Annotated in this window: 58 protein-coding genes, 1 tRNA gene and 2 other annotated features (1 of these 61 running past the window's edge); of the genes, 7 read left to right on the forward strand and 52 right to left on the reverse strand. The window is 30.0% G+C overall.

Annotated features, from left to right (window positions below; translation table 11 throughout):
- Window positions 1-59: 59 nt before the first annotated feature.
- The 22 genes from B3N22_RS12740 to ychF form a co-directional block, all read right to left on the reverse strand.
- Window positions 60-1,175, reverse strand: a complete 1,116-nt coding sequence (locus tag B3N22_RS12740; RefSeq protein WP_286907657.1) for a THUMP domain-containing class I SAM-dependent RNA methyltransferase — start codon at window positions 1,173-1,175, stop codon at window positions 60-62.
- A gap of 14 nt (window positions 1,176-1,189) precedes the next feature.
- On the reverse strand, window positions 1,190-1,726 hold the full coding sequence (gene pyrR / locus B3N22_RS12745) for a bifunctional pyr operon transcriptional regulator/uracil phosphoribosyltransferase PyrR (protein WP_286907659.1): 537 nt from the start codon (window positions 1,724-1,726) through the stop codon (window positions 1,190-1,192).
- A 12-nt stretch (window positions 1,727-1,738) separates the two neighbouring features.
- Window positions 1,739-2,647: an RluA family pseudouridine synthase gene (locus B3N22_RS12750; protein WP_238906529.1), complete on the reverse strand. Its 909-nt coding sequence runs from the start codon at window positions 2,645-2,647 to the stop codon at window positions 1,739-1,741.
- Window positions 2,648-2,680: 33 nt separating this feature from the next.
- The gene (locus tag B3N22_RS12755) at window positions 2,681-3,277 is read right to left on the reverse strand and encodes a TraR/DksA C4-type zinc finger protein (protein WP_238906531.1); all 597 of its coding nucleotides are present in this window, start codon (window positions 3,275-3,277) and stop codon (window positions 2,681-2,683) included.
- Window positions 3,278-3,409: 132 nt separating this feature from the next.
- Window positions 3,410-4,000, reverse strand: coding sequence for a DivIVA domain-containing protein (locus B3N22_RS12760; RefSeq protein ID WP_073019779.1), 591 nt, complete (start codon window positions 3,998-4,000; stop codon window positions 3,410-3,412).
- Between the two features lie 16 nt (window positions 4,001-4,016).
- Window positions 4,017-4,781, reverse strand: coding sequence for a YlmH family RNA-binding protein (locus B3N22_RS12765; protein ID WP_286907664.1), 765 nt, complete (start codon window positions 4,779-4,781; stop codon window positions 4,017-4,019).
- Between the two features lie 2 nt (window positions 4,782-4,783).
- The gene (locus B3N22_RS12770) at window positions 4,784-5,041 is read right to left on the reverse strand and encodes a YggT family protein (protein WP_286907666.1); all 258 of its coding nucleotides are present in this window, start codon (window positions 5,039-5,041) and stop codon (window positions 4,784-4,786) included.
- 22 nt (window positions 5,042-5,063) lie between these two features.
- Window positions 5,064-5,519: a cell division protein SepF gene (locus B3N22_RS12775; RefSeq protein ID WP_286907668.1), complete on the reverse strand. Its 456-nt coding sequence runs from the start codon at window positions 5,517-5,519 to the stop codon at window positions 5,064-5,066.
- A gap of 18 nt (window positions 5,520-5,537) precedes the next feature.
- The gene (locus B3N22_RS12780; RefSeq protein ID WP_286907670.1) at window positions 5,538-6,188 is read right to left on the reverse strand and encodes a YggS family pyridoxal phosphate-dependent enzyme; all 651 of its coding nucleotides are present in this window, start codon (window positions 6,186-6,188) and stop codon (window positions 5,538-5,540) included.
- 194 nt (window positions 6,189-6,382) lie between these two features.
- Window positions 6,383-7,114: a DUF881 domain-containing protein gene (locus B3N22_RS12785; protein ID WP_286907672.1), complete on the reverse strand. Its 732-nt coding sequence runs from the start codon at window positions 7,112-7,114 to the stop codon at window positions 6,383-6,385.
- A gap of 13 nt (window positions 7,115-7,127) precedes the next feature.
- Window positions 7,128-7,466: a small basic family protein gene (locus B3N22_RS12790; RefSeq protein WP_021801423.1), complete on the reverse strand. Its 339-nt coding sequence runs from the start codon at window positions 7,464-7,466 to the stop codon at window positions 7,128-7,130.
- 13 nt (window positions 7,467-7,479) lie between these two features.
- Window positions 7,480-8,202 (reverse strand): DUF881 domain-containing protein, encoded by a 723-nt coding sequence (locus B3N22_RS12795; protein WP_286907674.1) that lies wholly within the window; start codon window positions 8,200-8,202, stop codon window positions 7,480-7,482.
- Between the two features lie 10 nt (window positions 8,203-8,212).
- A complete protein-coding gene (locus B3N22_RS12800) occupies window positions 8,213-8,959 on the reverse strand; it encodes a cell division protein FtsQ/DivIB (RefSeq protein ID WP_286907676.1) in 747 nt (248 codons plus the stop codon).
- A 114-nt stretch (window positions 8,960-9,073) separates the two neighbouring features.
- Entirely contained in the window at window positions 9,074-10,198 is a 1,125-nt protein-coding gene (gene spoVE, locus B3N22_RS12805) for a stage V sporulation protein E (protein ID WP_286907678.1), read from the reverse strand.
- A gap of 21 nt (window positions 10,199-10,219) precedes the next feature.
- Window positions 10,220-11,191, reverse strand: coding sequence for a phospho-N-acetylmuramoyl-pentapeptide-transferase (mraY, locus tag B3N22_RS12810; protein WP_286907680.1), 972 nt, complete (start codon window positions 11,189-11,191; stop codon window positions 10,220-10,222).
- Between the two features lie 35 nt (window positions 11,192-11,226).
- Window positions 11,227-12,579, reverse strand: coding sequence for a UDP-N-acetylmuramoyl-tripeptide--D-alanyl-D-alanine ligase (locus B3N22_RS12815; RefSeq protein WP_286907682.1), 1,353 nt, complete (start codon window positions 12,577-12,579; stop codon window positions 11,227-11,229).
- Between the two features lie 10 nt (window positions 12,580-12,589).
- On the reverse strand, window positions 12,590-14,047 hold the full coding sequence (locus B3N22_RS12820) for a UDP-N-acetylmuramoyl-L-alanyl-D-glutamate--2,6-diaminopimelate ligase (protein WP_286907684.1): 1,458 nt from the start codon (window positions 14,045-14,047) through the stop codon (window positions 12,590-12,592).
- Window positions 14,048-14,133: 86 nt separating this feature from the next.
- Window positions 14,134-16,287 carry a stage V sporulation protein D gene (locus B3N22_RS12825; protein WP_286907918.1) on the reverse strand — a complete coding sequence of 718 codons (2,154 nt, stop codon included), beginning with the start codon at window positions 16,285-16,287 and terminating at the stop codon, window positions 14,134-14,136.
- A gap of 86 nt (window positions 16,288-16,373) precedes the next feature.
- Window positions 16,374-16,868, reverse strand: a complete 495-nt coding sequence (locus B3N22_RS12830; protein ID WP_286907687.1) for a cell division protein FtsL — start codon at window positions 16,866-16,868, stop codon at window positions 16,374-16,376.
- A 27-nt stretch (window positions 16,869-16,895) separates the two neighbouring features.
- Window positions 16,896-17,828, reverse strand: coding sequence for a 16S rRNA (cytosine(1402)-N(4))-methyltransferase RsmH (rsmH, locus tag B3N22_RS12835; RefSeq protein WP_073019804.1), 933 nt, complete (start codon window positions 17,826-17,828; stop codon window positions 16,896-16,898).
- Between the two features lie 12 nt (window positions 17,829-17,840).
- Window positions 17,841-18,269 (reverse strand): division/cell wall cluster transcriptional repressor MraZ, encoded by a 429-nt coding sequence (gene mraZ / locus B3N22_RS12840; protein ID WP_021801413.1) that lies wholly within the window; start codon window positions 18,267-18,269, stop codon window positions 17,841-17,843.
- 276 nt (window positions 18,270-18,545) lie between these two features.
- Window positions 18,546-19,643, reverse strand: a complete 1,098-nt coding sequence (ychF, locus tag B3N22_RS12845) for a redox-regulated ATPase YchF (RefSeq protein ID WP_286907689.1) — start codon at window positions 19,641-19,643, stop codon at window positions 18,546-18,548.
- 145 nt (window positions 19,644-19,788) lie between these two features.
- Between ychF and pdaA the strand changes: the two genes are divergently transcribed.
- A complete protein-coding gene (gene pdaA, locus B3N22_RS12850) occupies window positions 19,789-20,559 on the forward strand; it encodes a delta-lactam-biosynthetic de-N-acetylase (RefSeq protein ID WP_286907690.1) in 771 nt (256 codons plus the stop codon).
- 69 nt (window positions 20,560-20,628) lie between these two features.
- Here the strand turns inward: pdaA and B3N22_RS12855 are convergent, their stop codons facing one another.
- From B3N22_RS12855 to B3N22_RS12895, 9 genes are all read right to left on the reverse strand, one after another.
- Window positions 20,629-21,270 (reverse strand): cyclodeaminase/cyclohydrolase family protein, encoded by a 642-nt coding sequence (locus tag B3N22_RS12855; RefSeq protein ID WP_286907693.1) that lies wholly within the window; start codon window positions 21,268-21,270, stop codon window positions 20,629-20,631.
- A gap of 19 nt (window positions 21,271-21,289) precedes the next feature.
- Window positions 21,290-22,537, reverse strand: a complete 1,248-nt coding sequence (locus tag B3N22_RS12860) for an O-antigen ligase family protein (RefSeq protein ID WP_286907695.1) — start codon at window positions 22,535-22,537, stop codon at window positions 21,290-21,292.
- The gene (locus tag B3N22_RS12865; protein ID WP_286907697.1) at window positions 22,534-23,673 is read right to left on the reverse strand and encodes a glycosyltransferase; all 1,140 of its coding nucleotides are present in this window, start codon (window positions 23,671-23,673) and stop codon (window positions 22,534-22,536) included. Before B3N22_RS12865 ends, B3N22_RS12860 begins: the two co-directional genes overlap by 4 nt.
- A gap of 7 nt (window positions 23,674-23,680) precedes the next feature.
- Window positions 23,681-24,955 carry a glycosyltransferase family protein gene (locus B3N22_RS12870; protein WP_286907699.1) on the reverse strand — a complete coding sequence of 425 codons (1,275 nt, stop codon included), beginning with the start codon at window positions 24,953-24,955 and terminating at the stop codon, window positions 23,681-23,683.
- On the reverse strand, window positions 24,955-26,484 hold the full coding sequence (gene murJ / locus B3N22_RS12875; protein WP_286907701.1) for a murein biosynthesis integral membrane protein MurJ: 1,530 nt from the start codon (window positions 26,482-26,484) through the stop codon (window positions 24,955-24,957). Before murJ ends, B3N22_RS12870 begins: the two co-directional genes overlap by 1 nt.
- The gene (locus tag B3N22_RS12880; protein ID WP_286907702.1) at window positions 26,481-27,203 is read right to left on the reverse strand and encodes a WecB/TagA/CpsF family glycosyltransferase; all 723 of its coding nucleotides are present in this window, start codon (window positions 27,201-27,203) and stop codon (window positions 26,481-26,483) included. The genes murJ and B3N22_RS12880 overlap by 4 nt, the downstream gene beginning before the upstream one ends.
- An 80-nt stretch (window positions 27,204-27,283) precedes the next feature.
- A complete protein-coding gene (locus B3N22_RS12885) occupies window positions 27,284-28,375 on the reverse strand; it encodes a tetratricopeptide repeat protein (protein ID WP_238906567.1) in 1,092 nt (363 codons plus the stop codon).
- 65 nt (window positions 28,376-28,440) lie between these two features.
- Window positions 28,441-30,171 (reverse strand): phospho-sugar mutase, encoded by a 1,731-nt coding sequence (locus B3N22_RS12890; protein ID WP_286907706.1) that lies wholly within the window; start codon window positions 30,169-30,171, stop codon window positions 28,441-28,443.
- 159 nt (window positions 30,172-30,330) lie between these two features.
- Window positions 30,331-30,939 carry a 50S ribosomal protein L25 gene (locus tag B3N22_RS12895; RefSeq protein ID WP_286907708.1) on the reverse strand — a complete coding sequence of 203 codons (609 nt, stop codon included), beginning with the start codon at window positions 30,937-30,939 and terminating at the stop codon, window positions 30,331-30,333.
- A 139-nt stretch (window positions 30,940-31,078) separates the two neighbouring features.
- On the opposite strand from B3N22_RS12895, the gene B3N22_RS12900 reads away from it, so the two are divergent.
- Complete coding sequence (locus B3N22_RS12900; RefSeq protein ID WP_286907710.1) at window positions 31,079-32,551, forward strand: aminotransferase class I/II-fold pyridoxal phosphate-dependent enzyme; 1,473 nt, start codon at window positions 31,079-31,081, stop codon at window positions 32,549-32,551.
- Window positions 32,552-32,599: 48 nt separating this feature from the next.
- Here the strand turns inward: B3N22_RS12900 and B3N22_RS12905 are convergent, their stop codons facing one another.
- The 13 genes from B3N22_RS12905 to ytxC all read right to left on the reverse strand — a co-directional run bounded on the left by B3N22_RS12905 (window position 32,600) and on the right by ytxC (window position 47,788).
- The gene (locus tag B3N22_RS12905; protein WP_286907712.1) at window positions 32,600-33,037 is read right to left on the reverse strand and encodes a 2-thiouracil desulfurase family protein; all 438 of its coding nucleotides are present in this window, start codon (window positions 33,035-33,037) and stop codon (window positions 32,600-32,602) included.
- A gap of 105 nt (window positions 33,038-33,142) precedes the next feature.
- A complete protein-coding gene (locus B3N22_RS12910) occupies window positions 33,143-35,500 on the reverse strand; it encodes an endonuclease MutS2 (protein WP_286907713.1) in 2,358 nt (785 codons plus the stop codon).
- Between the two features lie 12 nt (window positions 35,501-35,512).
- Window positions 35,513-37,840 carry a U32 family peptidase gene (locus B3N22_RS12915; protein WP_286907715.1) on the reverse strand — a complete coding sequence of 776 codons (2,328 nt, stop codon included), beginning with the start codon at window positions 37,838-37,840 and terminating at the stop codon, window positions 35,513-35,515.
- Window positions 37,841-37,980: 140 nt separating this feature from the next.
- Window positions 37,981-38,559, reverse strand: a complete 579-nt coding sequence (locus tag B3N22_RS12920) for a cell division protein ZapA (protein ID WP_286907717.1) — start codon at window positions 38,557-38,559, stop codon at window positions 37,981-37,983.
- A gap of 171 nt (window positions 38,560-38,730) precedes the next feature.
- Entirely contained in the window at window positions 38,731-41,109 is a 2,379-nt protein-coding gene (gene pheT, locus B3N22_RS12925) for a phenylalanine--tRNA ligase subunit beta (RefSeq protein ID WP_286907719.1), read from the reverse strand.
- 20 nt (window positions 41,110-41,129) lie between these two features.
- Window positions 41,130-42,149: a phenylalanine--tRNA ligase subunit alpha gene (gene pheS, locus B3N22_RS12930; protein WP_073019833.1), complete on the reverse strand. Its 1,020-nt coding sequence runs from the start codon at window positions 42,147-42,149 to the stop codon at window positions 41,130-41,132.
- 243 nt (window positions 42,150-42,392) lie between these two features.
- Window positions 42,393-42,599 (reverse strand) — a binding site (T-box leader).
- 53 nt (window positions 42,600-42,652) lie between these two features.
- Window positions 42,653-43,453: a TrmH family RNA methyltransferase gene (locus B3N22_RS12935; RefSeq protein WP_286907724.1), complete on the reverse strand. Its 801-nt coding sequence runs from the start codon at window positions 43,451-43,453 to the stop codon at window positions 42,653-42,655.
- 14 nt (window positions 43,454-43,467) lie between these two features.
- Window positions 43,468-44,136: a potassium channel family protein gene (locus B3N22_RS12940; protein ID WP_286907726.1), complete on the reverse strand. Its 669-nt coding sequence runs from the start codon at window positions 44,134-44,136 to the stop codon at window positions 43,468-43,470.
- Window positions 44,137-44,148: 12 nt separating this feature from the next.
- Window positions 44,149-45,495 (reverse strand): TrkH family potassium uptake protein, encoded by a 1,347-nt coding sequence (locus B3N22_RS12945; RefSeq protein WP_286907728.1) that lies wholly within the window; start codon window positions 45,493-45,495, stop codon window positions 44,149-44,151.
- 96 nt (window positions 45,496-45,591) lie between these two features.
- Window positions 45,592-45,951 carry a 50S ribosomal protein L20 gene (gene rplT / locus B3N22_RS12950; RefSeq protein ID WP_021801393.1) on the reverse strand — a complete coding sequence of 120 codons (360 nt, stop codon included), beginning with the start codon at window positions 45,949-45,951 and terminating at the stop codon, window positions 45,592-45,594.
- Between the two features lie 27 nt (window positions 45,952-45,978).
- Complete coding sequence (gene rpmI, locus B3N22_RS12955) at window positions 45,979-46,176, reverse strand: 50S ribosomal protein L35 (protein ID WP_021801392.1); 198 nt, start codon at window positions 46,174-46,176, stop codon at window positions 45,979-45,981.
- 20 nt (window positions 46,177-46,196) lie between these two features.
- Window positions 46,197-46,718, reverse strand: a complete 522-nt coding sequence (gene infC / locus B3N22_RS12960; protein WP_238906580.1) for a translation initiation factor IF-3 — start codon at window positions 46,716-46,718, stop codon at window positions 46,197-46,199.
- Window positions 46,719-46,737: 19 nt separating this feature from the next.
- Window positions 46,738-46,855: a sequence feature (ribosomal protein L20 leader region), on the reverse strand.
- 45 nt (window positions 46,856-46,900) lie between these two features.
- Window positions 46,901-47,788 (reverse strand): putative sporulation protein YtxC, encoded by an 888-nt coding sequence (gene ytxC / locus B3N22_RS12965; protein ID WP_286907732.1) that lies wholly within the window; start codon window positions 47,786-47,788, stop codon window positions 46,901-46,903.
- A gap of 145 nt (window positions 47,789-47,933) precedes the next feature.
- On the opposite strand from ytxC, the gene B3N22_RS12970 reads away from it, so the two are divergent.
- On the forward strand, window positions 47,934-48,641 hold the full coding sequence (locus tag B3N22_RS12970; protein ID WP_286907734.1) for a DUF6873 family GME fold protein: 708 nt from the start codon (window positions 47,934-47,936) through the stop codon (window positions 48,639-48,641).
- A 105-nt stretch (window positions 48,642-48,746) separates the two neighbouring features.
- Here the strand turns inward: B3N22_RS12970 and B3N22_RS12975 are convergent, their stop codons facing one another.
- Window positions 48,747-49,028 carry a hypothetical protein gene (locus B3N22_RS12975; RefSeq protein WP_238906583.1) on the reverse strand — a complete coding sequence of 94 codons (282 nt, stop codon included), beginning with the start codon at window positions 49,026-49,028 and terminating at the stop codon, window positions 48,747-48,749.
- A 127-nt stretch (window positions 49,029-49,155) separates the two neighbouring features.
- On the opposite strand from B3N22_RS12975, the gene B3N22_RS12980 reads away from it, so the two are divergent.
- Window positions 49,156-49,229: transfer RNA gene (locus B3N22_RS12980), tRNA-Cys, on the forward strand.
- 105 nt (window positions 49,230-49,334) lie between these two features.
- Here the strand turns inward: B3N22_RS12980 and hslO are convergent.
- The 3 genes from hslO to B3N22_RS12995 all read right to left on the reverse strand — a co-directional run bounded on the left by hslO (window position 49,335) and on the right by B3N22_RS12995 (window position 51,277).
- Window positions 49,335-50,213 carry an Hsp33 family molecular chaperone HslO gene (hslO, locus tag B3N22_RS12985; RefSeq protein WP_286907737.1) on the reverse strand — a complete coding sequence of 293 codons (879 nt, stop codon included), beginning with the start codon at window positions 50,211-50,213 and terminating at the stop codon, window positions 49,335-49,337.
- A gap of 10 nt (window positions 50,214-50,223) precedes the next feature.
- The gene (locus B3N22_RS12990) at window positions 50,224-50,961 is read right to left on the reverse strand and encodes a class I SAM-dependent DNA methyltransferase (RefSeq protein ID WP_238906585.1); all 738 of its coding nucleotides are present in this window, start codon (window positions 50,959-50,961) and stop codon (window positions 50,224-50,226) included.
- Window positions 50,962-51,025: 64 nt separating this feature from the next.
- A complete protein-coding gene (locus tag B3N22_RS12995) occupies window positions 51,026-51,277 on the reverse strand; it encodes an alpha/beta-type small acid-soluble spore protein (protein ID WP_073019855.1) in 252 nt (83 codons plus the stop codon).
- Between the two features lie 173 nt (window positions 51,278-51,450).
- On the opposite strand from B3N22_RS12995, the gene B3N22_RS13000 reads away from it, so the two are divergent.
- Genes B3N22_RS13000 through dapB form a run of 3 tightly spaced genes read left to right on the forward strand, consistent with a single transcriptional unit; the run spans window position 51,451 to window position 54,114 of the window.
- Window positions 51,451-52,443 (forward strand): aspartate-semialdehyde dehydrogenase, encoded by a 993-nt coding sequence (locus B3N22_RS13000; protein WP_286907741.1) that lies wholly within the window; start codon window positions 51,451-51,453, stop codon window positions 52,441-52,443.
- 17 nt (window positions 52,444-52,460) lie between these two features.
- Window positions 52,461-53,342: a 4-hydroxy-tetrahydrodipicolinate synthase gene (gene dapA, locus B3N22_RS13005; protein WP_073019860.1), complete on the forward strand. Its 882-nt coding sequence runs from the start codon at window positions 52,461-52,463 to the stop codon at window positions 53,340-53,342.
- Between the two features lie 10 nt (window positions 53,343-53,352).
- Complete coding sequence (dapB, locus tag B3N22_RS13010; RefSeq protein ID WP_286907744.1) at window positions 53,353-54,114, forward strand: 4-hydroxy-tetrahydrodipicolinate reductase; 762 nt, start codon at window positions 53,353-53,355, stop codon at window positions 54,112-54,114.
- A gap of 299 nt (window positions 54,115-54,413) precedes the next feature.
- On the opposite strand, the gene B3N22_RS13015 is transcribed toward dapB, so the two are convergent.
- The 4 genes in view from B3N22_RS13015 to B3N22_RS13030 are tightly spaced (at most 11 nt apart) and all read right to left on the reverse strand, a layout consistent with a single transcriptional unit that may run on beyond the window.
- Window positions 54,414-55,379 (reverse strand): ABC transporter ATP-binding protein, encoded by a 966-nt coding sequence (locus B3N22_RS13015; RefSeq protein WP_286907746.1) that lies wholly within the window; start codon window positions 55,377-55,379, stop codon window positions 54,414-54,416.
- The gene (locus tag B3N22_RS13020) at window positions 55,360-56,391 is read right to left on the reverse strand and encodes an ABC transporter ATP-binding protein (protein ID WP_286907748.1); all 1,032 of its coding nucleotides are present in this window, start codon (window positions 56,389-56,391) and stop codon (window positions 55,360-55,362) included. Before B3N22_RS13020 ends, B3N22_RS13015 begins: the two co-directional genes overlap by 20 nt.
- Window positions 56,392-56,402: 11 nt before the next feature.
- Entirely contained in the window at window positions 56,403-57,314 is a 912-nt protein-coding gene (locus B3N22_RS13025; protein WP_286907750.1) for an ABC transporter permease, read from the reverse strand.
- A 9-nt stretch (window positions 57,315-57,323) separates the two neighbouring features.
- Window positions 57,324-57,671 carry the final stretch of an ABC transporter permease gene (locus B3N22_RS13030; RefSeq protein ID WP_286907752.1) on the reverse strand. It continues 606 nt past the right edge of the window, so the window shows 348 of its 954 coding nt (coding positions 607-954); its start codon lies beyond the right edge, outside the window — the gene reads right to left on this strand; the stop codon is at window positions 57,324-57,326.

Consider the following 57,671-nt stretch of genomic DNA (forward strand, 5'->3'; position numbering starts at 1 on the left):
CCGGAGGTTTTCTAGACAATAGAAAAGTCATTACAAAATAACTTGTAATGACTTCTTAATTAGTTCCTATGATATTGATATAAATAACACTTTATTCTTCCATTGTAAAGTTTTCTATTTTTATTGGCTTTATCTCCAAATTCTCTTTGGAAATCTTCGTAAGATGTTAAAACTTCAATTTCTAGAGATGGTATCTTTTTCTTTAGCTCTCCTAGTTTTTTGTAGAAAACCTTTATCTCTTCAAGCTCACCAATTCTTTCCCCATAAGGTGGATTAGTTATTATAAATGAATAGTCCCTATTTAAAGAAAATTCTTTAAAGTCTTGTCTATGGAAATCTATATTTTCTAAAACTCCAGCTAGTTTTGCATTTTCTCTTGCAGTAGCAAGAAGTCTTCCGTCTATATCATATCCTAATAACTTAATATCTTTATTCTTTATAGATTTTTTAGCTCCATCCCTTACTTGAGTCCAAAGTTCTTTTGGTATATTAGGCCAAGTTTCACTTACAAACTCTCTCCTTATTCCTGGTGCTATATCTCTTGCAATCATTGCTGCTTCTATTAAAATCGTTCCAGAACCACAGAAAGGGTCAATCAATGTTTCCATTCCACTCCATCTAGACAGTAAAACCATAGATGCCGCTAAAGTTTCTTTTAAAGGTGCTTCTCCAGCTCTTTCTCTATAACCTCTCTTATGTAATCCAACTCCAGATGTATCAATAGTTAATGTAGCTACATCCTTAAGGAGAGATATTTCTATTTTATAAACTGGTCCATCTTCACTAAAAACTTCTCTGTTGTATTTTTGCTCCATAGCTTTAATAACAGCTCTTTTAACAATTGATTGACAATCAGGAACAGAAAATAAAGTGGATTTTACAGACTTACCTATAACATGCATCTTACCGTCTTCAGGTATAAAGTCTCCCCACTCAATATTTTTTGTACCTTGAAATAACTCTTCAAAAGTAGTTGCAGTAAATTCACCCATTTTAATCAAAACTCTTTCAGCAGTTCTCAAATGGATGTTAGCTATTGCAATATCTAATTCATCTCCTTGAAAATGAACTTTCCCATTTTCTAGTTTTAAGTCTTCATATCCTAAAGTTTTTAGCTCTTTAGCTGTTACGGATTCCAGTCCAAAGGCAGTAGTAGCTATTAAATCATAAAACATTATTTAATTCCTTCCTATTTTTCAAATATTTTAACTGACTCTTCATCGTCTATTTCATTTATTCTAACTGCAACTATTTCTGATTTAGAGGTAGGTATGTTTTTTCCTACATAGTCAGCTCTTATAGGTAATTCCTTGTGTCCTCTATCTATTAATACAGCTAATTGTATCGAGCTTGGTCTTTCATAATCCATAATAGCGTCTATTGCTGCTCTAGCAGTTCTACAGGTAAATAAAACATCGTCTACTATTATTACAGTTTTACTCTTAATTCTAATACCTATGTCATTACTAGCAACTGAAGGCATTTCACTATTTTCAATTAAATCATCTCTATATAAAGTTATATCTACCATTCCAACAGGAACAGTGACTCCTTCTATCTTTTTGATTTGCTCCGAAATTCTTTGTGCTAGAGGATACCCCCTTCTTTTAATTCCTACTAAAACTACATCCTCTACACCTTTATTTTTCTCTATAATCTCGTGAGAAATTCTAACCAAACTTCTTCTAATAGCATTTTCATCTAGTAGTTCAGCTTTTAGCTTCATATCCATCTCTCCCTAACCTCTTAACTTTTCTATTATATTTTTAAAATAGCTTGGCAACTCAGTAGAAAACTCTAGGAATTCTTTTGTGGTTGGATGAACAAATCCTAAAGTTTTAGCATGTAGCATCTGCCCCATTAATTTAAACTTCGATTTTTTATAACCATAAACGGGATCCCCTACTAACGGATGTCCTATGTGAGCCATATGAACTCTAATTTGGTGGGTTCTCCCAGTTTCTAAATTACATTTAACAAGAGTAGTATAATCATAATTTTCTAAAACCTCATAATGAGTTATAGCCTCTCTACCTTCTTTAACTATAGCCATTTTTATTCTATCTTTTGGGTCTCTTCCTAACTTTTCATTTATAGTTCCAATATCATTTTTTACTCTTCCTTCAACTAAAGCATAATATTCTCTTTTCATAGAATGATCTTTTAGTTGAGCAGCTAAAAAATTATGACTATTATCATTTTTTGCAACTACCAATATCCCTGAGGTATCTTTATCTATCCTATGAACTATCCCTGGTCTAATGACTCCATTAATACCTGATAAATCTTTACAATGATAAAGTAATGCATTTACTAATGTTCCTGTATAATTACCTGGTGCAGGATGCACTACCATCCCTTGAGGTTTATTTACTACAATAACATCATGATCTTCGTAAACTATATCTAGTTTTATATCTTCAGCTTTAACCTCTAGCTCAAGAGGTTCAGGTAAGTTTACTTCTATAATATCATTAAGCTTTAATTTGTAATTACTTTTTATTAACTTATCATTCACTTTTATATTATCATTATCTATTAATCCTTGAATAAAACTTCTAGACTTATTTTCGATAACTTCTGATAGATATTTGTCTATTCTTTTATTAACTTCTTCAGAAGTTATCTTAAATATTAACTCTTCCATTAAAATACTACTCCTCATACTAAAACAATAATCTTAGTCAGGTAGTCCTGCCTTATATTGTTCATTACTTATCTTTTCTATAGGTTCAACATACATCATATCATCATCACCGGAATATTCCAAGTCTTCTATCCTATTAAATTTCTCCACAGCTTGATAACTATCCTTTTCATCAAAACCTGTGTAATCTTTACTTAAATGCTCATAATAAAATGGTGTGCCAATAACCTGTTCTTCTACAGGTCTTTTTTCTTGATTTCCTATAGAGCTTATTAACTTCTGACAATCTATACAATATTCTGCATAAGGTATAAACTCTAATCTTTCTTCTGAAATCTCTTCACCACAGGATTTACAGGTTCCATAACTTCCTTTCTCTAAAGATTTTAAGGAGTTTTCAACCTGTTCTAACAAAACCTCTTCTTTTCTTTTTAGAGCCATACCTCTTTCCATATCATACACATCTCCTGCTGCATCTGCTGGATGGTTATCATAATGTGATATTTCTGAAGCCATTTCTATATTAATACTTCCAAAATCATTTTTCTCTAGATTATCTATTATTAATTTAATTTTATCTTTTTCTTTTAATAATTTTTCTTTATATATATTGAACTTATTTTTATCCATCTAATCAACACCTCTCCGATAGTTTATAATATACTATTACTATTGTTTTCAAAATTAGATGTTTTTATAACATTCAATATTACTATTAAAATTAAAAGAAGCAAAATCTATTAGATTTTGCCTTTTTATCACTTATTTATTAGCAAAGAAACTTTTTATTTGATCTAAATCATTACTTATTTCTTCTTCGTCTTCATCATTAAGATTTAAATCTACTGCTACTTCTTTTTCTTCAATATCTTCTAATGGATTTGTTATATTATAATTTTTAATAAAATCCTTTTCCAAATCATCAAAAGTTTCTAATTGAGTATTCATGAAGTTCCTAAATTTCGCTCTAAACTTAATGAACTCTTGTTTTATTCTATCAAACTCATCGTTTATTTGAACTACATCTGCATGAGCTTTATCTAATATCTTTTGAGCAGTATCATTAGCATTTTTAACTAACATATCAGCTTCTTTTTTTGCTGAACTTCTAGCTTGCTCAGCTGCATTTTGAGCTAATAGTAAAGTATTTTGAATAGTATTTTCTATTTTTCCATAATGTTCAATTTTCTCTGAAAGTGCAGATACTTTTTCTTTTAATAAGGCATTGTCTTTGTAAAGTTCCTCATAATTATCTACAATTTCATCTAAAAACTCATCAACTTCTTCTGGATTATATCCTCTTAATCCTTTTTTAAACTCCTTATTGCTAATATCCATTGGAGTAATTTTCATCTGTATCACCTCTACATTATGTATATTTTTTTACTTTTATTTTCAACTTATCACTTTTCGTTTTCCCAGTAATTTCTGAAATAATAAATTTACCTTTTCCTCTAATAGTAATAGTACTATTTAACTTTACTTCATAACTCTTATCTATATTATTAGAATAGTTAACTAAAATCTTTCCCGAATTAATTAGTTTTACTGCTTCACTTCTTGAAACATTAGCTAAAGATGCTACAACAGAATCTATTCTTAATGAAGCTATATTTATATTGCTTTCTGTAAACTTAACACTAGGTAGCTCTTCATTACTCTCAACTATTTTTACATCACAAGGATTTTTCCCAATAAACTCTAAGTTATCAATCAAAAAATCAGTCAATTCTTCAGAAATAGCTACAAAACATTTATCATTGTCTAGAATTAAGTCTCCTAATTTGTCACGTTTTATTCCTAATGATAATATTCCACCTAAATAATCCTTATGTTCCAAGGTTCTAAATCTTGATTTATTGGTTATCTCTAATATTTTCATAGGGAAAGGAGCCTCATATAGATTATTAAAAGCAATCATTTTTCTTTCGCAGTCCTCAAAACCCCCGTTTATTTCTACACTAATATCTTTAGATATTCTTTCAGTAAAATACATCCATATATTAGGAGTCAAAAAACTTTGTGAGAACATAGGAATATTATATTCCTTAGAAAGACTGTATTTCTCTAATAATCCTATAGCTAATATAAGTTCTTCCCCTTCAAATATTCTAGTTAGTTCCTTTTTATCCATTATTAAAATATTAATCTTAATAGCTTTTCTATTATATTAAGTGCTATTAAAGCTAAAAAAGGTGACAAATCAACAGGAATATTTAAATTTAATTTACTTTGCAATTTTTCAAAGGGCTCTAGTATTGGCTTTGTAAAATTTTTAACTATATAATGATATTTTACAGGTGAACCCATAGATTCCATTAAAGAAAGTATTACATCTGCAAATATTGCAAATTGAATAACTTTTATAAATAGTGAGAGTGTAGTATATATCATATATTATTTGCCCTCCTGAGCTTTATTTACTCCAGTTAAACATCCCTTTTGAAGAAAGTTCGCTTTTTAATTCATTTGTTACTTCAACATTTGATGGTGATAAAATATATACACCTCTTTCTATCTCTTGTAGTTCCCCTGCTAAAGCAAAACATGCTCCAGACACAAAATCTAATAACCTTTGGGCAATTCTTGTTTCAAGTGCAGATGTATTAATAACCACAATCTTTCTTGATTTTAATGCTTCACAAATCTCAGTAGCATCATCATATACTGTTGGCTTTTTTATAGTGACCTTTGCAGAAGAAGCAGTATGAATATTTACTACTTTATTATTCTTTTTATTTGACAATACAGGTTCAACTTCATCCATTGCTACTTCTGAAAATTCTTCACTATCTTCAAATTCTTCAAATTCATCTTCATATTCTCCAAAACCAAATAATTCTTTTACTTTATCAACCATTTTAGCTGCCATATCAATTCCTCCTAAATTTTATCTTTTCCCAAAAATGCCTTGCCCAACTCTAATCATATTACTTCCTTCTTCTAAGGCAGTTATATAATCACTACTCATTCCCATGGACAAGTGCCTCATTGTTATATTTTTGAACTTCTGTTCTTCTAATTTATCCCATATGTTTTTAGTAGACTTAAAATACTTTCTATTTTCTTGCTCATCTCCTTTAGGTATAATAACCATTAATCCTAAAGCTTTAACATATTTACATTTTTCTATTTCATTTACTAAAGCATCTAGTTCTTCCTCAAAGATACCTGCTTTAGTTTCTTCTTTCCCTATGTTTATTTGAATTAATACATTTGCTATTTTATCATTACTTCCATAGATTTTCTCTATTTGTTGTAATAACTTAATAGAATCTAGAGAATGAATAAGAAAAACCTTATCTACTATATACTTAACTTTATTTGTCTGTAGATGACCTATAAGATGCCATTTTACATCTTTATGAAAGTTATCGTACTTTTCTAAAAGTTCTTGAACTTTATTTTCTCCAAAATCACGTATTCCATAGCTATAGGCTTCTTCTAGAGCTTCTAAAGGTTTAGTTTTAGATACAGCTATAAGAGTTATGTCATCTTCTAAAGTTTCTTTAATTTTTTGTATATTTTCCTTTATGCTCAAAACTTCATCTCCTATTTCTATATATTCTCCAAAATATATATATTTCCTTCAAATTCATATAATTAATTATAATACAAAACATAGCTATTTGGAAGAGTATGACTTTATTTTCTATTATTTTTGAAGCAATTTAATAATCTCATTAAAATAAACCGCCACAACAAAAATAAGTTTTTATTGTGGCGGTTTATTTATTAATTTGTGTATTGTTCCATAAATTCTGGTTTTGTTGTATTTATTTTAGCCCTCATTATAATCTCTTTTACTTCCTTTACTTTAACGTCCACGCCTCTTGCTTTTAAGCCGGTTATATATGAATTATCACTCGCAAGAAAATCTTGAAGAACTTTTGGTTCTCCTATTACTTCAACCTCAAAAGGTTGTGGAATCTGTATATCTCCATAAATCCTAAGAAATGGACCATCACATATCAATCCCGAAAACGGATATATACGATATCCATTTATAGATATTGCTTCTGTACCAACGGCTCTTAAATCATTAACTACATTTATCATATCATTATCATGAAGTAAATAAAACCACATCATCTTTGGATCTGTTATACCTAAGCTTTCATAATCACCATCTCTTATAGTAATTTTAATTCCTGATCCTTTAGTATCTTCAAAGCCATCTATCATTTTATATAAACTAAGTTGAGATTTTAAGTCTTCAATTATTTTTTCATTTTTTTGTTCAGAGTATGTATAATCGTTAAGTTTATTTATAATTTCATCATTGTTAGTATCTAAAGCATTTATCTCTTGTCTTAATTTAGTACGCTCATCTACAGCCTTACTATATTCATTTGCTGTTAGTTGAATATTAGAAGACGTAGATGATAAATTTATATTTAAAGCTATTAAAACACCTATTATTATGGAGGCTATAAAAACAAAAATACTTGCTTCATTATATTTCATCCTTAAACCTCCATTAACGAGATTTCGCTTTTTCTAATAATAATCTTCTTACAATAGCAAAATTATCAAAAATTCTGCCTCCAAAAACAATAACAGCGGCTATGTATATAGGTATCCCAAGTTTATCTCCTAAATAGGCTAAGGCTGCTGCTAATGCAGCATTACCAAAAAATCCAGAAATAAATACATCAGCTTGAAAATTTTTAGATAATGAAGCTCTAACAGCTCCAAAAACTGAATCCAAACATGCCAAAATTGCTACTGACATATATGGTGAAAACTTATCAGGAATATTTATATTAGTTGTCAATCCTATAATAACTCCAATTAAAAGTCCTATAAATGCTATCATTTAATCACTTCCTTTACTTAACAGGTTTTATATAATTAGAATTTAATCCTTTTACACTTTTCTTTATTACAATCTCATCTGATGGTTCTATTTCTTTTTTATAACTTCCTAAGTTTTGAAAATTCAAAGTATTAGCAAACTTTAGTGCAGCATCAAGTGAATTTTTATCACCTATAGCTTTAATTATAATTTCTTTACTTGGATCTACTCTTCCTTCACTTCCTATGTTTACTACGCTACCAGAATTTTTTATACCTGTTTGAGGTGTTAGTCTATAATCATTAATAGATACAGCCTCCGCCCTTGCAAACCATAAACTATTAACAAGATGTATTAATTCTAACTCATCTAATAATGTAGCACTTTCTTTATTAGATGAAAATATATCACTTTTAGGTGTTATACGCAAAATAATCCCTTGCCCTTTTACATCTACTGTACCTGTAATCATTCTTGTAGTATCCAACTCTTTTTTAATGTCCATGTCAACAGCTCCAGATTTTGCAGCTTCATCTTCTATCTTTTTTAGTTGAGCCTGAAGATCTTCATTTTGTTTTTTTACATCATCTCTTTCTACCTTTAAGCTTTCTACTTCTTTTAATATATCTGTAGTAGCAGAAGTACTTTGCTGTTTGTTTTCTTCTCTAGCGTTTATTAATTTAAATTGATAGGATAAGAAAAATCCTAAAAGTGCACATACTATTGCAACTGCTATCTGAGAATAAAGTCTTTTCATGTTATACCTCCTATTCCTCTTTTATAACGGGATTGCCTTCCACACTAACATCAATGTAACCTTTTTTTATATCAACTTTATCGTTTTTCAATATATTGACGGCATTATTTAACTTTCTAGTCAAGTCAAAGTTTCCACCTATTTTTATAAGAACCTCATTACTATACAAACTTATATTTGATAGGTTACTAATATCTAACTTACTAAACTTAATGCTAGAAGTATTTGAATTAATAAGAGCACCAAAATCTTTAATTATTTCTAATATCTTTTCATCTTCTGTTATTTTTTCACCAATTTCTTTATCTTGTATAGTTATACCTTCTAATTTAACTAAATCATCTTCACCAAGCTTTTTATCAAGAACCTTTCCACTTTCATCAAGTGCATAATAATTACCATTTTGTTCAACTGTAAATATCTTTTTATTTTCTTTTACTTCAACAGTTAACTTATTAGGAAGGGCTTTAGTTACTTTTACATCTTTTATATAGGGATCATTTTTTAATATTGATTCTATGTAACTTCTTTTTACGTAAAAAATATTCCGTCCCTTTATCCCTTGAAGCTTATTTTCTATATCGTCTTTTAAAGCAACTTCATTATCATTACTGACTATTTTAACATTATTTATGTTAAATATTGGTGCCTTAATTAAGAACAGTATTAAAAGCCCTATTAATACCATTAATAAAGCTATAGTTTTTTTTATTTTTTTTTTTCTTTTTTTCTCCTCTATATATTTTAATGCCTCCACTTAAGCTCTCCTTACAAAAAATCTTATATTTATAATAACACTTTAACCCATTTTTTTCATTACAATTTTATTAATTTTAAATTATTTCCAAAAAAAAACTTTGCTTACGCAAAGTTAAAAGACCTCTGATTTTTCTGTTTGCCTTGATATATTTAAAAGTATCCCCATGGCCGTCATATTTATAACTAAGGCACTACCTCCATAACTTATAAAAGGAAGTGGTACTCCTGTAACTGGCATAGAACCTGTTACAACAGCTATATTTATTATTGCTTGAACTGCTATTACAGATGTTATTCCTACAGCTAATAATGTTCCATAGGTATCTTTAGCTTTTATAGCTATTGTTATCCCTCTCCATATAAGTATTCCAAATAAAGCTATTATGAAAAGGCATCCTATAAGGCCTAATTCCTCTCCAATAATAGAAAATATAAAGTCATTATGTGGTTCAGGCATATATAAGGTTTTTTGTCTTGATTGACCTAATCCAAGTCCAGTTATTCCTCCAGAGCCTAATGCTAAAAATGATTGAATAAGCTGATACCCATTTCCTGCAGGATCTTGCCATGGATTTATAAAATTAAGAAGTCTAGCTTTTCTATATGGCTCTGATAAAATGAAAAATACTGCACCCGCAAATAAAACTGGTAGTATAACTGCAAAATCTTTTAATCTTGCTCCTGAAATAAATAAAACTATTAATGTAACTATCATTATTACGGATGCAATAGATAGATTTTTTTGTAATAATACCATTCCCGCAAAAAAACCTGAAAAAGCTAAATATGGCAGAACTCCATAAATTAATCCTTTCACTCTTTCACCTTTTTGCTCTAAGCTTAAAGCTAAAAACAGTATTACTGCATATTTTGCAACCTCTGAAGGCTGTAAACTAAGAGGCCCAACTTTTATCCATCTCTGCGCTCCTTTTACTTCTGGAAAGAAAAATACTGCTACAAGTAAAAGTACTGTAACTATTAATATAAGGGGTGTAAGTTTTTTTAATTTATGATAGTCAAACGCTATCATAAAAAGCATAGCAGCTATACCAATTACCGCAAAAAACGCCTGCCTTTTAAGAAAATACATAGAATCATTTTCTTTCATCACATACATCCCGTAATACGTTGAAGCAGAATATACCATTACTACTCCAATAGCTAATATAAAAAATACTACATAAAACAATGGATAATCTATTTGACCCATTTTAAGTTTAGAGTTAAATTTTTTCATTCATTAATCCTCCATAAATTATTAGAGAGAGAGAAATCCTATAAAACATAATACAACTGTTATAATTGAAAAAATCGTCACTATCTTAGTTTCGCTCCATCCCATATTCTCAAAATGATGATGAATCGGAGCCATTTTAAACACTCTTTTTCCAGTTAACTTAAAGGATGAAACTTGAATTATAACTGACAAGGTTTCTATTACATATATAGCGCCAATTATTACAACTATAAATGGAATCTTTAATAAAAGAGCTACTGTTGCAACCGCTCCCCCTAATGCTAAAGAACCCGTATCTCCCATAAATACTCTAGCTGGAAAAGCATTAAATCTTAAAAATCCAAGTAGCGATCCTGCTAAAACTATAGAAAATATAGTTAAAGTATAGTTTCCTAAATTGAAACTTACTATTGATAAAAATGTCATAACTAAAATAGTAATTGAAGTAGCTAATCCATCTAATCCATCTGTTAGATTAACTGCATTAGTAGTTGCAGCAAAATAGAAAATAACAAAAGGTATATATAAAACTCCTAAGTCCCATTGAGTATTTATAAAAGGTATATTTATCTTAGTACCAAGTTCGACATAACTATAATAAGATAATACACCTGAAACAATTAAAAGCAGGATCATTTTTTGATACGCCCTTAATCCTAAATTATTTCTTTTAACTATTTTAATTATATCATCCAAAAATCCTATAAACCCAAAAGCAATGAAAGCAAATAAAGCAACAAAGGCCTCGTCTTTTATATCTCTAATCATTATAAATGTGACAATTGTAGTTGAAGTAATAAAGATAAGTCCACCTATAGTTGGTGTTCCAGCTTTCTTTAAATGACTTTGAGGTCCGTCCTGTCTTATATTTTGTCCAAATTTCAAATTATACAACCCTTTTATAATAGGTGAACCTATTATCGTTGCAACTAAAAAAGATAAAATCAATGATATTAACATGTCTGTACTTATAAAATCCATAATCTTATTCATGTCCCCCTACCCCCGGGACACCTCCTTTGTAAATATTATTTAACGGCATCCACTATTTCTTCAAATTTCATACTTCTTGAAGCTTTAACTAAAATACTATTACCTATAATAACATTAGCTTTTAAATACTCTATTAACTCTAGTTTCGTATTAAACACTTTAGTATCCTCTCCAAAACCTTCTTTATAAGCTTTAGAGAAGTCTCCAGTTACTAGTAGTTCATCAACCTTTATCTCTTTAGCATATTCACCAATTTCTTTATGAGCTAAATAGGATTCGTCTCCAAGCTCTAACATGGTTCCTAATACAGCTATCCTTTTATTACATTTTATATTATTTTGAACCTCTAAAGCAGATTTCATTGATTGAGGAGATGCGTTATAACAATCGTTAATAATTACATAACCCTCTTTATTTCTAATAATCTCAAGTCTCATGGGTGTTCTTGCTAAGTTTTTTAATCCCTCACTTATATCATCATAACTTACACCAAGCTCAACACCGCATCCTATTGCTAATAAGGAATTTAACACACTATGCTCTCCAGGTACATCAATATTAAATTTATGTTTTTCATCATCTTTATTAAGTATAAACTCTATAGATTCTTCCATTAGCTTTACTTCTGTAGCTTTTAAATTAGCTTTTTCGTTTAATCCACAAGATACAATTTTATAGTCTTTATCTTTAATAGAAATTAAAAATGAATCTTCCCCATTTATTATCAAAGTATTTTCCTTAGTAAAATAATCTGTTATTTCCATCTTAGCTTTAAGTATACCTTCTTGAGATCCTAAATTCTCTATATGAGATATTCCTATGTTTGTTATTACGGCAATATCTGGTCTTGCAACCTTAGCTAGGTTATGTATTTCTCCAAAATTATTCATACCCATTTCTAAAACCGCTACTTCATAAGATTCATCTAGAGAAAATATCATAAGAGGAACACCGATTTCATTATTAAAATTTCCTTTTGTCTTAAAAACTTTAAATCTTTTAGATAATGCTGCTCCAATTAAATCTTTTGTAGAAGTTTTTCCTGTAGAACCTGTTACCCCAATTATCTTTATAGGTAATTTACTTCTATAATACTCTGCTAAGTTTAATAGAGCTTCTTTTCCACTCTTTACCTTTATGAGTGAACAATCACTATTCTCAGGAATTTCAATTTCTTCATCTACTATACAAAGCTTAGCTCCACCTGTTATAGCATTAGGAGCATATTTATTGCCATTAAAATTCTCGCCATTTAGTGCAATAAATATACTATTAGGAGAAATTTCCCTACTATCAGTTGAGATTTTATCAAATTCAGTAATATTTCCTTTAACTATAAGTGTTCCGTCAACAGCCTTAACTATCTCTTCCAAAGTTAATTTTTCCATAGTTTACTCCTTAAATTTTAGCTAATATTTCTTTTATTATCTTTCTTTCATCAAAATCTATAGTTTTCTCTTTTAAAACTTGATAGGTTTCATGTCCTTTTCCTGCTAATATAAGCACATCACCATCTTTAGCAATCTTCATTCCTTTTTCAATAGCTACATGTCTATTCTCTTCAACTTCATAATTGTTCTTTTTAAGTTCTTTAACTATATCATTAATTATTAGTAAAGGATCTTCTGTTCTTGGATTATCAGATGTTATTATACTGTAGTCAGCAAGTTCAACAGCTATTTGTCCCATTTCTCCACGTTTTTGCTTATCTCTATCTCCACCACATCCAAAAATACAAATCAATCTATTGTTTGTAAATTTCCTTGCGGTTTTTAATATATTCTCTAAACCATCTGGTGTGTGTGCAAAATCTATTATTATTTCATAATCATTAGGATACTTCCCAACTACTCTTTCACATCTTCCAGCTACTACAGTTTCCTTTAATGCATTTATGATGTTTTCCCAAGTTATATCTAATATCCTTGCTGATGCTATGGCTCCTAAAGCATTATAAATATTATAATCACCTGGTATCTGTAGTACCATATCTTTAGAGTCCTCTTTATATCTTACATTAAAGTTAGATAAAATTCCATTTACAGATATATTACGCGCATCAAAATCTCCAGAATTATTTATAGAATATGTTATTATATTTCCTTCTGAACCTTCAGAAATAAGATCTCTTTTAACTCTTTGTCCATATTCATCATCCATATTTACTATTTTGAATTTAGAATTCTGGAATAGCTTATATTTAGCTTTATAATAATTTTCAAAAGTTAAATGAAAATCTAAATGATCCCTTGTTAAATTAGTAAATATACCTATATAAAATTCTACTCCATAAACTCTGTTAAGCTCTAAAGAATGTGAAGATACCTCCATAATACAATATTCAACTTCTTCATCCACCATTTCTTTAAATAACTTTTGTAGTTCAAATGACTCAGGAGTTGTTCTCTCTGTTTTTATAACCTTGTTTCCTATATAGTTAGCTATAGTTCCTACAAGTCCTGTTTTATGTCCTGCTTTATCAAGTATTGATTTTAACATAAATGCAGTTGTTGTTTTACCATTAGTTCCTGTAACACCAATTATCTTCATCTTAGATGAAGGATTATCATAATAGTTAGAACTAATTACAGCTAAAGCCTTTCTACTATCTTCAACTAAAACCTCAGTAATTCCATGATTAATCTCTAATTTCTTCTCTGTGATTATAACCGTTGCTCCGTTATCAATAGCTGATTTTGCAAACTCATGCCCATCAACCTTAAATCCCTTTATACAGACAAATAAGTCTCTTGATGTAACTTTTCTATTATCATATCTAATTTCTTTTACATTAGTTTTTAAATCCCCACTGATTAATTTATAGTCTAATCCTTTTAATAAATTTTCCAGTAACATAAATACACTCCTTAAAATACTATGCTAGTATTCTTTCCATAATAACCTTATTTTAAACAAAAGATGAGCATGTGGTAAACCACATGCTAAAATCCTCCATCTTGAGTATCATTAGATAATTTTAATTTTACAGTAGTTCCTTTTGAAATAACATCCCCAGGTTCAATACTTTGTTCACTAATTAATCCAAAGCCTTCATATTCATACTTTAATCCTAATGAAGTGAATAATTTAGTTGACTGCTCCTTGCTATATCCTTTAACATTCGGCATTATTATATCCTTATTATACTCTTGGCTTGAACCTGTATAAATATTTAATTTACTTCCTTCTTTAACTGAATACCCTGGTATTGGAGATACTTTTGTTACATACTCTCCACTTCCATCTATCTCATAATCTAGTTTTAAGTCTTTTAACATTTTCTTAGCATCCTGAACCTTAAGTCCTCTGATCTCAGGAATTACTACTTCCTTAGCTAAGCTAGCAGCACCTATATTATCTGCATTACTTTCTAAATAGTTGAATATATCACTAAATAATGTGTGTGCAACTGGAGCTGCTATCATACCTGCATAATAATCAGTTCCACCAGGTTCATCAATAGAAACCATAACAGTTATCTCAGGATCATCAATAGGCGCCATTCCAACAAATGTTGATATATAACCTTGATATGTTTTTGTGACTGGATTAACTTTTTGAGCTGTACCAGTTTTTCCTCCTATATGATATCCTTCTACAAAAGCTTTTTTTGCAGATCCTTCAGTTACAACTCTTTCAAGATATGATCTTAAAACTTTTGTTTTTTCTGTAGTAGCTACTGTTCTAGTAGTTGGTTCAAATTTTTCATCTATTATTTCGGTTCCATTTTCATCTTTATGTGATACTTGTTTCATAACGTGAGGTTGTATCCAAGTTCCACCATTAGCCACTGCATTAAATGCTGCCATGTATTGGATAGGGTTAACAGTATTTGTTTGACCAAAAGCTATAGTCGCAAGGTCAACTTCTGAAATATCTTTTAGGGGCTTAACTATTCCTTTAGCTTCTCCTGGTAAGTCTACTCCACTTACCTTTCCAAATCCAAAGTCTGCAATATGTTTAGTTAAACTTTCTTTTCCTATTCTTTTTCCTAATTCAATAAATCCAACGTTGCAGGAATTTTTTATAATGTCAGCAAAGGTTTCAGTTCCATGACCTGAAGTTCTCCAGCATTTTATAGTTCTTCCGCCAACAACAGTAGATCCATTACATACATAAGTTTCTCCTACATCTCCTACTCCATCTTCTAAAGATGATTGTGCAGTAAATACTTTAAATATAGATCCAGGTTCAAAGGAGTCCGATACACTCCTATTTCTCCACATCTTTTGTAATTTTTCACTTGAATTATTTCCTTCAAAACCTTCTGCACCATCATATGGCTTGTTAGGATTAAAGTCTGGTTTATTTGCCATTGCTAATACTTCACCATTTTTAGGATTCATTACAATTACACTTACAGCTTTAGCCTTATTATCACTTAGAGCTTCTTCAGCAGCTTTTTCTGCAAAGAATTGTATGCTTTCATCTACCGTTAATGTTAAATCTTTTCCATCTACAGGCGGTGTAAACTTTGAAACGGTATATGGTAATTCTTCACTTCTACTATCAAGTTCCGCTATTCTCATTCCAGGTACACCTGAAAGTTGCTTATTATATTGAAGCTCAACTCCCCCAAGTCCCTGACCATCAGAATTTGTTACCCCAAGTACTTGCGCTAAGAAATTATCATTTCTATAATATCTTTTAGTATCTGGTGATACTATTACCCCACTTATATCTAATGCTTTTACCTTATCTGCTTCTGCTTTTTCAATTCTTCTAATTAAGGTAGCAGATCCTGCTAAATTCCCAGAAGGTAGTCTCGTCTCAAGTTTCTTTACAACATCTGTAGTCTCCATACCTACTGCCACCGCTATATCTTTAGCAATATCGTCATTGACTTTTTTCACTTTTTCTAAATATTTTCTTATTGCGTTTAAATCAAAGTCCACTCTATACACATTAGCTGATACTGCAAGTTCCTTTCCATTTCTATCTAGTATTTTTCCTCTTCTTGCATCAATTTTAACTTCACTTGTCCATTGTTCAATTGCTCTCGCTGAATACTCTTGTCTTTTTCCTATCATTATATAAGATAACCTTAAGGACAAAACAAAGAAGAATATACACAATCCTGTTAGTACAAGTCTCATTCTTTTTTTACTTGTAGCGTTATCTCTATAGTTTTTTTTCACAACTAAACCCCCATATTATTACTGATACAAAAACTAAGATGCACCTACCAAAGTGCATCCTTTATGTTTTCAAATAGGCCGTTTTTCATATCTTTATTTAAGTTATTTTCATTTTGAGAAAAGTTATTTTCAGATAAGTCTATCTTTATAACATTTTCTTTTTTGGGTGTTGTCATTCCTAACCCGTTTTCTGCATTGTTTTTAATGCTAGATAAAGATGAAGCCTTTAATATCTCAACATTTAACGCCTCATTTTCTGCTACTACTGAATTTATTTTGTTATCTAGATCAGCTATGGAGTTTTGTATTTTATAAACGTGGGAATCTCTCATTATAGTTGCAAATCCGAGTACAAAAACTATGGTAATTACTTGCCCAACTCCGCTTCTGATTTTCTTCCTTTTCTCATTTATTCTTATGTTTCTTTGTTTTTTGGCTTTCTTTAGCTGCTCATATTTTTCCCAATCAAATTCATTCTGTTTTCTTTTTGGACTTAATGCTGTATTACCTTTTATATAATCATATTCCTCTAATTTCAATTTATTCACATCCCCATTCTTTTATACCTAAATCTTCTCTAAAACTCTCAATTTTGCACTTCTACTTCTAGGATTAACTTCTATTTCCTCATCTGTTGGTGCTATAGCCTTTCTAGATAAAACTTTTACCGTTGGCTTTTTCCCACACGCACATATTGGAAACTCTTTTGGACATTTACAAGGATTCTCTAAGTCTCTAAACTTATTTTTAACAATTCTATCTTCTAAGGAATGAAATGTTATAATTGCTAATCTTCCATTGCTATTTAGTTTTTTCACACTATCATCTATAGCTTTATCCAATATTTCAAGTTCACCATTAACTTCTATCCTTATAGCCTGAAAAGTTCTTTTAGCTGGGTGAGGACCATCTCTCCTAGCTTTTGCTGGTATAGCAGCTTTAATAATATCTACTAATTCTAATGTTGTCTCTATAGGTTTTTCATTTCGCCTTTTTACTATAAATGAAGCAATTCTTTTACTAAACCTCTCCTCTCCATAGTCTTTTATAATTCTATATAAGTCCTCTTCTGAGTAATCATTGATTACATCGTAGGCACTAAACTCCTTGTCTCTATTCATTCTCATATCAAGAGGCGCATCTTGCATATAGCTAAATCCTCTTTCACCAGCATCTAGCTGATAAGATGAAACGCCTAAGTCCATAAGTATTCCATCAACTTTTTCAATGTTAAGTTCTTCTAAAATATCATAAATATTATGAAAATTGTTATGCACATATATAACATTGTTGTAGTCTTTTAACTTTTCCTTTGCTGCATTTAATGCATCTGTGTCTTGGTCAATTCCTATTAGTCTTCCATCATTATTTAAGTTACTTACTATATGCGATGAATGACCTGCGCCACCCATTGTACAATCTACATAATAACCTTGCTTTTTAATATTTAACGCTTCTATACATTCCTCAAGCAATACTGAGACATGTTTAAATTCCATTAATACCACTCCTTAAATGCCTAAATCGCTCATTTTTTCTGCCAAACTGTCATAATCTATATTTTCATCATTATATTCATTCCACTTGTCTTTGCTCCAGATCTCTACTCTAGTAAGTACTCCAATACTTACTATTTCCTTTTCTATCTTCGCATATTCTAAAAGATTTTGTGGTATTAACCCTCTTCCTTGCTTGTCTAACTCTATCTCAGTGGCTCCAGAAAAGAAAAATCTAACAAAGGCTCTAGCATCTTTATTAGTAAGTGGCAATGACTTCAATTTCTCTTCAAGTATTTTCCATTCGTTTAAAGGGTATGCATATAGGCACCCATCAAGCCCTTTAGTTAAGATGAATTTATTGCCTAATTCTTCTCTTAACTTAGAGGGAATAATCATTCTATTTTTGGCATCTAGTCCATGATTATACTCTCCTATAAACATTTCACACCTCAAAAACTACTTTCTATTTATTCTACACCACTTTTCACCACTTTTAACCACTTGATATATATATTCTATAGTAAATTAGAAAAACCTTCAATATTTTAGAAGGTTTTTTTAATATTTTTTTAAATTAGTCAAAGTTATTATTATACAAATTAGTATAGTTCTTTAATAATTATGCAAATATGTATTGATTGCTTACTAGATTTCCAAGCAAAAAAAGATTGCTACACCCAAATATAGGCATAACAACCTTTTAACTCCAGAAATATATTATACGTTAAATCTAAAATTAACTACATCTCCATCTTTCATTACATATTCTTTTCCCTCTAATCTATATAATCCTTTTTCTTTTGCAGCAGCTTCTGATCCTAATTCTACTAAAGCATCAAAGGACACTATTTCAGCTCTTATAAAACCTCTTTCTATATCTGAGTGAATTTTTCCAGCTGCTTGAGGTGCTTTAGTCCCATTTACTATCGTCCAAGCTCTTACTTCTTGAACTCCAGCAGTTAAGTAACTCATTAACCCTAAAAGTTTGTAGCTAGTTCTAATTAGTTTATCTAAGCCAGATTCAGTAAGTCCATACTCTTCTAACATTTCTGCCTTTTCTTCTTCCTCTAAACCTGATAGTTCTTCTTCTAATCTAGCAGCTACAATAACAGTTTCAGAGTTTTCACTTTTAGCATGTTCTTGAACTTTTTTAACCAAGTCATTTTCAAGATTTCCACTCATCATATCATCTTCAGATATATTACATACATATAACACAGGTTTTGAAGTTATTAAAAATAGAGATTTTACAATTTCATCCTCTTCTTCTGTAACTTCTAAAGTTCTCACTGGTTTATTATCTTCTAAGTGGGCTTTAATTCTTTCCATTAAAGAATATTCTGCTTTAGCTGTTTTATCTCCAGATCTAGCTAACTTCACGCTTTTTTCCATTCTTCTCTCTAAAACTTCTAAATCAGAGAATATTAATTCTAGATTAATTGTTTCTATATCTCTTATTGGGTCAACCGATCCTTCAACATGAACAACATTTTCATCATCAAAGCATCTAACTACATGACAGATAGCTGCAACTTCTCTTATATGAGATAAGAATTTGTTTCCTAATCCTTCTCCTTTTGAAGCTCCTTTAACTAAACCAGCTATATCATAAAATTCTACTGAAGTATAAACCTTCTTTTTTGAATTATATATCTTCTCTAATACATCTAATCTTTTATCAGGAACAGCAACAACACCAACATTCGGTTCTATTGTACAGAATGGATAATTAGCTGATTCTGCTCCAGCTTTAGTAATAGCATTGAAAAGAGTGCTCTTTCCAACATTAGGTAATCCAACAATTCCAAGTTTCATTTATGTACATTCCCTTCTTTCATTTGTCTATCCTTTAAAATTATACTTTATTAAGTTTTTTATTTCAATAAAAGAAAACCAATATTGGAATAAAGTACTCTACTAAATATTTTAGAAATACAAAAACTATTTTTGAGGTGATAAAATGAAAAGTATAAGTAAATTCTTAAGTTTAATTTTTATTAGTTTAAATATTTTTGCATTTAATACAAATGCAGAAGATTTTGATAGCAAAGAATATGATTGGTACTTTCACTCAGATGTTAAAGGTCAAACACCTTCTTCACCCAAAGAAACTGCTAAGTTTAATTCTAAATATTCTACCTATTATTTAGGTAATACACAAGAAAAAGTTATATATCTTACTTTTGACCAAGGATACGAAAATGGAAATACCCTTAAAATTCTAGATATATTAAAGGAAGAACAAGTTCCTGCAGCTTTTTTTGTTGTTCGTCCTTATTTAAAAGATTACCCTGATATAGTTAAAAGAATGGTTGAAGAAGGTCATATCGTTGGCAATCATAGTTCTCATCATCCTTCAATGGCATCAATAAGAGATGAAAAAAAGTTTGAAAAGGAATTTAAAGATGTGGAAGAACTTTTTTCTGAGATAACAGGAAAAGAGATGCCTAAATACTTTAGACCACCTATGGGAAAATATTCTGAACTTTCATTAGCTAGAACTGAAAAGCTAGGTTACAAAACAATCTTTTGGAGTTTTGCTTATAGAGATTGGATTCAAGAAAAACAACCTAGTGAAGACTTTGCAATAAAAAAGATAACTGAAGGTTTTCATCCAGGTGAAATAATGCTACTTCATTCAGTGTCTAAAACAAATACTGAAGTTCTTAAAACTATTATTAAAGAAGCTAAGAATCAAGGATATACCTTTAAATCTTTAGCCGAATTATAAATATTAAATAAATTAGGTCTTTAGATATTAAAAAATCTAAAGACCTAATTTTTATAATTAATTCAGTTTTTAACCCTCAATAATACTATAAACCTTACCTACAAACATTTCTTTTTTCTCAATTGACTCTTTAATTATATTATCTATTTCATTATTGACCGAAGCTTTAAATTCTTCATTAGTTAAATAAGCTAAATTAATCTTAACATTCATAATTGCACTTTCAATTGTAGAATGAGTAAGAATTGCTGAAACTCCAGCATCAGAAATAGCTCCCTTATTCCCATACTTAACCCCAATCTCTATTTCCTTATATAACTCTAAAGCTTTTCTCGCTAAATTTAGAGGAGCTTCTAAAGCCTTTATTGTGTTTATTTCTATTTCTTTATTTCTAAATCCTACTTCTTCCTCAGTACCTTTAGGAAGTTTATATGAATTCATTAAACCTTCAAAAGCACTTTTATCTTCTTCCATTGCCTTAAAAAACTCATTTTTTAAGTTTTTAGTTCTTTCTATAGAAACCAATACCAAACTTTTCTCTTCATCAGTTAAATTGTTAAAAGCTTTTTTGTTAACAGTTAAACTATAAACCATGTTATTTAATCCTGAGGCTAAAGCTCCAACTAAAGCAGCTACACTTCCACCTCCTGGTGTTGGTTTTTCTGACGATAAATCTTCGATAAATGTTTCTAAATCTAAATTTTTAAACATATCTTCACCTCTCTAAATATTATTTTTTCTCAACTAATCTCACTGCATAACCCATATATGTCCAAAAAATAAGTGAGATAAAACTAATTATAAAAACTAAGTTACTTTCAAAAAAATTCACCCCAATAATTCCAAAGCATAATGTTGACAATATGGTAGTCTTCAACTTATAACATCCATTCAATTTGTCAATTTTATTGGCAATATAAAAAAGCAATGAAAATAAAAATAATATAAATATAATAAGCGTGGGAATTCCATATACTACAGCCACTTGTATAAAAATATTATGAACTCCTCCAGCTTCTATTCCTGGTAAACTTGTTACTCCATATTTCTCCACTTGAGGTACCAACTCTGTTAAATGACCGGCTAAATTAAAATTTCCTATTCCCAAAAAAGAATTTTGTTTTATAGATTCAAAGGAAGTTATCCATAATTGCGCTCTCCCACTTAACCATTTATCCCAAGATACATCTATCTTAACTATTGATGCTACTGATCCAATCAATAAAAGAATAATAAAACTTACTCTAATTAAAATATTTTTTCCATATATAAAAATTAACATAGGTAAAAGCATAATTAATAAAATATAACCACTTCTTCCCTCTGAACAAAAAAGAGCTAACCCGTTAAAAATCATAGCTACTAATACTATTCCCTTTAATAGTTTACTTTTAAACTCTATTATTAAATAAATCCCAACAACAATGGCTATTCCTGCTGCTAGACCTAAAGAATTTTCATGAAAATATAATCCAGTATTATTACCATTTTGGATATCAAATCCGTAGTTTTGTCCATTAATCACTATATTTATTTTTTTAAAAATTATAATTAGAGATCCTATTGACAATAATGATGAAAAAATAAAATATACTAAAGAAATAATTTTAACTTCTTTTATAAGTTCTTTCTTACTTTTTAAATCATCTACATAGAACATCCCAAAAAATAGAATTAGATTTATAATAATAATCTTAATATTTTCCCCATTTCTATATCTAGAAAAAACTAATAAAACAGAACTTACTATAAATATACAAAGAAATATATTATGAATAGTAATTTTTTCACTTAATAATCTTACAAAATTATTTATAACTAAAATAACACCCCATACTATTAATAGTTTACTTATTAAATTTAATTTAGGTATATTTGAAAAAATAGTTATAGTGCAAATACTTACAATTAAATAAGCTAACTTAAAATAAAATCCATCCGTAATATAATTAAATCCCCTTTTTAATAAATCAATCATAGTAATTCTTTATAAACTCCTTTTAATTTATTTATAATCACATCTCCTGAATATTTAGAAATAGCTTCTTCTCTAATCTTATATGGGTCAAATTTCAACTCATTATTTTTCATATAGACTAGTGCTTTAGCTAATTTATCTATATTTTTTTTATCAATAATAACCCCATTTGTATCAGTTATTATGTCTTCTGCTCCACCATTTTTAGTTCCTATAATTGGTTTTCCACTAGCTATGGCTTCAATATAAACAACTCCAAATGTTTCATATTCTGATGGCAAAACAAAACAATTGCATCTATTCATTTCTATAGCTACTTCTTTTCTTGTTAAGGCACCTAAAAAAATAGTTTGTTTATCTATGCCTACTTGTGCTGAAAGATCTTCAAGGTATTTTTTCAAACTTCCATCTCCGCCTATTATTAATTGAACATTTTTATGTCCCTTAAAACTTTTCGCAAAGGCTTCTATAAGTGTTTCTATTCCTTTTCCAGATTCCAAATATGCACATGTAAAAAAAGTAAACTTCTCATAAGATTCATCTTTTCTAATGTCAAATAAAGATAAGTCAACAAGATTGTGTATAACTCTGACTTCATTATTTGTATAGGTTTCAAGTTCCTTTTTTAATCCATTTCCTACTGCTATCAACCTTGTACAATTATTATAAACTTCAAATATATATTTCTTATATGACTCTCGCACATACTTACTATTTTCTAATGACGTGTGTTCAGTTACAACTAATGGAATATCATATTTTTGGCTTAAGTAATATCCAGCTATCCCACCCCAAAAACATGAATGGGCATGTATAATATCTATCTTGCCTCTCTCTTTTACTATTTTTTTACATAATTTATCCATTCTTCTATTGAAACTTTTAAACATCAATGGATTTTTAGGTAAGTAATTAAAATCTTTATATCTATAGGTTTCTAAATCCGATTCTAAATTTACAGATATACCTCTTTTATCTTTTATTTTTCCTAGATAAGTAATAGGCCATATTTCATTATATGCTACAGTCACTTTAACTCCCGATTTGTGTAGTTCTTTAAATTGCTCTAAAAAAAAGCTTCCATGAACTTTTTTTCTTTCTGAAGAATACCAAGACGGAATAAGCATTACATGCATAAAATCACTATCCTCTCAATATGTCATTTAATCTCAAAGCCACTTTATCCCACTCATAATTTTCATCTGCTTTTGGATATATTCCCTTTTCAACCTTGTCAAATAATTTTAATATACTAGCTTTAATATCTTCTGAATTATTATCACAACAATAACATTTATAATGATTCTGAACTAATTTCTTTATAGGGTCATTTTTGTCTCCATATATGTTTAATATCCAAGAATCAGTTCCAAAATAATCATATATCTTTCCTGGTATCTGTTTTGATTTCTTATTACCAAATAGCAGTAATATATCTCCATTAATCATATAGTTTAATGCCTCATCAAAAGCAATTCTCGTAGAAATTGTAATAGCTTCTTCATTTGAAAGCTTATATCTTATTTCATCATTATCTATATTTCCAAAAAACAGTATATTTAATTTATTATAAATATACTTATCTTCGAGCTTAATTTTTTTAATTGCCTCAATAAATGGATTAACATCTCTCAATTTTGAAAATATCTCTCCTGCATATATAATATTAACTTTATCTTCTTTAATAAGCGCAGGCTTTTCTCTGTCTTTAATCTTGTCATATATTTGCTTATCATAACCCCTATTTAAAATAAACGTATTATCAATTGGTATGTTATATGTATTCACATAGTCATTTCTATTTTCATCAGTAACGAATATTAATTTATCACTATTCTTTACCACAAGATTCTCTAATTTTTTTTCAATTAGTTTTCTTATGCCCATATTTTTTTCTCGAGTAGAATCTTTGGTCCACGGGTCACTCCAATAAGTAATCCATTTCAAGTCTTTAAACTTTCTTTTTATAAGGTATGCACATATATGGGATGATGGTGGCTCATGCATAGAAAATATGACATCAAATTTTTCTTTACTCACTAGTTTTTTCCCATATTTAGAAGCTTTAAAAGCCCAATATAAATACATATCAGGTATTGCCAAAGAATTTTTTATCATTCTAGCTAATGATGTTTTTTTAGAACTTCCTTCTAATTTCCTATCAGAATTCATAGTTTTTTTCTTTGGCATAATTTTATTAAATAATTTTCCACCATTTATAGCATGTAATTTTATTGAACTATTCATCATTGAAAAAAGTTTACTGTCATAATATATAGAGTCTTTAGGGAAATCTACCGTTAATAGATGAATTTCATTTCCTTTAATGTTGTCTAGCTTGTTTAAATACTGTAATGTTTCTATGGCTGCTGAATTATTTATTAACGGAGAATAACAAGCAATAAAAAGTATTTTCATTATTTCCTCCCAATCTTCTTTCTAATAATTGAATTCAATTCTTTAATTTCATCTATTTTTAATAGCATGCACATAATATAATATATAAAAGCACCTGCTACTATCATTATAATCATGGTCAGTTTGCCCATATCACCGCTGTTGTTTAAGTTTAATATAGTTAATGCAACCCCCATTATTATAGATGCAAAAAAAACTTTAGCTAACTTAATCATAGTACTTTTAACTTTGAAATCTTTGATTATTTTTTTCAGGGTTAATATTAACATACAGCTTGTAACCATCATTGCACTGGATGTTGCAATAGCTATACCTATAACACCAAAGAATTTTGATAAGGTTACACTTAAAATTATATTTATAACAACTCCTATAATTCCATTTATTGTAGTTTCTTTTGTTTTTCCCATAGAAAAAAGAGTTGAGTTTAATATATCCCTAAGTGCAGTAAAGAAAATACCTATAGCATATCCTATCAAAGCCATTTTAGTTAAGCTAACCGCCTCAATTCCAAAAGCTCCTCTCATATATACTATCTTAATTATTTCTTCATTTAATACTAAGGCACCTACTGTTATTGGAATTAAAAAAATAGCACTATATGTTATTGTTTTAAGTATATACTCTATAAAGCCTTTATTGTCCCCAGAATTTTTTTTATTGGCCATTAATGGATATGTTACAGTTATTATAGATGAAGTTATTATAGTATTTATGAGTACTATTAACTTTTGTGCATAATCTAATGCTGATATACTCCCTTCGCCTAATGTTGCAGCAACTTTCTTATCTACAACCATATTTAACGAATTAGCTCCAGCTCCAATTATTACTGGCGCAATCAGTAACAAAGCCTTCCTTATACGCTCATCTTTCATATCAATACTGATCTTGTATATATAACCATGTTTTATTAGTGATGGTACTTGAACTAAAACTCTAAAAAAGTTTCCTATAACATTTGCTATAGTTAACCCTTCAATAGTGTAATTTTTGAAAACTAATAAATATGCTATCATTGGAGCATTAAAAAATAATCCTAATATTGAAGGAATTATAAAATCCTCATTTACTTGTAAAAGCGATGTAAAACAAGCGTTAAATGATAAAAATAACAAATTGATTATAGTTATTCTGGTTAACTTAATAGCTAATTCAAGTGCTTCATTATCAAATCCATTTGCAATAAAGGATACTATCTCTCTTGTAAAAATTAATGAGAAAATAAATATAATAATTGATACAATAGAAAGCATAGTTATAAACTTATTAGCATAAGCATACATATCTTTTTTGCCTTTTTTAGCAAGTTCCTCGCTTAATATAGGTAAAAATGAGGTTGATATTGCTAACCCAATAACCATAAATATAGTTTCAGGAATAGTAACAGCTACATTATAGGCATCTGTATACATGCTTGCACCAAAATTATTACCTATTAATAAATCTCTTATTAACCCAAGACACCTGCTTAAAAGTGATACAATCATTACAACTGCAGTTGACTTTATTAAATTACTTTTACTCATGATTTCCCCTTAAATCTATTAATTAAGACCAACCACAAAAACTTAGGTATAGCCCCTAATCTTTTTATTCTCCAAGGTTCCTTACTAACTCTATAAAGCCACTCAAGTCCTAAACTTATCATCCACTTAGGTGCTCTATTTACATTACCTGCAAAAACATCAAAGCTACCTCCAACTCCCATGAAGATTTTACAAGGAAGCTCATCCATGTATTTAGATATAAATTCTTCTTGTCTAGGAGATCCCATTGCTATAAAAATGGCGTAGGGATTTTTTGATTTGATATCTTCAGCAATTAAATCAGAATCTTCTTTTTTGAAATAACCATTTTTCATTCCAACTATGTTTAGCTCTGGATATTTTATCAAAAGATTTTCACTACATTTAAGTAGCACCTCTTCCTTAGCACCTAAAAGATAAATTCCTTTTCCTTCTCTTTCAGATTTTTTTATTATTTCACCCATAACTTCTATTCCTGGAATTTTTTCTTTAACTGGAGTCCCTTGTATTTTTGAAGCTAAAACCGTTCCAACACCATCAGGTATTATAACCGAGCTATCTTTTCTAAAATTATCTCCCAATGTTTTATTATTTAATCCGTTAAATAAAACCTCTGGATTCCCTGATATTATGTTGACTTTAGGATAGCTGTTTAACAACTCAATTAATTCCGTTTTTGTATTTTTGTAGATTTTAAAACCTAATATATTTATAAACATACTCTCCATCCTTAACTTTTATATTTAAATATTACCATAAAAGATTAGCTATAAAAAGGAAAGTAATCTACTTGTAACCTTTAATTAAATCTTTTTATGTATTCTTTTATTTCTTTTACAATCTCGTCATCTTTGTTTATTTTTTCTGCAATTTCTAAATGTAATCTTGCTTGTTTCAAATCTCCTGAATTTAAATAACACATTATTAAATTAGTGCAGATCTCTATATCTCTAGTTGCTTCAAAGGCTTTTCTAAAATACTTTATAGCATTTTCAAAGTCTTCTAAAGAAGCATAGTTTATACCCATTTCGTTTATTGTTTCAACTATTGAACTATCAATTGCTATACTTTCATTTAAGTAATAGATTGCTTTTTCATAATTTTCAAGTTTTCTGTAACATAAAGCTACGTAATAAAATAAAGATGGATTATCACCAAATCTATCAAGCAAAGGAATTAGCTTTTTTAAAGCCTCTTTAGGATTTCCTTCTATTAATTTTTTCCCATTTTCATAATCTAAAGTATCTTCAAGTTCAGCTTTTAAACTTAGGATGTATTCTTCTGGTTCTCCGCCAGAATTTAAATATTCATTTATATAAACGTAGGCTTTTTCATTATTTCCCTCATCATTATAAATCAAAGCTTCATAGATACTTGCTTTATGAGAGTTTAGATTTAGATTTTTGTATCTATCTATGTCTTCTTTAAATACTTCTGTAAACCCTTTATCTTGTTCCCTTATTGTTTCACCAATAAGAAATAACTTCTCCCACACTTCTTCCTCATTAGTTACATTAGTTAACCCTCTTAATAGTATATAAGCCTCATCAAAAAGATTCTCTTTTATCTTTTTTGCTACTGCACTTTTTATACAAGGTATTGAGTCCTTTATGTTTTTTAATAAAATTATATAATCTTCATTAAATTTCAGCTTATCATCTGCTCCTAAGGCAAAACTCATTCCTTCAATAAAATCATATATAGGAAGATTTTTTATCTTTATTTCATTTTCTATATTTGAAGCTAAATAAGTAGTGTTTATAGGTACAAATAACTCTTTATTTTTAAGTTCTAAGCTTGATATATTAAGTGCTTTAAGAAAACCTTCTTTATTTAATTCTAAAAATAATAGCTTAGATAGTTTTTCTTTAAATAAATTTCTATAATCCAAGATATTTTCTCCTTTTCCATATAAGAATTAAAAGCTATCATCACCGAAGGATGATAGCTTTTTTATTAATTTAAGTTTTTTTCAATTAATCCTCTAACAGCTTCTTTAAAGCTATTTAAGTTTTCTTCTGAATTTTCTATAGAATTACCTTTTACAGCAATATATAGTTTCATTTTAGGTTCTGTTCCTGAAGGTCTTACTACAAACCATGAATCATCCTCAAATATAAATTTTAATACATTTGATTTAGGTAAATCAAGAGTTACTTCAGAATTAAGGTGCATATTTTTTTGAGTACTTAATTTATAGTCTTCCTTTAATGAAAGTTTAACTCCATTTAATTCAGTAAACTCAGTACTTCTAAGATTTTCAATACACTTAGCTATCTTTTCTTGACCTTCTTTACCAGTTAGTTCAAAAGATTCAAGAGCTTCTTTATAGTAACCATACTTTTCATATAAAGCTAAAAGTCCATCATAAAGACTCATGCCATTTTCCTTATAGTAAAGAGTCATTTCAGCTATAAGCATTGCAGCTACAACAGCATCCTTATCTCTTGCATGGTCTCCTATTAAATATCCATAACTTTCCTCAAATCCAAATAGATATTTATGACTGTTATCTTTCTCAAAAGCAGTCATTTTTTCTCCAATATACTTAAATCCAGTTAAGGTGTCCATTATTTCAACATTATAAGCCTTAGCTATATCATTAGCTGACTCAGTTGTTACTATAGTTTTTATAACTACTCCATTGTCTGGAATTTCATTTCTTTCACTTAAAGAACTTAATATATAATGTGTTAAAAGCATTCCTGTTTGATTACCTGTTAAAACTTTATAATCTCCAGTTTTATCTTTTACCACTACCCCTATTCTATCACAATCAGGGTCAGTTCCAAAAATTATATCTGGTTCTGATTTTTCAGCCATTTCTAAAGCTAATTTAAATACCTTTGGATATTCTGGGTTTGGATATGGAGCTGTTGGAAAGTTTCCATCTGGAAGTTCTTGTTCCTTAACTACATTTACATTTTCATATCCAAGTTCAGCTAATACTCTTCTTACTGGAATATTTCCTGATCCATGTATAGGAGTGTATATTATATTTAAATCCTTTGCTTTTTCACTAACTAATTCTTTTCTTATAGTAGCTTTTTTAATTGCATCTATATATGCTTTATCTACATCTTCTCCAATGTATACTAATAGTCCTTTTTCTAAAGCTTCTTCTTCGCTTATAGTTTTTATTTCTTCAAAACCTTTTATATCTTTTACGTATCCTATTATCTTGTTTGCATCTCCATCGGTTACTTGTCCACCGTCTGGACCATACACTTTATATCCGTTATATTGCTTTGGATTATGGGATGCAGTTACTACTATACCACCTGAACAGTTTAAATGTCTAACTGCAAATGATAATACTGGTGTTGGCTCTAACACTTTAAACAAATATACTTTTATACCGTTTCCACATAAAGTTAAAGCTGCCGATTTAGCAAATTCTACTGACATATTTCTTGAGTCATAAGCTATTGCTACTGATCTACTATCATCAAAGTTTTCTAATAAATAATTTGCGAATCCTTGAGTAGCTTTTCCAACAGTGTATATGTTCATTCTGTTGTCTCCGTAACCTATTACTCCTCTTAATCCACCTGTACCAAATTCAAGATCTCTATAAAATCTATCTTCTATTTCCTTTTCATCATTAAGTTGTTTAAGTTCATTCTTGACTTCTTCTGATATAACTTTGGATTGTAACCATTCCTCATATCTAATTTTGTAATCCACAAAAATCCCTCCTTAAATGTGCAAATCCATTATACACGAATTTACAGTATATGAAAACACTTTTATGTAAGTTATATGGTAACAAAAAGGTAAAATGCTAATGAATCCTATGTTAATCATTAGCATTTTACTACTATAATCCACATTTTTTATTACGGATTAATTTTTCTTTTTATCTTCTTTTTCTTCTTTTATCTGTTCTTCATTAATAGCCATATCCATCGATACGGTATTTCTTTCATAACTTATAGCTGCTACAACTGTGTTTAAATCATCTATTATTGAAATTTCTTCTCCAACCTCAACATCACTTAACCTAAATACTGAACCAACTGAACCATTAGTTATATCAATATTTATTGATTTTGGTAAGTTGTCTGGAGTACATTCAACCCTAACTGCATTTTTTTCTTTTTGAAGTACAGCCCCTGCTTTTCCTACAGATTCTTCACCTGTAAAGTTTAATGGAACATATGAAGTTATCTTCTTATCTCCACTTATCTTCTCTAAATCAATGTGTACTAATTTTCTTGTTAATGGATCACGTTGAATTTCCTTTATAAGTGCTTTATGATTTTCACCTTCTAAATTGATATTTACAAATCCATGTCCTCCATTTTGCAAAATTTCCTCATTCAACTCTAATTCAGAAATTTCAAAGAGCATATTTTCAATACCTTTACCGTAAATTACACCTGGTACTTTACCATTTTTTCTGCTTTTTCTCCCACTATGTCCAATACTTTTAATTCTTTTATTACATTCCATATTTATCCCTCCTCCTCTGTATTATTGACAAGAATAAAATATTTATTCTTTTTAAAATTTTTTTATTGAAATGAGGGTTTTGGTAAAATATAATAGTAGTGTTTTTAAATTATTAGGTAAACGAAAGAGGTGTCCATACATGTATAAATTAAATCAAAATGAAACACCCTTATTTGACGCATTGATGGAATATGTCAATAATGAAACAATTCCCTTTCATGTACCAGGTCATAAAAAAGGTAATGGCATTGAAAATGACTTTAAAAAATTTATAGGAGATAACCCATTTAAAATAGATGTAACTGTTTTTAAAATGGTTGATTCCCTACACCATCCAACAGGACCAATAAAGAAAGCACAAGAGTTAGTTGCTGATGCTTATGATGCTGATGCTTCCTTTTTCTCTATTCATGGAACATCTGGCGCTATTCAAGCTATGATTCTTTCTGTTGTTGGCGATGGGGACAAAATACTTATTCCACGTAACGTTCATAAATCTGTTACGTCAGGAATCATATTAAGTGGAGCTGTTCCAATATTCATGACTCCTGAACTTGATAAACAGTTAGGAGTTGCTCATGGAGTTACACCTGAGGTTGTAGCCGAGTCTCTACGCAAAAATCTTGATGCTAAAGCAGTATTAATCATAAATCCAACTTATTATGGAGTTGCTACTGACATTAAAAAAATAGCTGATATTGTTCATAGCTATGATATTCCTTTGATAGTTGATGAAGCTCATGGGCCTCATTTAGGATTTAATGATTCCCTTCCTTTGTCATCATTAAAGGCTGGGGCAGATATATGTGCACAAAGTACTCACAAGATAATAGGTTCATTAACTCAAGGATCACTTTTACATGTTAAAAGTAAACTTATAAATCCAAAAAGAGTTCAACAAGTTTTAAATTTACTTCATACAACTTCACCATCATACATACTTATGGCAAGTCTTGATTGTGCAAGAAAACAAATAGCTTTAGAAGGAAAAGAACTTCTTGCAAAAACTGTTGAGCGTTGCAAAAAAGTAAGAGATGAAATAAATAAAATCCCTGGACTTTATTGTTTTGGAGAAGAAATACTCGGAAAACCTGGTGCTTTTTCCTTTGACCCAACTAAGATCACTGTAAATTGTAGAGAATTAGGTTTAACAGGTTATGAATTAGATACTATATTAGCTACAAGGTATCATATACAAGTAGAACTATCAGATCTTTATAATGTTCTTGCTGTAGGATCTTTTGGCGATACTGAAGAAGCTTTAAATAGTTTAGTAGATGCTTTAAAAGAAATTTCTAAAGAGCATTCAGAAAAAAGTAACATAAAACCAGACTTTTTAGATATTCCTGATATCCCAGAGATGAAAGTAAATCCTAGAGCTGCATTTAACTCTAAAAAGGAAACTTTACTTCTTGAAGATGCTGTAGGAAGAATAAGTGCAGAATTTTTAATGGCATATCCACCTGGAATACCTGTTTTATGTCCAGGAGAAATCATAACTTTAGAAGTTGTTCACTATGTAAAAGATCTTAAGAGAGCTGGACTTTATGTTCAAGGAACTGAAGATCCTAATGTAGAACATATTAATGTACTAAGAGAAATAAGAGTTTAAAAAACTTGATGGGCCTATCAAATTAACTTGATAGGCCCATCATTTATTTTAAATATATTCCTTTATTGCTTCATGAAAATTTTCTTCATTAAATACCTTTATTCCATGTTTATCAAGAATATCACCAGTTAGTCCATTACCTTTTTTCTTGGTACCACTAAATGTACCATCATAAACCTCCCCAAATCCGCAGGAAGGTGAATTCTTTTTTAATATAGCAACCTTACAATTCATTAGTTTTGCTATCTTCATAGTTTCATGGGCCCCTTTTGTGAATTGTTCTGTGACATCATTTCCTTTATTGTCTATCACTAAATCTCCTCTTATTTCAGCTGGATTTCTTGGTGTTGATAGACCTCCTAATTGTTCTGGACATACTAATACAGCCTTTCCAGATTCAATTAGTTTTTGAAGTTCTTCCTTGTAAGTATTTTTACCATCATATCTGCAATTAACTCCCGCTAAACAAGCACTTACTAAAATCATCTTTTTCTCTCCTGTAGAAACCCTTCTTTTCAATAGTTTCATTAAATTCTTTATAAACAAATGATTAGATTGACGCTGAGAAATACGTCTACCACAACAAGGTGCTTATTTAAGTTGAACTACTGTTACTCCAGTTCCACCTTCACCATACTCACCTAGTCTATAACTTTTTACATGAGGATGTCTCTTTAACATATCGTTTATAGCTTTTCTTAATACTCCAGTACCTTTTCCATGTATTAATGATACTTCACCTAAACCTGCCATATAAGCTTCATCTAAATACTTATCTGCATCATAACAAGCCTCTTCTGCATCTAACCCTCTTAAGTCCACAGATGAACTAACTGATTTTAAGTTTAGATTAACTTGTTTAGATGACTTTTTCTTTTCTTCTTTTATTCCTTCTGCTATAACTAAGTCTTTAAGTTTAACATTTATCTTCATTATACCAGCTTCAACTTTAACTTCACCTTTGTTGTCTGGCATTGATATTATTACAACTTTTTGATTTAAAGAAGGTAAAAAAGCTTCCATTCCTAGTTTAACTTCAACTATCTCTTTTCCTTGCTTCTTCTTTTCCTTGTTTAACTCTGCTTCAGCTTTATCTAGGTTGTTTCTAAGTTTGCTTCTTTCTTCTTCAAGTTTTCTTCTGTTTGTAGAAGATACACCATCTCTTTCAAGATCTCTCATAGTTTTTAAGATTTCATCAGCTTCTTCTTTAGCATCTCTTAAAAGCTGTTTAGCTTCTCTTCTTGCTTCAGAGTAGGCATTTTCTCTCATCTTTTCTAAAGATTCTAGCTTACTGTTATACTTTTCTTTAAGTTTTTCAGCATCTATTTTTAAAACTTCTGCTCTTCTAGCATCTTCTTCTGCCTTTATGCTCTTTTCTTGCAAACTTTGTATAAGATCTTCAAACTGAAGGGATTCAGAAGATATACTTTCTTTTGCATCTTTAATTACACTATCACTTAATCCAAGTCTTCTAGATATTTCAAAAGCGTTTGACTTACCAGGTATTCCAATTAAAAGTCTGTAAGTTGGTCTTAAAGTTTCAACATCAAACTCAACTGATGCATTTTCTACATTTATAGTTCTAAGCGCATATCCTTTAAGTTCACTGTAGTGAGTTGTAGCAACTATCTTACAGTTTCTTTTTCTTAAAGTCTCAAGTATTGATACGGCTAAAGCAGCACCTTCTGTTGGATCTGTTCCTGCTCCAAGTTCATCAAAAAGTACTAAGGAGTTCTCATTTGCATCTTCCATAATCTCAACTATATTTTTCATATGAGATGAGAAAGTTGACAAACTCTGCTCTATACTTTGTTCATCTCCTATATCTGCAAATATGTTTTCATAATAACTTATAGATGAATTATCTCTAGCAGGTATTAATAATCCACTCATACCCATTAGATGTAACAGCCCTATAGTCTTTAAGGTTACAGTTTTTCCCCCTGTGTTTGGACCAGTTATTATTAAGGAAGTAAACTCTTTGCCAAGGTATGATGTTGATGGTACAACTATCTTGGAACTTATTAATGGATGTCTTCCTTCTATGATATGAAATGAACCATCAGTATTTACTATAGGTGCAACACCGTTTATGGAACTTCCATATTTAGCTTTTGCAAAGATAAAATCTAGTTCAATTAATATATCTAGATTTCTTTTTACTTCATCCTTATTGTTATAAACTCCTTTAGATAAAGCAGCTAATATTCTTTCTATTTCTGCCTTTTCCTTTAGCATAAGTTCTTTAATTTCATTATTTAGATTAACTAAACTCATAGGCTCTATAAACAATGTAGCACCTGATGAACTTTGATCATGAACAAGCCCAGGTACTTGCCCTTTATGTTCAGACTTTACAGGAATAACATATCTATCCCCTCTTACGCTATATAAGTTGTCTTGAAGGAACTTAGAGTTATCTCTTATTATTCCTCCAATTCTCTCCCTTACAGAGGAATTCTTTTCTTTTAATGACCTTCTGATATTGCCTAAAGTAGCGCTAGCTCTATCTGATATTTCATCTTCACCAACTATAGCAATTTCTATGCTTTCTTCAAGTTTTCTTAAAGGAGTTATTCCTTCACATATTTCTTCAATAATCTTATGATCTTCTTCCTCTTCTTTTCTCTTTATATAATCAAGAAACTTTCTTGAGGATCTTAACATATTACCTATTCTAAGTAATTGAAGAGTATTTAAAGTACCTCCCTTTAATGCCCTAGATACTCCATCTCTAACATCATAAAACCCTTCAAAAGGAGGATTTCCCTTAGTCATAAGTAAATTTAAAGCTTCTCTTGTCTCTTGTATATGTTCTTTAATTTCATAAACATTATCATAAGGCTTTAACTCTTCTATTAACTCTTTAGCACCAGCTGTTATTGCATATTCTTTTACAAGTTCTTTTATTTTATGAAATTCTAATATCTTTATAGATCGTTCTTTCATTAAACTTCTCCTTTATTCTACTCCTCTTCTATAATGACCTTTGGTATACTCTTTATTTTCTAAAGGAGTTTTTTCTTTTAAATAATTTAATATTTCCTTAACTTCTTCTTCCCCTTCATCAATGAAATCAAATCTAAAACTTGATACACCTTTTTCTTTAAGTTCTTCCATTTCATCAATTAGATTAATAGGGGCAGAGTTATATATATAGGCCCTACAGAATTTATCTGTTAACACTCTAAAGTCCTTATTCATTCTATCAACAAGCATAAATTCATCATTTACACATGGGGCAGAACATTCTTTACTCGAACATTTTCCTCCAACTATACTTCCTACTGGACAATATTCTGATATCATAGATTCTGTTTTACCATAAACACACATACCTAGATTTTTCTCTTTAGAAAGTATATTCATGATTTCTTTTCTGTTTAATTCTTGACTTAAATATGGATATACATTATTTTCTTTAAAGAATTTCACAACTGAAGAATTAAATATATTGCTCTTATAATCACTTATTATTAATATTCTGTTTTGAAATCTCTTAATTATTCCTAAGTTAGACGTAATTATCCCTTTAAATCTATGTAGATTCTCTTCTATTTCTTTAACTAAAGCATTATACTCTTGTTTTATTATATTAGGTACCTTTAAATATAAGTTAGGCCCATCAATACTATCAAGATCCTTAAGTCTTATACCTGAGATGTTTTTGTTGTAAATACTGATGCCTATATTATGGACCTTTTCATCTACTAGGGCCTTTAGTTGGGCCTTAGTGTTAGCTATGAAAAGTAAATTAGGCCCATCAACATCTAAAATCTCTTGTTTTTCATGTTTATCTGATATCTTGATATCTTTTTTATATCTAAGCTTCACATTTTCTTCAATCTTTTCTATAAGTAATCTTCTAACATTATTTAATGAGGATACTGGTACAAAGCCTTCTTCATAGGATTTAAACTCTACTTTAGTTATCTTAAAGGCAGTTTCTCCTGATTTCATTAAGGATTCTTGAATTCTTTCTTTAGATAAAGGTTTGTTTTTAGCTATTTCAACATTTTCTCCATAGACCTCAAAGTTCTCTCCCATATACCTAGTTCTTAATATGATGGGCCCATGTAAGCTAAATTCAACATCACAAGATATATCAACCTTTCTATCATAAATGTTGTTGTAGGTTGATTGTAAACTCTTAAGTAGTAAATTATCTGAAGTTTTATAAAGAATATCACCTTTTTTATATTGGTTAGGAATTAACTTTACTTTGTCTCCTTTACCTGCTTTCTCAACTTCTTTTCCATTTAGTAATATCTTAGCAACAGTAAACCCACCTTCACCTATTCTTATTCCATCCTTAAGTGAAATATCATCATCTAATAAGACAAGTGAATTCTCAACAACTTTACCTACAAAAACTCCTGTATTTTTAGGATATTTATAAGCCATCATATCTTTACCTTCATTTTTATAAAGGTACGCTTTTGAAAAACCTTCCCTATTAAAAAGCTTCATTAATTGCTTTTCACCATTTTTATTTTTGTTACCATCAATGGCTTTTCTATACTCAGACACAACTCCTGCAACATACTCTGGCCTCTTCATTCTTCCTTCTATTTTTAATGAAGAAGTTCCAGTTTTTAATATCTCTTTAACATCATCAACTGTGCATATGTCCTTAGGGCTTAATAAATATCCTTTAAACTCTTTTCCACCATTTGTTGATTTTAGTGTATAAGGAAGTCTACAACTTTGAGCACATCTTCCTCTATTGCCACTTCTTCCTCCAATCATGGAACTCATAAGACACATGCCTGAATAACACACGCATAAGGCTCCATGAACAAATATCTCAGTTTCTATGCCCATATCCTTAGATATATACTCGATTTCCTCTAATGATAATTCTCTTGATAACACTATTCTCTTAAAACCTTTTTCAGTTAAGAATAGTGCCCCTTCTGGATTATGTACTGTCATTTGAGTTGATCCATGTATCTCTAAATCAGGAATTAGCCTTTTTAAGTTTCTATAGGCTCCTAAATCCTGAAGTATAACACCATCAATCCCCATTTTATATAGGTCCTTCGTATATTCTAAGAGAGAATTCATTTCCTCTTCTTTTATTAGAGTATTTATTGTAACATATATCTTCACACCATATAGATGAGCATAGTCTACTGCCTTCTCCATATTCTCTTTATCAAAATTCGATGCATATGCCCTTGCAGAGAATTTATCTCCCCCAAGATATACAGCATCGGCTCCGTTATTTATGGCAGCATATAAACTTTCCATACTTCCTGCTGGAGCTAATAGTTCTATTTTATTCATTCTTCATCTCTCCTGTGGTTTTTCTGATGTTTAAACTATCATATTTGTATACTTTAAACGTTGTACTTCTTGTGAGTACATGTTCAATCCATATTAGCCTAACCCATGCGACAAAAAAGGAGTATCCTAAACTCCTTAATTTATCTATGTTTTTTAGTATTTAATAATATATTTTGCCCACTTTTTTCTCTTGCAAGCTTAAAATTAATATCCATATATTTTTTCTCTAAATCAAGTACCTTATATTTGTAATTATTCAATTGAAAATTAACTTCTTTATTTCTACTCATCAATGTTTTATTTTGCTCTTTTGTCTTTTTATATTGCTCTTCCATTATATCTAACTGACTTTTATAATCTTCTACTTCTTTAATTAAATCTTTAGAATTTGTGTTTTCCATTTCCTTTAGTTTCTCATTTAAAGTTTCTATTTCTTTAACCTTAATATTAAACTCTTCTTCTAATTTCTTGTAGTTCTCTTTTAGACCTTTACACTCTTTCTCTAATTTTTCACATTGTAAGTCACTTTTAAAAAGTTCATCAGCTACATTTATTCCTGCTAATACAGTTGCTGCCGAATAACTAAGTTTTGGATTCTTTTCACATAGTTCTTGTATTTTACTATCTATATATTCTGCAATACCTTTTAAATATTCTTCATTTTCTCTTCCTTTTAAATTATACTCTATACCATTAACTTTAACCACAACCGAACTCATATTTCACCTCTAGCTTATTTGTCTTTACTTAATTTTAACACAAACATTTCTTCCTGTGAATAAAGTAGAACTAGGTTCGTAACCTTTTTTACACCACAGTTTTCTATTAATTGACTTCAATATTTATAAAAAAAGACCAAACTACATCAATAGTTTAGTCTTTTTTCGATATTATCTAAGTTGCGCTCCAAGTTTGTACTCTAAGCTTCTTAAAATCTTATCATGAACCTTGTTAACTTCTTTATCAGTTAAAGTTTTATTTTCATCTCTATATGCAATTGCATAAGCTATGCTCTTTTTACCTTCTGGTGTTTGCTTACCTTTGTATATATCAAATAAGCTTACCTTTTCAACTAAACTTCCGCCAGCTTTTACTATAGTGCTTTCAATATCTCCAACTAAAACTTCATCATCAACTAAAATTGCTATATCTCTAGTCACTGCTGGGAACTTCGGTAATGGTTTATATGCTTTTATTGTGTTCGAAGCTTCATATAAAACATCTAAGTTAAGTTCAGCTAAATATCCTAAAGTATCAATTCCATAGTTATCTAAAAGGTCAGGATGAATTTCTCCAAATACACCAGCTTTTTGTTTTCCTACTATTAAAGCAGCTGTTTTACCTGGGTGATAACAAACATTATCTTTTTCTCTTTCTAAAGATATCTTAGTTATTCCTAAAGCATCCAAGATGTTTTCAACTACACCCTTAAGATCTAAATAGTCACAATCTCCATACATACCTATAGTTAATATATTGTTCTCTTTTGGAAGAGCATTTACATCTTCATTAGGTAAATAAGTTCTTCCTATTTCAAATAATCTTACATAGTCATTGTTTCTAGTGTAATTTCTCTTTAAAGATTCCATCATTGATGGTACAGTAGTTGTTCTCATAATACTGTAGTCTTCACCTAGTGGATTCTTTATCTTAACTGCATTTCTAAGCACACTATCCTTAGGTAAGTTAATCTCATCAAATACCTTTGGAGATACGAAAGAATAACTTATTGATTGATTCACTCCTGAAGATAATAATGTTTCAATAAGAAGATCATCTAATCTTTCTTTTCTATACTTTGGTTCTCTATCTGTAGTACTTGTGCTTATAGTTGTTGGTACATTGTTGTATCCATATATTCTTGCTATTTCTTCTGCTATATCTTCTTTAATATGAACATCTATTCTAAAAGTTGGTACTGTAATTACAAGGTCATCTCCACTTACAGTAGTCTTTAGTTCAAGTCTGTCTAAGTAAGTCTTCATATCTTCTGAAGGTATACAGGTACCTAAAAACTTGTTAACCCAAGTTACAGAAACTTTCATTTCATGACTTTCTTTCTTCTCTGGATAAACATCTAAAGTTCCTTCCATAACATCTCCACATCCAAGTTCTTGTACTAATGCACAAGCTCTATCTGCTGCAAGTAGTGTTAGGTTTGGATCTATGTCTTTTTCAAATCTTGAAGATGCTTCCGTTCTTAAGTTAAGCTTTTTAGAGTTAACTCTTATATTAGTTCCATCAAAGTTTGCAAACTCGAATATGACTTCAGTAGTATCTTCTTTTATTTCTGAGTCTAACCCACCCATGATTCCAGCAAGTGCTACTGTAGTTTCTCCATCTTTAATACAAAGCATAGAGTCATCAAGGTTTCTTTCTATCTCATCTAGAGTAGTGAACTTTTCACCCTCTTTTGCTCTTTCTATAACAATATGACCACTTGATATCTCTCTTTTATCAAAAGCATGCATTGGTTGACCAAGCTCTAACATTACGAAGTTTGTTATATCAACTATGTTATTTATAGGTCTAACACCTGCATCTAAAAGTCTTTCTTGCATCCAAGCTGGTGATTGTGCTATCTTAACATTTTTAACTCCTCTTGCTAAATATCTTTTACATAAAGAGTCATTAATAGTTACTTTTAGTTCATCTTCAATTTTCTTGGTACTAGTTGAAGTATAAGATAAACTTGGCATCTTAAACTCTCTACCTAAAGTTGCAGAAGTTTCTCTAGCTATACCTATAACACTTAAACAGTCAGGTCTATTTGAAGTTATTTCAAAGTCTATAGTTTCTTTGTTTAACCCTAAAACTTCTTTTATATCTTTTCCAAGAGGTGTAGCTGGATCTAATATCATAAGTCCATGAACTTCTTTATCTCCTGCTATTCCTAGTTCTTCCTCAGAGCACATCATTCCATTAGAAACAACTCCTCTAAGTTTGCCCTTCTTTATCTTTAAGTCGTTAGGAAGTATCGCTCCATGAAGTGCAACTGGAACAACATCTCCTTCTTTCATATTTTTAGCTCCTGTAACTATTTGAACTTCTTCTCCTTGAGCTACATCAAGCTGACATATAACCAACTTTTCTGCATCTGGATGAGGTTCTATTTTAACTAGTTTTCCTGTAACTACATTTTTAATCTCATCACCTGAAACTATAACTTCCTCAACCTTAGACCCTGATAAAGTTAATCTATCTCCAAGTTCTTTTCCATCTATATCAATATTTATATAATCCTTTAGCCAATAAACTGGTACTTTCATTAAAACTACTCCTTTCTAAATTAGAATTGATTTAAAAATCTCATATCACTTTCATATAGAAGTCTTATATCATCTATTCCATACTTAAGCATAACCATTCTATCTACACCAAATCCAAAAGCAAATCCGCTATAAACCTCTGGGTCTATTCCACAATTTCTTAAAACATCTGGATGAACCATTCCACAACCAAGTAATTCTATCCAACCTGAACCCTTACATACTCTACAACCTTCTCCTTGACAAACAAAGCAAGTTGCATCCATTTCAGCTGATGGTTCAGTAAATGGGAAATGGTGAGGTCTAAACTTAGTTTGAACCTTATCTCCAAACATCTTTTTTGCAAATAATTCTAATGTTCCCTTAAGGTCTGCAAAAGTTATTCCCTTGTCTATAACTAACCCTTCCATTTGATAGAAGATTGGTGAGTGAGTAGCATCAACTGCATCACTTCTATAAACTTTACCAGGTGATATCATCTTAATTGGAGGAGTTTGTTTCTCCATTACTCTTATTTGAACTGGTGAAGTTTGAGTTCTAAGCACTAAAGAATCATTAATGTAGAAAGTATCTTGTTCACTTCTAGCTGGATGATTTTTAGGTATATTTAAAGCTTCAAAGTTATAATAATCAAGTTCAACTTCTGGACCATCTTCTATAGTGAATCCCATAGATATAAAAATTTCCTTCATAGATTCTAAAGTTAAATCTAGAGGATGTCTCTTTCCTATTACTGCTTTCTTTCCAGGCATTGTTATATCTATAACTTCACTTTCAAGTTTTGCATTTTTTTCTTTTTCTTTAATTACAGTTAAGATCTCATCTATCTTAGCTTCAATCTCAGCTCTAACTTCGTTTGCAAGTTTTCCTATAAGAGGTCTTTCTTCAGCTGATAATCCTCCCATACCTCTTAATATTCCAGTTAACTCTCCTTTTTTACCTAGATATTTTACTCTAAGTGTTTCCATCTCTTGAGAAACATTAATGTTCTTAAGTTCAGATAATGCTGCTTCCTTTATTTCAATTAGCTTATCTTTCATAATTAAAATCTCCTTTCTTTATCTTAAAATAAATAAAAAAATCGTCAAGGCGACTTTGAGCCGTCGATTTTTTTTGCGCATCTGCCTTTCCAAACGCATGTGAGGAAAAACTGGCAGGCGCTCAATTCCTCTTTTTTATTCTTTAGGAGTTAAATCACAATATATGATTTTATGAAACTCGAATGAGTTTCTACAGCAATAAAGTGTAAATTTCCTAAAGAATAAAAAAATCCCCGTCCCAAATAAAGGGACGGGGTATCCGTGGTACCACCCTAATTAGCCTAAGCTCACTTAATTCAAATAACGGTTTCCCGCTAACAGCTACTAAAATTTCACCATTAGGACTCCTGAGGGAACTTCAAAATGAACTCTTATAAGAAGGCTCTCAGTCTATGACCTTCTCTCCCTTAAAAAGATTTTCAAATCTACTTTCTCATTCACAGTCTTTCCATATAAAGTTACATTTAGAATTATAACCATTATTTTAACAAAATACAATACTTTTAGCTTATTTTATTATTTATAAGGCTTTTTTGTCTAACTCTCTCATAAATCATAATTCCAGCTGCTGTAGAAACATTTAAAGATTCTGCATTCCCTGGCATAGGTATTTTAACCTTTATGTCTGATAATGAGTATATGTAATCACTTAGTCCATTGCCTTCATTACCTACACAAATAACTAGATTATTAGTTAAATCTTCTTCAAAGAAGTTATTTTCTCCTTCTAAAGACGCCGCTAAAATAGAGTATCCTTTTTCTTTAAGTTCTTTAATAAAGTCAAGTTCATTATCTTCAATAATAGGTATATGAAATATTGACCCCATGGTAGCTCTTAAGGTCTTACTATTATATGGGTCTACTGTCCCTTTTGTTAATATAACTCCTGAAGCTCCAGCTGCATGTGAAGTTCTTATTATTGTACCAAGATTTCCGGGATCTTGAACCATATCACATAAAACATAGAAGTTATCAGTATTTTTTACATTTTTTATATTATTAATACTAACAATTCCTACTACTCCTTGAGGAGTTTCTGTATCACTTAATTCTGATAAGAGATTTTCACTTATTCCATACACTTTGGTATTAACTAACTTTTCTTCATTTATATATTCATGTAATTTGTGTATTTCCTTTTCAACTATAAATATAGCTTCAACCTTACATCCTTCATAAAATGCTTCTGATAAAAACCTAAAACCTTCAACTAAAAAACTTCCTCTAGCTTTTCTTTCTTTTTTAGTTTTTAATTTTTTAGCATCTTTAAATATAGCATTGTCTTTACTTTCTATTTTAATCAAATGTAAGCACCTCATTATTTAATTTTTGATATTAATCTTTCTAGTCTTGATAACTCCTCTGAAGAACCCATGGCTACAATTATATCATTTTCTTTAATAACATCATCAGCTGTAAGTGAAATTTTAATCTTACTATTATGCTTAATAGCCATAACATTAAGCCCATATTTACTTCTTAAGCTTAACTCCTTCAAAGTGTGATTAAACCACTCTCTAGGAGCTTCAATTTCAATTATGCTATACTCTGGAGATAATTCAATATAATCTAAAATATTAGATGATGCTAAATTATGTGCAACTCTAGTACCCATATCTTTTTCTGGCTGAATAATCCTATCTGCACCTATTTTATATAAAACCTTAGCATGCAAATCACTGTCTCCCTTACAAACTATAAACTTTATACCTAATTCCTTAAGAACAAGGGTTATCATTACACTAGCTTGAATATTAGAACCTATTGTAACTACAGCTACATCAAAATTATTGATTCCAATAGTTTTAAGTGCACTTTCATCTGTAGCATCTAATTGAACAGCATGTGTAACATGGTCTGATATCTCCTGCACTATATCCTCATCAATATCTATAGCTAAAACATCATGCCCCATAGAGAATAATGTTTTTGCTACTGCTCTTCCAAATCTTCCAAGTCCTATTACCAAAAATTGCTTATTACTCATTATAATACACCTCTACCCAATTAAAATTTTATCCTCTGGATACTTTATAGCACGTTTTGCTTTACCACTTGCTAAAGCTAATGCTACCGTCATAGGCCCTACTCTACCTATATACATGATGATAATTATAACTACTTTACCCATCCATGACAAGCTTGGTGTCAGCCCCATAGTAAGACCTACAGTTCCAAAAGCAGAGGTAACTTCATATAATATGTAATCAAAGGCTGCTGAAGGTTCTGTTATTGATAAAATCATAGTTCCTCCAACTATAATAGTGAGTCCAATAAAAAAAACGGCAAAAGCTTTATAAACTAAATCTTTAGAAAATCTTTTCCCAAATACTTCTGTATCCTCTCTTCCTCTTATAATACATATGAAAGTTAAAACCAACACACCAAATGTAGTTGTTTTGATACCTCCAGCTGTAGATCCTGGAGACCCACCAATAAACATTAATATCATTGTTAAAAATTCTCCAGCAGCAGTCATATCAGCTGTTGATATAGAATTAAATCCAGCTGTTCTAGGTGATACCGCTGCAAACCAAGAATTCAATATCTTATCTCCAAGTGAAAAGCCCTTAATAGTTCCAGGATTATTAAATTCAAATATAAACATTAATATAGTTCCACTTATTAACAAAGATACTGTAACTAATACAACCATTTTTGAATGTGTTGAAAATTTCTTTAGAGATCTAATATTATATATCTCAGACCATACAGTAAAACCAAGACCTCCTATTATTATTAAAAAACTAATAGTCATAATAATAACAGGATTGCTTGTATATTCTGTTAGAGACTTAAAACCTCCCATTATATCAATTCCAGCATTACAAAAGGCTGACACAGAATGAAATAATCCAAAATAAGCCCCTTTTTTAACTCCATACTCAGGTATAAATTGAGTTGAGAGCATAATTGCTCCTATTAGTTGTATTAAAAATGTAAAACCAAAAATATATTTTATTAATTTAACCATTCCTTGAAAATTAATGGTGTTCATTGCTTCTTGCATCAAAAGTCTTTCTTTTAATGTTATCTTTTTTCCTATTAATATAGCTGCAAAAGTTGCAAAAGACATAAACCCTAGACCACCAATTTCAATTAAAATCATTATTACAGTTTTTCCAAAATAGCTCCAATGAGTTCCAGTATCTACCGTCACTAATCCAGTTACACATACAGATGTTGTTGCAGTAAATATTGAATCTATAAGACTTGTAGGGTTTCCACTTGCTGAACTTATTGGAAGTGATAAAATTATACCTCCAATAAATATAACTGTAAAAAAACCTAATACAAGAACCTGAACAGCATTCAATTTAATCTTGCTTGTTAATTTATAATACATTTTAAGCACCTCAAATAATATTATTTCCAAAACCAAATAGTAAATTCTAAAAAATTATACATAACAAAAAAATGCGACCTAAGTCACATTCCTTTGTTATGCATTTATTTGACTTTTAGCAACTTCAACTAATTCAGTGAATGCTTTAGGATCATTAATAGCAATTTCTGATAACATTTTTCTATTTATATCAATACCAGCTAACTTTATTCCGTTCATGAATTTTGAATAAGAAAGACCATTTATTCTTGTAGCAGCATTTATTCTTGCTATCCAAAGTCTTCTAAAATCTCTCTTCTTTAATCTTCTACCAACGTAAGCATTTCTTAATGCTCTTATAACTGTTTCATTAGCTGTTCTAAATAATCTGCTTTTTCCACCATAATAACCTTTTGCAAGTTTTAAGACTTTCTTATGATTCTTACGAGCATTGACAGCTCTTTTAACTCTTGCCATGTTCTTAACCTCCTACGATCTACTCTATTATAGATATGGTAATAATTTCTTCATTGCTTTTTCTTGTGCTGTTGACACATATGCAGCTTTTCTTAAGTTTCTTTTTCTCTTTGAACTTTTCTTAGTTAAGATATGGCTTTTAAAAGCTTTAGCTCTCTTAAGTTTTCCAGTTCCAGTCTTTCTAAATCTCTTTGCTGCACCTCTATGAGTTTTCATTTTTGGCATGATAAAATCCTCCTCTCAAGTTAAGCTTTTTTAGGCGCTAAAATCATTATCATATTACGCCCTTCTAACTTTGCTGCTTTTTCTATCACACATAAGTCTTCTAATCTTGAATAAAAATTATCTAAAATCTTTCTTCCTACATGTGAATATTCTGCTTCTCTTCCTCTGAATCTAACGGTAATTTTTACTTTGTCCCCTTCTTCTAAGAACTTACGTGCGTTATTAGATTTTATTAAAACGTCGTGTTCTTCGATTTTAGGACTAACTCTTATCTCTTTTAAATTAATAACTTTTTGCTTCTTTTTTGCTTCTTTGTCTTTTTTAGATTGTTCGTAAATGTACTTGCCATAATCCATGATTTTGCACACAGGAGGTTTTGCTCCTGGAGATATCATAACTAAATCCAATTCCTTTTCTTCTGCAATCCTTAGAGCTTCTTTAGTAGCTATTACGCCAAGTTGTTCACCATCATCTGCAATAACTCTAATTTCTCTATCTCTTATTTCTTCATTAACAGCAAAATTTTTATTAATATTATTCACCTCCGATAATACATCCCTAAACACAATAAAAGGACGACTTGATAGCCGTCCTTTTTATCCAAACAAAAATATTTACGGGATAAATAACCTAACTAGCAATGCTGTAAGGTGAGAAACGGCTGTTTCTTCTTTACTTAACAAATTATATTATGATATTTTTGTTTTGTCAAGGTTTTTATTGTTTATATTTTTATTTTACTTGAAACACATACAGAGCATTTATCACAATAAGATACTCGTTCTCCAAATACATTTACTATTGTATCAATAAATTCTTTGTTTGAACAATTTTCTTGCTTATGAATTATGATTCTTTTAGGAGAGTTTGTAATGAGCCCACTAATAATTACGTCTTCCATATTAACCTTACTTCCAACTTTCAAATCTCCTATTTCTTTTAAAAAGTCATAATATATATCATTCCCATAAGCATCTCTAATCTTGTATGAACCTTCTCCCTCTATTACTAAGTTTATTTCTTCTATTTTACTTTCTTGTATATCCACAAAATATTTTAAAAGTTTTATAAACTCTTTATACTCTTTTTCAACTAAATACTTCTCAACTATTTTATCTATAACACTTTCAATATCTTGTGCTATTTCTTTCATTCTAAAAGTTATAAATCCATTAATATTGATGTTATTATTTTCTTCCATACAAGCTCTAATTTTCTCAACTACATTGTTGATTCTATTACAGCAGTATATAGAATTTTCATCCTTTATCATCTCTTCACCTTTTAGGGTTTTCATTATTCTATCTTCTACTTCAAGTATTTCGTCATGTTTTAAAAAGAAAAAAGTATCTGTTAAATATTCAAATAAAGCCTTACTTTTATAGGTATCTACCACTAATTTATAAAGTATATTACTCATATATAAATGAACAATGCTTTTTATCTTATCATTATTTTCTTCATCGCAAAACACTTTTATAAAATGTGTATTTCCCTCTAGACTCTCAGAAACACCTATTTTAATATTTTTTTCTTTAAAAAGGGCTCTAACTTCTTGTATATCTTGAATAAAATTCATTTCACCATCATATGCTAAAGAAAGAACAAGCATGAATTTCACTCCCTTCTTACATATAGTATGTATAAATTTTTGTAGCATATACAGTAAATAAATTTTCATTTATCGACAATACTGTTGCCTATTTACTTCAAAAATATTATTCTTTAATTGACTACCAAATAAGGAAGTGAGTATTATGAAGCTAGCTTTTGTCGACTATAGAATCTCTGTAGAAGAACATAAAAATTTATCTAAATATGTTGATAAAATTATACTTGTGCCTAAAAACACCAATTTATATCCTGCCATAAATGGACATCCAGATATACAACTAACCTTAATTAATGAACAAGATATTTCATTAATTGTAAGCAAAGACATAGATAAAAGTTTTATAGATGAAATCAATAACTTGGGTGTATCTTTTGAATATTCAACAAACTCTCTTAAATCTAACTATCCTTTTGATATCCCTTTAAACTGTTTGTTTATGAAAAACTTTTTTATCCACACTTTAGATAACTCTGATAAAAAACTTCTAGACTTAGCTAAAAATAAAATAAATATTAATGTTAATCAAGGTTATACAAAATGTTCTACAGTTATAGTTAACGAAAGAGCTCTTATTACATCTGATAAAGGGATCTATAACAAACTATCGTCTTATGACTTTGACATACTTCTCATAAATCCAGGAAATATAGAGCTTCCAGGATTAGATTATGGTTTTATAGGCGGTTGTACTGGACTAATTGAGGAAAATAAATTAGCTTTCTATGGCAATTTAGATTTTCACCCTCAAGGTAATGAAATTAAAAAGTTTTTAACAAAACATCATGTTGAACCAGTATATTTATATAATGGACCATTAATAGATAGAGGATCAATTTTCACTTTATACTAATTTCTATAATATAGTACGTATAAAGAACATTTTTGTTGAATATAATTTTATGTTATAAAATAAAAGTTGGGATAAGTTTCCTTTCCCAACTTTTATTATTTATATTTACTTTTTACTTATGTTATTTACTGAACTAAATAGATCGTGAATAAAATTAGAACCTCTGCTTATCAGTATTCCTGTTAATAATATTCCTATTATTTTGTCCCTCACTGGAATTCCTAGTGTTGTCATGATATCTAAATCAGTACTCCATACAATTATTATACAGACAACCAAAGCTCCTATTCTATCTTTAGATATCTTCCCTTCTTGCCAAAACATCTTAAGTGTCTCCCAAATAGCCTCTCCTATTATAGATAAAATCAATATCTTTGCTAACTCCACCTCTCATCCTTCTTCTCGATTATTTTGTAATTTATATTAATATTTTTTTAAGTTTATTCTATTTTTTTATAGTTTTTGTTGACAATGTAATTTGAAGTGCATATAATAGCTTTGTAGTTGTTTTTATGGCGCCATAGCCAAGCGGTAAGGCAGAGGTCTGCAAAACCTTTATCTCCGGTTCAAATCCGGATGGTGCCTCCAATTAGAATCCTATGCTAGAAATTTTAGCATAGGATTTTTTATTCTTCATAAATAATTAAAGCCAGAAGAAAACAATGCTTGGATTGTTTTCTTCTGGCTTTTTGATTATATTCTCTTTAATAGTTCCCCAACCTCTTCATTAGTAAACTTATATGAAGTATTACAGAAGTGACATATAATTTCTTCTTCTTTTCCTTCTTCATATATTTCAGTTAAATCTTTTCTACCTATGCTTATTAAAGCTTTTTCCATACGATCTCTCGAACAATTACAATTATACTTAGGATGTAATGTTTCGTGAATAACTAAGTCCATATCTTCAAATATATATTTGATTATATCTTCTATAGTTTTTCCTTGAGTCATCATTGTAGTTACAGAAGGTGTTTCTTCTAATCTATACATAAGTATATCTGCTAAAAACTCATCTGCTCCTGGCATCATCTGAATTATAAATCCTCCAGCAGCTTTTATACTATAATCTACATCTACAAGAACTCCTAATGCAACTGCTGATGGAGTTTGCTCTGAAACTGTAAAGTAATATGATAAGTCTTCTGCAATCTCTCCTGTAGCTATAGGAACTTGTCCTATGTAAGGATCTTTAAGTCCTAAATCTTTTATAACTGTCAAATTTCCATTAGTTCCTATGGCTCCACCTACATCTAATTTTCCATTAGCTTTTAAAAGTGGATTAACAAAAGGATTTCCAATAAATCCTTTAACACTTCCATCGTTATATGCAGTGACAGTAACTCCTTTAGCCTCTCCGCCACCTTTTATTTGAATTGTCAAGACTTCTTTATCTGACTTTAACATAGTTCCCATAAGGGCCCCAGCACTAAGCATTCGTCCTAAGGCTGATGCTGCTGTAGGAGTACACTCATGTAATCTTGCACCTTCACTAACAAGATTTGTAGTTTCTCCAGCAATTATTCTTATCATGCCACCTTTAGCAGTAGCTCTTATAATTCTATCTTCCATGTTAATCCTCCTATTTTCTAACAATATAAACTATTCTTTCGCTTTTTTCACTTACAGGTTCATCACTATAGCCATCATGTTTCTCCATGATCTCAAAACCAGAATCTCTAAGTATACTCTCTAGTTCCTTCTCATCATAAGCTCTTTCTGTATGATGTTCCTCAAACCTTCTATATAGTTCCCCCTCTTTTACAAAAAAGGTTAAATACATATCAACAATATCATCTTCTAGAGAGTTTTCCCAAGTATAAAATATCTCTTCAGTATTATAAGAGTATATATTATCTCCTAATATCGTCTTAATTTTATAAGATGAATTAATATCAAATATAAATACTCCTCCATTATCTAAATGATTATATACTCCTCTGAAATAACTTATTAACTCGTTTTTCTCTAAAATGTAGTTAGTTGAATCCAATACGCAGGTAATTAAATTAAATTTTCTATTTAAATTTAACTCAGTCATATCTTGGCATAAAATTTTAAACTTAACTTTTTCCTTCCTCATCTTATCACTAGCTTCAATAAGCATATCTTCAGATAAGTCTACTAAAAAGGTATCTTTAAAATACTTAGCTAAATGAACTGATATATTACCTGTACCACAAGCTAAATCCAAATACAATAAATTTTCACTAGAATATTGTTTATATTTATTAATTATGTAGTTTGATATTTCTTTATAATTTATATCATCATATATGAGTTTATCATATAGATAAGACAAATCTTTATAACATTCCATAATATAGTTCCCCCACAGTAAATCTTACTAAAATATATTATAGATTTAAGTTGAATAAGTCAACCTATTTTCTACCTAATATTTCATCATTACTTGGGATTTTAAGAGTTTTTTTACGTTTAGTCATAATTCCACCTATTCTTCCTGTCTCCTCTGCTGTAAGTCCTCCCCATCCAAATTCATCTACCTTATCTTTTAAACCTAGTTCTTCTGCAATTTCATATTTTAGTTTTTCTCTCAATTTTTCTACATCAGTTAATTCTTTATTGTTTTTAATCTTTGACTTTATTATTTTTTTCAAAGGTGTTTTACTCATAATTAACCCCCTATAAAAAGTATTTCACCTTATATTTTTTCTTTAAGAGACAAAAATTATTCATATCACTGCTATTATTTGTTCAAAAACCTTGATATTTAATATACTTTTCTCTATATTAGGATTATAATGATTAGTAAAGTCATTTTATTTATTTTTAGGAGGGGATTATTTTGTATAACGTGGCAATAGTTGGGGCTACTGGAAACGTAGGCAGAAAATTTTTAGAAATTCTTCAAGAGAGGAACTTTCCAGTGAAAGAACTTTACTTGTTTGCTTCTGAAAGAAGTGAGGGTAAAGCATTAAAATTTAAAGGACAAGATATCCTTGTAGAAGCTACAAGAGAAGAAAATATTAAAGGCAAAAAAATAGACTTCGCTCTATTTTCAGCTGGTGGAGACACTTCATTAGAGTTTGCTCCAATTTTCTCTAAATATGGGGCTGTAGTAATTGATAATTCAAGTGCATGGAGAATGAATCCTGAGGTGCCACTAGTAGTACCAGAGGTAAATCCAGAAGATATAGATTGGAACAAAGGAATAATAGCAAATCCTAACTGTTCAACAATTCAGGCAGTTGTGGCTTTAAAGCCTCTTTATGATAAATATGGAATAAAAAGAATTATTTATTCAACCTATCAAGCAGTTTCTGGTGCAGGAATACAAGGAATTAAAGATTTAGAGGATGGATTAAAAGGTGAAGCTCCAAAGAAGTTCCCTTATCCTATAGCAGGTAATGTACTTCCTCATATAGATGTATTCACAGATAATGGGTACACTAAAGAGGAAATAAAAATGATCGAAGAAACTAAAAAAATACTTCATAATCAAGATCTAAAAATTACTGCAACTACAGTAAGAGTTCCTGTTTTAAATTCTCATTCAGAAAGTATAAATGTTGAACTTGAAAATGAATTTAAGATAGAAGATATATTTTCTTTATTAAGCAACTCAACAGGAATAACTGTATATGATAATATTAAAGAGTTACAATATCCTACGGCTCTAGAAATCAGTGGCAAAGATGATGTTTATGTTGGAAGAATAAGACGAGATTTCTCCATAGACAACGGATTAAACTTATGGGTAGTTGCTGATAATATAAGAAAAGGAGCCGCTTTAAACGCTATTCAAATAGCAGAATTAATTATATCAAAAGAAAAATAAAATCGGAGGTTTAATTTATGTCTATTTTTACAGGTGCAGGCGTTGCTCTTGTTACTCCATTTAATGAATCAGGGGTAAATTTTCATAAGTTAAGAGAACTAATAGAATGGCAGATTTCTGAAGGAACAGATGCCATAATAATATGTGGAACTACTGGTGAAGCATCAACTATGAGCGAAAGTGAAAAAAAAGATGCTATAAAATTCACAGTAGATACTGTAAATGGACGTATACCAGTTATAGCTGGTACAGGTACCAACAGCACAAAAACTTCTATAGACATGAGTAAATGGGCTGAATCAATTGGAGTCGATGGTCTTCTTATAATTAATCCTTATTATAACAAGACTTCTCTAAAAGGACTCTATCATCATTTTAAAGCTATAAATGATGAAGTATCAATTCCAATAGTTGTTTATAATGTTCCATCAAGAACAGGTATGAACATTACTCCAAAATCTTTAGAAGCACTAATTGAACTTGACAATATCAAGGCAGTTAAGGAAGCATCTGGTGATATTAGCCAAATTGCTCTAATTGCCTCCAAGCTAAAAGACAAAATTGACATTTACTCAGGAAATGATGATCAAATTGTTCCTATATTATCTCTAGGGGGAAAAGGGGTCATTTCTGTAGCATCAAATATTATCCCTAAAGTAATTCATGACATTTGTACCAATTATTTTGACGGTAATGTTAATGCTTCTATGAACCTTCAACTTGAATATTTAGAATTAATTAATACTCTTTTTATTGAAACAAATCCTATTCCAGTAAAAACAGCTTTAAACTTAATGAATATGAATGTTGGAGATTTAAGACTTCCTCTTTATGAAATGGAAGACATCAATAAAAACACACTTATAAATGTATTATCAAAATACAAACTAATGAAATAGGAGGAAGATTATGATTAAAGTTTTATTACATGGTTGTTCAGGTAGAATGGGTAAAGTTATATCTTCTACCGCTCTAAACTTTAATACTTTAAAGATTGTTGCTGGAATTGATAGGTTCAAAACTAATGAACTAGATTATCCTGTATTTACTTCTTTAGAGGACTGTACTGTAGATTATGATGTACTATTAGATTTCTCTTCTGCAGCTGCTTTAAAAAGTTTATTAGACTTTTCTAAAAAAACAAAAAAACCTATTGTAATATGTTCTACAGGTTTTACTCAAGAAGATTTAAATTTAATAGATGAAACATCAAATTTAATTCCTCTTTTCCGCTCAGGTAATATGAGTGTGGGTATAAACCTTATTAATAATCTATTAAGAAAAATAACTCCATTTTTATATAATAACTATGACATAGAAATAGTTGAAAAACATCATAATCAGAAATTAGACTCGCCATCTGGTACAGCTGTTCTTTTAGCAGATACTATAAAAAAATCAATCAGTGAAGAAACTAAGTTTGTTCATGGAAGAGAAGGAATTGCTAAAAGAGAGCATACAGAAATCGGAATACATGCTGTTAGAGGCGGCGGAATTGTTGGTGATCATGAAGTTATTTTTGCTGGTGCTGGAGAAGTTATTGAACTAACTCACAAAGCTATCTCAAGAGAAGTTTTTGCAGTAGGTGCATTAAAAGCTTGTGAATATATGGCTACAATTTCTGAAGCAGGATTATATGATATGGATGATGTTATAAATCTTAAATTTTAAGAAGATCAAGTGGCTGTCGAATTAGTAGTTAAAACTACTGTACGACAGCCACTATTTTTTTAAAAGCATAAAATAAATATCTACCAGCACAGCTGGTGGTTTTACTTTGTGGATATTTTTCTCGTTGAAAATATTCATCTTGTCAAAGGTCTAAGACTAATGTTTTAAACTATTCGTCTTTTCTATTACACATATTTTCTGTAATATATTTTATAATTAGTTTATTTTTTATATATTAGAGGTACAAAAAGAGTTGCTTTCCAAAAATTTTGAAAAACAACTCTTTTGTAGCAAAATAACTATACTATATGGCATGCTACAAAATGCCCTTTAGATATTTCTCTAAATTCAGGCGTAACTTCAAGACATTCCTGTTTAGCATATTTGCATCTACTTGCAAATCTACAGCCAGGTTTAGGATTTATAGGACTTGATATATCCCCTTCTAGAAGAATTCTTTTTTTATTCCTACTAGTTTCAGGATCTGGTAACGGAATTGCTGACATTAGTGCTTTTGTATATGGGTGCAGTGGTTTTTCATACAACTCTAAACTTGGTGCAAGTTCAACCATTTTTCCTAAATACATTACTCCAACTCTATCAGAAATATGTCTTACCATTGAAAGATCATGAGCTATAAATAAATATGTCAATCCTAACTTATTTTGAAGTTCAATTAGTAAATTTACTATTTGTGCTTGTATTGAAACATCAAGTGCAGATATAGGCTCATCACATACTATAAATTCTGGTTCTATAGCTAAAGCTCTAGCTATACCAATTCTTTGTCTTTGTCCACCTGAAAATTCATGTGGGAATCTTGAAGCATGCTCTTTATTTAAGCCCACCATTTGTAGTAATTCATATATTCTATTTGTCTTTGCTTCACCTTTATAAAGGTTGTGAATATCTATTCCTTCACCAATAATATCAGAAACAGTCATTCTTGGATTCAATGATGCATATGGATCTTGGAATATTATCTGAGCTCTTCTTGCAAAAGCTTTTTTATTCTTACCTTTAAGAGAGTGAACTTTTATTCCATCTAAAGTAACTTCTCCTCCTGTTGCATCATATAGTCCCATAACAGTTCTTCCACAAGTTGTTTTACCACATCCTGATTCTCCAACAAGACCTAATGTTTCACCTTTTTTTATCTGAAAACTTACATCATCAACAGCTTTTAAAGTAGCTTTACGACCAACTTCAAAGTATTTTTTTAAGTTTTTTACTTCTACAAATACTTTATCTTCTTTCTGACTCATTTATTAACCCTCCTATTGGACTTTTCATCTTTGGCGCTTCTGGATGTTGAAGCCAACATGAAACTTCATGAGTATCACTTAGTATGGTAATTTCCGGATTTTCTTCTCTACATACTTTCATACAATGCTCACATCTTGCTGCAAAAGGACAACCCACTGGAGGATTAATTAAGTCTGGGGGAGTTCCTTTCAAAGAATAAAGTGTTTCTTTATGCCCTGTATCAAGTCTTGGAACTGACTTTAAAAGCGCCCATGTGTAAGGATGTTTTGCATTGTAGAATATTTCATCTACAGTACCTCTTTCAATAATAGTTCCTGCATACATTACTTGTATTTTATCAGCTACATCAGCTACAACTCCAAGGTCATGCGTTACAAGTATAACTGCTGTTTTAAATTGATTTTGTAAGTCTTTTATTAAGTCCATTATTTGGGCTTGTATAGTAACATCTAGTGCAGTTGTTGGTTCATCTGCTACTAATATGTTAGGATTACATGATAAAGCTATTGCTATCATAGCTCTTTGTCTCATTCCACCTGAAAATTGATGTGGATATTGACGAGCTCTTTTTTCAGCATTTGGTATACTTACTATTTTCAACATTTTAATAGCTTCTTCGAAAGCTTCTTTTTTTCCTATATTCTTATGTATCATTATTGTTTCTGCAATTTGGTTTCCTATAGTCATTGTTGGATTTAAAGAAGTCATAGGGTCTTGAAATATCATCCCTATTTCTTTTCCTCTAATCTTAGTCAATTCTTTTTCAGATAACTTTAAAATATTTTTCCCATTTATTATTACTTCTGATTTCTCATCTATAATTCCTGGTGGAGTTTGAATCAATTTCATAAGAGCTTTAGAAGTAACAGTTTTACCACATCCAGATTCTCCTACTATAGCTAAAGTTTCTCCCTCATTTAAATGAAAGTTTACACCTCTAACTGATTGAACAACACCAGCATAAGTCTTATATGAAACCTTTAAATTTCTAACATCTAATATTTTTGTCATTTCCAACCCTCCTATTGACGCAATTTTGGATCTAGAGCATCTCTTAATCCTTCACCTACAAGATTAAAGGATAATGCAGTTAAGCAAAGTACTCCAGCTGGGAACCACATTTGATGTGGGTAATATTGGAAGGTCGATTGGGCTTGTGATATTAACACTCCCCAACTTGTATTTGGTGCTTGAACTCCAAGTCCTAAGAATCCTAAATATGCCTCAGCAAATATTAAGGCTGGAACGTCCATTGTCATGTAAACAATTATTGTACTGATTGTGTTTGGTAATAAATGTTTTAAGACTATTTTTAATGGTCCTTGTCCTAGTGCTCTTGATGCTAATACATATTCTGATTCTTTAAGTTGCATGACTTGACCTCTAATCATTCTAGCAAGCCCTAACCAACCAGTAATACAAAGAGCTAATATCAATGTGCCTGTTCCCTTTGGGAGTACAACTAAAAATAACATAACTAATATTTCATATGGCACTGAAGAAAGAACTTCAACTATTCTCATCATTACATTGTCAACTTTTCCACCTAAATAACCTGATATAGCTCCATATAAGCAGCCAATCAATAATTCAATCAACATCCCAATTATACCTATGGATAAAGAAACTCTACCACCAGCCCAAACTCTTGCAAACATATCTCTACCTAACGCATCAGTACCAAACCAATATGTAGAACTTGGTCCTTGATTCATAACACTATAGTCTTGATCATTAATTCCATGACTAGAAATCTTAGTCCCGAATAACACAAAAAATATTATTGCAATTAAAACGAAGAGAAATATCATAGACAACTTATTTTGTTTTAACCTTCTCCAAGCATCTTGCCAATAATTTAAGGTAGGTCTTCTAATTTCATTAGCCTCATCATTATTAATACCTATTAAAGTAAATCTGTCTTTTATCGCCATAGCTTCCTCCTACCCTTTCGATCCACTAAGTCTTATTCTAGGATCAAGTAATACATAACATATATCAACTATCAATAAAGATATTATATAAATGGTTGCAAAAAAAACAGTAAGTGACATCACTACTGAATAGTCTCTATTTGTTATAGCACCTAAAAGTTCTCCTCCTATACCAGGAATAGAGAATAATTTTTCTATAAGTATTGATCCTGTTATTACAGCTGCAAATCTTGGAGCCAGTAGTGTTACCATAGGAACCATTGAGTTTCTAATTATATGTCTCCAAACTATTTTAAATCTATCCAGACCTTTAGCTTGAGCTGTTAGAATATAATCTTGATTCATAACATCCATAAC

The organism is Clostridium sp. UBA1652 (genome assembly GCF_002320975.1).
Lineage (GTDB): Bacteria > Bacillota > Clostridia > Clostridiales > Clostridiaceae > Clostridium_T > Clostridium_T intestinale.

Coding starts and splice junctions, on each gene's coding strand:
- B3N22_RS12740 (WP_286907657.1), bottom strand. CDS start 1,175: ATGTTTTATGATTTAATAGCTACTACTGCCTTTGGACTGGAATCCGTA.
- pyrR (WP_286907659.1), bottom strand. CDS start 1,726: ATGAAGCTAAAAGCTGAACTACTAGATGAAAATGCTATTAGAAGAAGT.
- B3N22_RS12750 (WP_238906529.1), bottom strand. CDS start 2,647: ATGGAAGAGTTAATATTTAAGATAACTTCTGAAGAAGTTAATAAAAGA.
- B3N22_RS12755 (WP_238906531.1), bottom strand. CDS start 3,277: ATGGATAAAAATAAGTTCAATATATATAAAGAAAAATTATTAAAAGAA.
- B3N22_RS12760 (WP_073019779.1), bottom strand. CDS start 4,000: ATGAAAATTACTCCAATGGATATTAGCAATAAGGAGTTTAAAAAAGGA.
- B3N22_RS12765 (WP_286907664.1), bottom strand. CDS start 4,781: ATGGATAAAAAGGAACTAACTAGAATATTTGAAGGGGAAGAACTTATA.
- B3N22_RS12770 (WP_286907666.1), bottom strand. CDS start 5,041: ATGATATATACTACACTCTCACTATTTATAAAAGTTATTCAATTTGCA.
- B3N22_RS12775 (WP_286907668.1), bottom strand. CDS start 5,519: ATGGCAGCTAAAATGGTTGATAAAGTAAAAGAATTATTTGGTTTTGGA.
- B3N22_RS12785 (WP_286907672.1), bottom strand. CDS start 7,114: ATGAAATATAATGAAGCAAGTATTTTTGTTTTTATAGCCTCCATAATA.
- B3N22_RS12790 (WP_021801423.1), bottom strand. CDS start 7,466: ATGATAGCATTTATAGGACTTTTAATTGGAGTTATTATAGGATTGACA.
- B3N22_RS12795 (WP_286907674.1), bottom strand. CDS start 8,202: ATGAAAAGACTTTATTCTCAGATAGCAGTTGCAATAGTATGTGCACTT.
- spoVE (WP_286907678.1), bottom strand. CDS start 10,198: ATGAAAAAATTTAACTCTAAACTTAAAATGGGTCAAATAGATTATCCA.
- mraY (WP_286907680.1), bottom strand. CDS start 11,191: ATGAATAAGATTATGGATTTTATAAGTACAGACATGTTAATATCATTG.
- B3N22_RS12815 (WP_286907682.1), bottom strand. CDS start 12,579: ATGGAAAAATTAACTTTGGAAGAGATAGTTAAGGCTGTTGACGGAACA.
- B3N22_RS12820 (WP_286907684.1), bottom strand. CDS start 14,047: ATGTTACTGGAAAATTTATTAAAAGGATTAGACTATAAATTAATCAGT.
- B3N22_RS12825 (WP_286907918.1), bottom strand. CDS start 16,287: ATGAGACTTGTACTAACAGGATTGTGTATATTCTTCTTTGTTTTGTCC.
- rsmH (WP_073019804.1), bottom strand. CDS start 17,828: ATGGAATTTAAACATGTCTCAGTATTGCTTGAGGAATGTATAGAAGCG.
- mraZ (WP_021801413.1), bottom strand. CDS start 18,269: ATGTTTATAGGAGAGTATAATCATGGACTAGATGCCAAAAATAGAATG.
- ychF (WP_286907689.1), bottom strand. CDS start 19,643: ATGAAACTTGGAATTGTTGGATTACCTAATGTTGGAAAGAGCACTCTT.
- pdaA (WP_286907690.1), top strand. CDS start 19,789: ATGAAAAGTATAAGTAAATTCTTAAGTTTAATTTTTATTAGTTTAAAT.
- B3N22_RS12855 (WP_286907693.1), bottom strand. CDS start 21,270: ATGTTTAAAAATTTAGATTTAGAAACATTTATCGAAGATTTATCGTCA.
- B3N22_RS12860 (WP_286907695.1), bottom strand. CDS start 22,537: ATGATTGATTTATTAAAAAGGGGATTTAATTATATTACGGATGGATTT.
- B3N22_RS12865 (WP_286907697.1), bottom strand. CDS start 23,673: ATGCATGTAATGCTTATTCCGTCTTGGTATTCTTCAGAAAGAAAAAAA.
- B3N22_RS12870 (WP_286907699.1), bottom strand. CDS start 24,955: ATGAAAATACTTTTTATTGCTTGTTATTCTCCGTTAATAAATAATTCA.
- murJ (WP_286907701.1), bottom strand. CDS start 26,484: ATGAGTAAAAGTAATTTAATAAAGTCAACTGCAGTTGTAATGATTGTA.
- B3N22_RS12880 (WP_286907702.1), bottom strand. CDS start 27,203: ATGTTTATAAATATATTAGGTTTTAAAATCTACAAAAATACAAAAACG.
- B3N22_RS12895 (WP_286907708.1), bottom strand. CDS start 30,939: ATGGAATGTAATAAAAGAATTAAAAGTATTGGACATAGTGGGAGAAAA.
- B3N22_RS12900 (WP_286907710.1), top strand. CDS start 31,079: ATGTATAAATTAAATCAAAATGAAACACCCTTATTTGACGCATTGATG.
- B3N22_RS12905 (WP_286907712.1), bottom strand. CDS start 33,037: ATGATTTTAGTAAGTGCTTGTTTAGCGGGAGTTAATTGCAGATATGAT.
- B3N22_RS12910 (WP_286907713.1), bottom strand. CDS start 35,500: ATGAAAGAACGATCTATAAAGATATTAGAATTTCATAAAATAAAAGAA.
- B3N22_RS12915 (WP_286907715.1), bottom strand. CDS start 37,840: ATGAATAAAATAGAACTATTAGCTCCAGCAGGAAGTATGGAAAGTTTA.
- B3N22_RS12920 (WP_286907717.1), bottom strand. CDS start 38,559: ATGAGTTCGGTTGTGGTTAAAGTTAATGGTATAGAGTATAATTTAAAA.
- pheT (WP_286907719.1), bottom strand. CDS start 41,109: ATGAAAGTACCAGTTTATTGGCTAAAGGATTATATAAATATTGATATA.
- pheS (WP_073019833.1), bottom strand. CDS start 42,149: ATGAAAGATAAGCTAATTGAAATAAAGGAAGCAGCATTATCTGAACTT.
- B3N22_RS12940 (WP_286907726.1), bottom strand. CDS start 44,136: ATGAGTAATAAGCAATTTTTGGTAATAGGACTTGGAAGATTTGGAAGA.
- B3N22_RS12945 (WP_286907728.1), bottom strand. CDS start 45,495: ATGTATTATAAATTAACAAGCAAGATTAAATTGAATGCTGTTCAGGTT.
- rplT (WP_021801393.1), bottom strand. CDS start 45,951: ATGGCAAGAGTTAAAAGAGCTGTCAATGCTCGTAAGAATCATAAGAAA.
- rpmI (WP_021801392.1), bottom strand. CDS start 46,176: ATGCCAAAAATGAAAACTCATAGAGGTGCAGCAAAGAGATTTAGAAAG.
- ytxC (WP_286907732.1), bottom strand. CDS start 47,788: ATGCTTGTTCTTTCTTTAGCATATGATGGTGAAATGAATTTTATTCAA.
- B3N22_RS12970 (WP_286907734.1), top strand. CDS start 47,934: ATGAAGCTAGCTTTTGTCGACTATAGAATCTCTGTAGAAGAACATAAA.
- hslO (WP_286907737.1), bottom strand. CDS start 50,213: ATGGAAGATAGAATTATAAGAGCTACTGCTAAAGGTGGCATGATAAGA.
- B3N22_RS12990 (WP_238906585.1), bottom strand. CDS start 50,961: ATGGAATGTTATAAAGATTTGTCTTATCTATATGATAAACTCATATAT.
- B3N22_RS12995 (WP_073019855.1), bottom strand. CDS start 51,277: ATGAGTAAAACACCTTTGAAAAAAATAATAAAGTCAAAGATTAAAAAC.
- dapA (WP_073019860.1), top strand. CDS start 52,461: ATGTCTATTTTTACAGGTGCAGGCGTTGCTCTTGTTACTCCATTTAAT.
- dapB (WP_286907744.1), top strand. CDS start 53,353: ATGATTAAAGTTTTATTACATGGTTGTTCAGGTAGAATGGGTAAAGTT.
- B3N22_RS13015 (WP_286907746.1), bottom strand. CDS start 55,379: ATGAGTCAGAAAGAAGATAAAGTATTTGTAGAAGTAAAAAACTTAAAA.
- B3N22_RS13020 (WP_286907748.1), bottom strand. CDS start 56,391: ATGACAAAAATATTAGATGTTAGAAATTTAAAGGTTTCATATAAGACT.
- B3N22_RS13025 (WP_286907750.1), bottom strand. CDS start 57,314: ATGGCGATAAAAGACAGATTTACTTTAATAGGTATTAATAATGATGAG.